This window comes from Phenylobacterium deserti (assembly GCF_003254705.1).
Taxonomy (GTDB): domain Bacteria; phylum Pseudomonadota; class Alphaproteobacteria; order Caulobacterales; family Caulobacteraceae; genus Phenylobacterium; species Phenylobacterium deserti.
In genome coordinates this window covers 1,262,216-1,317,839 of sequence record NZ_QFYR01000001.1, presented here as the reverse complement: position 1 = coordinate 1,317,839, position 55,624 = coordinate 1,262,216, and the positions used below count along the sequence as shown (strand labels likewise).

The following is a 55,624-nucleotide window of genomic DNA, read 5'->3' as shown; positions in this document are numbered from 1 at the left end:
GCGGCAGCCTGCGCTGATTGCGCAAGGCTTGCGACGGTCGCAGGTTTCGTTTCTGCCGGCGGCGCGGTCGGCGCGGGGGCCGCACTCGAGGCGGCCGCCTGTGAACGCATCTGGTTCAGCTGAGATTGCAGCAATTGCACCTGCGCCTGCAGGGCGTCGATCTGCGCTTGCACCGCGTCAACGTTCGCCTGGGGCGCTGCGGCCTGTGCCGATGCGGCCCCTGCTATGGAGGACGCGGCCAGCGCCAGAGCCATCGGCGCAAGCAGTCGTGAGACAGGTGGAGTTGCACTTCCCATCGTGACCTCTCTTCTCCTCGGAGCCGGCGGCTCCGGGGCGTCTACGCGAAGTGCTCGGCGGGGGATAGGCCGCTGTTTCACAGATCGCGGAAATGCGAACTCTTAGGCCGCATTCGGACGAATGGCCCAGCTTGAGAAGCACCCATCCAGCGCAGGGCGGCTGATCGGCCTCGTCGGAACAAGCGTCAGTTTTGGGGATTGTAGATGATGCCGGACGCGCCGGGGCGGCGCGCCCGTCACGCTGCATTGCGGAAAAACTCACCGGCCAAGGGTTGACTCACAGCCCCCCGGACGAAAGATCGCCGCGCCAAAATAACGCAGCCATTTCGCCGCGCCCTTAGGAGGTTTCCCATGCCCGTTCGCGTCGCCATCAACGGTTTCGGTCGCATCGGCCGTCTGGTCCTGCGCTCGATCGTCGAACATGCGCGCACGGACATCGAAGTGGTCGCCATCAACGACCTGGGCCCGGTGGAGACCAACGCGCACCTGCTACGCTACGACAGCGTGCATGGCCGCTTCCCGGCCACGGTCACGGTCGACGGCGACACGATCGACGTGGGCCGCGGGAAGATCAAGGTGACGGCCGTCCGCAACCCGGCCGAGCTGCCGCACAAGGACCTCGGCGTCGACATCGCGCTCGAGTGCACCGGCATCTTCACCTCCAAGGAGAAGGCGAGCGCCCACCTCGAGGCCGGCGCCAAGCGCGTCATCATCTCGGCCCCCGGCGACGGCGTCGACAAGACCATCGTCTACGGCGTCAACCACGACAGCCTGACCGCCGACGACCTGATCATCTCCAACGCCTCGTGCACCACCAACTGCCTGGCCCCGGTGGCCAAGGTGCTGCAGGACCTGTGCGGGATCGAGCGTGGCTACATGACCACGATCCACTCCTACACCGGTGACCAGCCGACCCTGGACACCATGCACAAGGACCTCTACCGCGCCCGCGCCGCGGCGATGTCGATGATCCCGACCTCCACCGGCGCCGCCAAGGCCCTGGGCCTGGTGATCCCGGAGCTGACCGGCAAGCTGGACGGCTCCTCGATCCGGGTGCCCACCCCGAACGTCTCGGTGGTCGACCTGAAGTTCGTGCCGGGCCGCACCATCACCAAGGAAGAGATCAACGCGGCCATCGAAGCGGCCGCCGCCTCCGGTCCGCTGAAGGGCATCCTGGGCGTGACCAAGGAGCCGCTGGTCTCCTCCGACTTCAACCACATCGCCTACTCGTCCACCGTGGCCCTGCCGCAGACCCAGGTGATCGAAGGCCAGCTCGGCCGCGTGCTCTCCTGGTACGACAACGAGTGGGGCTTCTCGACCCGCATGAGCGACACCGCCGTCGCTCTGGCGAAGTTCCTCTAAGACAAACAAGGGGCCCGAAAGGGCCCCTTCCGCTTTCAAGACGCAGGATCAGGTTCAAGACCGCCCATGGCTTTCAAGACGCTCGACGACGCAGATCTCTCCGGCAAGCGCGCCCTGGTGCGTGTGGACTTCAACGTGCCCATGGCCGATGGCAAGGTCACGGACAACACCCGGCTGCGGGCGGCCCTGCCGACCATCGAGAAGCTGCGCAGCGGCGGCGCCAAGGTGATCCTGCTGGCCCACTTCGATCGTCCCAAGGGCCGGCGCGTCCCGGAGATGAGCCTGAAGCCGGTCGTGGCGCCGCTCGCGGATCTGCTCGGCGCGCCGGTCGCCTTCGCCGACAACTGCGTGGGCGCGGAGGCCAAGACGGTCATCGACGCGATGCAGCCGGGCGACGTTCTTCTGCTGGAGAATGTCCGCTACCACGCCGGCGAAGAGAAGAACGATCCCGAGTTCGCCCGCCAGCTGGCGGAAAACGGGGACCTCTACGTCAACGACGCCTTCTCGGCGGCGCACCGGGCGCACGGCTCGACTGAAGGCATCGCCAAGATCCTTCCCGCCTACGCGGGCGAGCAGATGCGGCGCGAACTCGAGGCGCTGGATGCGGCGCTTGGAACGCCCAAGCGGCCCGTTCTGGGCATCGTCGGCGGGTCCAAGGTTTCCACCAAGCTCGACCTGCTGAACAACCTCGTGGGCAAGCTCGATCGCCTCGCCATCGGCGGCGGCATGGCCAACACCTTCCTGGCCGCGCAAGGCATCGATGTGGGCGCTTCGCTGTGCGAGCATGACCTGGCCGACACCGCTCGCCAGATCCTGGAGACCGCCAAGGCCTCCAATTGTGAAATTCTCCTGCCGATTGACGTAGTTACCGCCGAAAAGGTGGAACCAGGCGCAAGCTCGGCCGTTAGGGAACTGGACGCGATCGGCCCCGCCGACCGCATCCTCGATGCTGGACCGAAAACTCTGGCCAGGCTTATCGAGGCCATGGACGCCTCGGCCACTCTGGTCTGGAACGGCCCGCTCGGGGTCTTCGAGGTGCCGCCTTTCGACAAGGCGACCGTCGAAGCCGCTCGTCACGCGGCTGACAACGTTATCAGCGGCAAACTCGTGGCTGTGGCTGGTGGGGGTGATACGGTAGCGGCCCTGAACGCGGCCGGCGTGACGAAGGATTTCTCCTTTGTGTCCACCGCCGGAGGCGCGTTCCTCGAGTGGATGGAGGGCAAGGAGCTGCCCGGAGTGGCGGCCCTCTCCTCCTGATAAAACAAATCTAGGGGACTGCAGGCCGATGGCCCGGATCACACTTCGACAGCTGCTCGATCACGCGGCGGAGCAGGGCTATGCCCTGCCGGCGTTCAACATCAACAACATGGAACAGGGTCTGGCGATCCTCGAGGCGGCGAACGAAGTCGACGCTCCGGTGATCATCCAGGCCAGCCGCGGGGCCCGGTCGTATGCCAACGACCTGATCCTCAAGCACCTGATCGATGGGCTGGTGGAGCTTTATCCGCACATCCCGATCTGCATGCACCAGGACCACGGCAACTCCGAAGCCACCTGCGCCACCGCGCTGCAGTACGGCTTCACCTCCGTGATGATGGACGGCTCGCTGGAAGCCGACGCCAAGACCCCAGCCACCTACGAGTACAACGTCGAGGTCACCCGCAAGGTGACCGAGATGGCCCACTGGGTGGGCGCCTCAGTGGAAGGCGAGCTCGGCGTGCTCGGCTCGCTTGAGACCGGCATGGGCGAGGCCGAGGACGGCCACGGCTTCGAAGGCGTGCTCTCCCACGACGAGTTGCTGACGGACCCGGACCAGGCTGTGGAGTTCGTGAAGGCCACCCAGGTCGACGCCCTCGCCGTCGCGATGGGCACCAGCCACGGCGCCTACAAGTTCAGCCGCAAGCCGGACGGCGACGTCCTGGCCATGCACGTGATCGAGGCGATCCACCAACGCCTGCCGAACACCCACTTGGTGATGCACGGCTCCTCCTCGGTGCCCGAGGACCTGCAGGAGATCATCAACAAGTACGGCGGCGAAATGCCCCCGACGTGGGGCGTGCCGGTCGAGGAGATCCAACGCGGCATCAAGCACGGCGTGCGCAAGATCAACATCGACACTGACAACCGGATGGCCATCACCGGCGCGATCCGGAAGGTGCTCGCCGAAAAGCCGGGCGAGTTCGATCCGCGCAGCTATCTGAAGCCCGCTAAGGAAGCCATGCGCGCCCTGTGCCGCCAGCGCTTCGAAGAGTTCGGTGCAGCCGGTTGGGCCAGCAAGATCAAGCCGCTGCCGATGTCGGCGATGGCCAAGCGCTACGCCTCCGGCGAGCTGGCGCCGCAGATCGGCATCACCCGCCAGGCGGCGGAATAGCCGAGACGATCAAAGGGCCGCTCCGGAGGGGCGGCCCTTTCCCTTTCGGGAACCTGCCCTGGCCTGCGCCACTTCTGCGAGCATGGGCCGACACCTTCTCATCCTGGGCCTGACGTTCAGCGGACTGGCGGGCTGCGCCTTGTTCTCCGGCTGGGCGTTCTTCGCCACCACCGAGCGTAGCGAAGTTGGGGCCCGCAGCCTGGGCCCGATCTGGCCCTACCTGCTTGGCGGCCTGGCGCTCGCCGCCGTGCTCGCCGGTGTCCTGATGTGGTTGGCCTTCTACTCCGCGCGCCACGGCTACGATGAGCGGGTGGAGCCGGACGGCCCCACGGATCACTTCGAAGGCGACGGCTTCAGTGGATGGTCGGACGCTCGTGGTTCTTCCGCCAGAGCTCCTCGGTGAGCACGTTGGCGAAGCCGATCCAACCGGCATAGGGCGCAACCAGGCCGGCCGCCGGTCCATCCACCTTCTTGGCGCGCCAAATGTAAGCTCCGGCGGCGCCCAAGGTCGTCACCGCGGTGGCGAGCTGCGCCGACAGGCGCTTGGGCCCGAGCGCCATCCACAGCGCGTTCAGCCCCTGCACGGCCGCCCACAGGGACAGGGCCTGTGTGCGCGCCGCGCTCTTCGGCGCATTCCAGATCCGCAAGCCTGACACGATCAGCGTCAGGAACAGCGGCGGCCAGACCCAGGCGAACACAGGCGCCGGCGGCTTGAACCCCGGTTGATCGAGGTCTTCGTAATCCGAATAGGTCTCTGGATTGTCCTTGGTCGGTGCGTTGGCCCGAGCAATCAGCGCCGAGGCCAGCACCGCCCCCGCCGTGAGCCCGACGCCGACCGCCAGATGGCGCGTCGAGCGACCACGACTGTTGGCGAGGCTGTCCACCGCCCCGCGAACCTTGAATTGCATTCGGGCCTCCCGCGTCACCTGCGGGAGAATTCAAAGCGCCCCGGCTTGGTTCCGGCCCAGCTTAGTAGCCGCCGGTCCCGTGCGGGATCTCGCCCATGGCGCTTTGCAGGTAGTTCTGCTCGCCCAGGCTCCGCAGCAGCGACAACTGGGTTTCCAGGAAGTCGATGTGCTCTTCGGTGTCCGTGAGGATCTCACGCAGGATCTCGCGCGAGGCGTAGTCGTGCGCCTGCTCGCACAGCTGGATGCCCTCGATCTGGGTCACCCGGCCGCCCACTTCCACCGCGAGGTCGGCCTGCAGGCACTCGCCGACCGTTTCGCCGATCTTCAGCTTGTGCAGGTCCTGCAGGTTCGGCAGGCCGTCCAGGAACAGGATCCGGCGGATCAGCTTGTCGGCGTGCTTCATCTCGCCGATGGACTCGTCGTAGGTGATCTTGCCGAGCTTGGCGAAGCCCCAGTTCTCGTACATCCGCGCATGCAGATAGTACTGGTTGATCGCGGTCAGCTCGTTGGTCAGCACCGCGTTCAGGATGCGGATGATAGCCTTGTCGCCTTGCACTGTACGAGTCTCCCGAAGCTCTCGCGCGGAAACTCAGGCGCGGAGCGCCCAGTGTCAAAGCCTATGTTTGCAAGTGATTTGCGGTCGCTGAAATAACCGCGTTCGGCGTGCTATTCGGCGGCGAAACGCAGGGTTTCGCGCTCTTCCTGCAGGATCTCACGCATCTCGCCGACGCAGCGGGCGCACTGGGCGGTGCAGTCGCAGGACTTGAAGATTTCCGCCGGACGGCTCGCGCCGGCCGCGATAGCGGCGCGCACCTGACGCTCACGGATGCCGTTGCAATTGCACACGTACATGGGGCCTTGGGGCTCCTGCTCTTCAAGAGAAGGGCTACCAAGATGCGAACGCGTTTGCAACTCATTCTCAACTCCGTATCGCTACGGAGGCGCGCGACGCCTCGTCGCGGTCCATGATGGCTCGTCAGGAGTTCTGGTTTAGAAGACGCGGAAGGCGCGCCCATGGGCGGCCGGCGGACGGGGCGGTTCGATGGACTTTGATGCACTTCTGCTGTCGCGCATCCAGTTCGCCTTCGTGGTGTCGTTCCACATCCTCTTCCCGGCCTTCACCATCGGCCTGGCGAGCTACCTCTGGATGCTGGAGCTGCAATGGTTGCGCACCAAGCAGCCCGTCTACATCCAGCTCTTCCGCTTTTGGGTGAAGCTGTTCGCCGTCTCGTTCGGCCTTGGCGTCGTGTCCGGCATCATCATGAGCTACCAGTTCGGCACGAACTGGAGCCGCCTGTCCTATCTCGCGGGCCCGGTGATCGGCCCATTGATGCAGTATGAGGTGCTGACCGCCTTCTTCATGGAAGCGGCCTTCCTCGGCATCATGCTGTTCGGCTGGAACAAGGTGGGGCCGAAGCTGCACTTCCTGGCCACCAGCATGGTGGCCCTGGGCACGGTGCTCTCCACGTTCTGGATCATATCCACCAACAGCTGGATGCAGACGCCTCAGGGCTTCACCATGGAGGGCGACCGGTTCGTGCCCGTGGACTGGTGGGCCATCGTCTTCAACCCGTCCTTCCCCAACCGCCTGCTGCACATGGTGCTGGCGGCCTATTTGACCACCTGCTTCGTGGTCGCGGGGGTCTCGGCCTGGCACCTCTGGAAGGGCAAGGCGCCGGAAGCGGCGCGAAAAGCCTTCTCCATGGCCATGTGGTTCGCCGCCATCGTCACGCCGCTGCAGATCGCAGCCGGCGACCTCCAGGGCCTGGCGGTTCTGGACCAGCAGCCGACCAAACTCGCCGCCATCGAAGGACACTGGGAGACGCGCCGCGGGGCGCCGCTGATCCTGTTCGCCGTGCCCAATGAGTCCGAGGAGCGGAACGACTTTGAGATCGCTGTGCCGAAGCTCGGCAGCATCATCCTGACCCACGATCCCAACGGCGAGATCCGGGGCTTGAAGGAGTGGCCGCGCGATCGCCGACCGCCGGTGAAGATCCCGTTCTATTCGTTCCGCATTATGGTGGGCATCGGCTTCGCTATGCTGTTCATCGCTTTGGCCGGGCTGTTCCTGCGCTGGCGAAAGCGGCTCTACGACAGCCGCTGGTTCCTGCTCCTCTGCATGGCCATGACGCCGAGCGGCTTCATCGCCGTGCTCACCGGCTGGTTCACGGCGGAGGTGGGACGACAGCCGTGGGTGGTCTACGGGTACCTGCGCACCGCCGACGCGGTCTCGCCCGTGCCGGCCGCCAGCGTCGCCGCCTCTCTCGCGACTTTTATGGTGGTCTACTTGGCCATCTTCAGCGCGGGCACCTTCTACATGCTCCGACTGATCGCGGCTGGCCCGGACACCAAGTTGCGCATGGACGACGCGATCTCGCCGGCCGCCGACCGCCACGACAAGCGCGCCAAGCGGCCGCTCTCCGTCCCCGACGAAAGCCCCGATCCCTCGGAGCCGACATCATGAGCTTCGACGTCACCACCATCTGGGCGGGTGTGATCGCCTTCGTGATCTTCATGTACGTCCTGCTGGACGGCTTCGACCTTGGGCTCGGCATGCTCTTCCCCTTCATGAAGGACGAGCGCGAGCGCGACATCGCGATGAACTCGGTGGCGCCGATCTGGGACTTCAATGAGACTTGGCTGGTGCTCGGGGCCGCTGGCCTGTTCGGCGCATTTCCCATGGCCTACGCCGCCCTGTTGCCGGCCTTCTACCTGCCCATTCTCGTGATGCTGATCGCCCTCGTCTTCCGGGGCGTGGCCTTCGAGTTTCGGTTCAAGGTGCACGCGCACAAGGGGCTGTGGAGCAAGGCCTTCTTCTTCGGCTCCCTGTTCGCCACCTTCACCCAGGGCGTCGTGCTCGGCGCCTTTGTGCAGGGCGTGCCGGTGCGCGACGGCCAATACACCGGCGGGGCCTTCGACTGGCTCTCCCCCTTCAGCTTGCTGACGGGAGTGGCCCTGGTGGCAGGGTATGGCCTGCTGGGTGCCACCTGGCTCGTGGCCAAATCCACAGGCGATCTTCACGACTGGGCTCAACGCACGGCCATACGCCTGCTCTTCGCCGTCATCCTGTTCATGGGGCTGGTAAGCGCCGCTGTCCCGCTGCTCGACACTGACATCGCCCAGCGCTGGTTCGCCTGGCCTAACATCCTCTACTTGTCGCCGATACCGTTGCTGGTGGCTGCGGTCGGCTTCGAGCTCTGGCGCTCGCTGCAGCACGCCTCCGGCCGGGTCATCCGCCCCTTCCTTCTGGCCATGACCCTGTTCCTGCTAGGCTTTCTGGGTCTTGCGATCAGCCTGTGGCCCAACCTGATCCCGCCGGACATCAGCATCTACGAGGCCGCCGCGCCGCGCTCCAGCCAGGTGTTCCTGTTGGTGGGCATGCTCGCGCTGCTGCCCGTGCTGCTGGGCTATGTCGCCTACACCTACTGGGTCTTCCGCGGAAAGATCGGCGACGACGTGGGCTACGACCATTGAACCAGCGCCTGCGCCGCCTGCTGTGGTTCGTCGGCCTGTACCTGGCGAGCCTCCTGACCTTCGGCGCGGCCGTCTACCTGTTCCGCGCCTTGATCCACCGCGGCTGATCCCGCTTCTCTCCTGAGCCGCCCGTGTCGTAAGAGCGAGCATGGCCGACCTGCTTTGCCGTCTCTACCTCATCACCCCGCCGCGCCTGGATGACCTCGCGGGCTTCGGCCACGCGCTGGCGCAAGCGCTGGACGCCGGCGACGTCGCCGCCCTGCAGATCCGACTGAAGGACCAGCCGGACAACGTGATCGCCGCCGCTGTGGACGCGCTGACGCCCATCGCCGCTGCACGCGGCGTGGCGGTCATCCTGAACGATCGGCCGGACCTGGCCGCGCGCTTGGGATGCGACGGCGTTCACATCGGCCAGTCCGACGCCAGCTACGCCGAGGCGCGGCGCATCGCGGGGCGCGACGCCATGATCGGAGTGACCTGCCACGACAGCCGTCACCTGGCGATGGAAGCGGCCGAAGCCGGCGCGGACTACGTGGCCTTCGGCGCCTTCTTCCCCACCACCACCAAGGAAGCGCCGACCCGTGCGGAGCCGGAGATCCTGACCATCTGGCAGGAGACCATGGAGGTCCCCTGCGTCGCCATCGGCGGGATCACAGTCGAAACGGCGCGCGGTCTGGCAAAGGCGGGCGCCGACTTCCTGGCCGTCAGCGCAGGCGTCTGGTCCTTCGGCCAAGGGCCCGCGGCCGCCGTAAAGGCGCTGAACGCCGAGATCGCCGCCGGCCTCGCCGAACGCGGCTGATCCGCCCGTTCTTGCTTTGGAAAGGCGCCGCCACTAGGTTCCGCGCCCTCTACCCTCCCAGAAAGCCCGTCTGCCCGTGATCTCTCAATCGGCCCTGCTCAAGGTCATGTCCGACGCCGCCCGCAAGGCGGCCCGCGGCCTCAACCGCGATTTCGGCGAACTCACCGAACTGCAGGTCTCGCGCAAAGGCGCGGCCGACTACGTCTCGGCCGCGGACATCAAGGCCGAGCAGGTGATCTTCGAAGCCCTCACTAAAGCCCGTCCAGGGTACGGCTTCCTGGGCGAAGAGCGCGGCATGGTGGAGGGCAGCGACAAGACCCACACCTGGATCGTCGACCCGATCGACGGGACCACGAACTTCCTGCACGCCATCCCGCACTTCGCGATCAACATCGCCCTTGAGCGCGAAGGCGCCATCGTCGCCGCGGTGACCTACAACCCGATCACCAACGACCTGTTCTGGGCCGAGAAGGGCAAGGGGACCTACGTCAACGACAAGCGGCTGCGCGTCGCCGCCCGCAAGCACCTGGACGAAAGCCTGCTCGCCACCGGCATCCCCTACCTGGGTCATGGCCAGCACGGGCGGTTCCTGAAGGAGCTGCACCAGATCAGCCAGCGCGTCTCGGGCGTGCGGCGGATGGGGTCGGCGGCCCTGGACCTCGCCTGGGTCGCGGCCGGCCGTTACGACGGCTATTGGGAGCGGGACCTGAAGCCCTGGGACATCGCGGCAGGCTTGCTGCTGGTCACCGAGGCTGGTGGCAAGGTCACCGACGCCGACGGCGGCCAGGACATGCTCAAGACCGGGACGATCGTGGCGGCCAACCTCGACCTGCATCCGCAGCTGATCGAGAAGCTCCAGGCCGCTCAGTAGGCTTCGGCGGCGGCCTTAGGCCGCCTGCCCGAACTGCAGGGCCGCCAGACGCGAATAGAGGCCGCCGCGCGCCACGAGCTCGGCGTGAGAGCCCTGCTCCACCACCCGCCCCTCATCCAGCACCACGATGCGGTCTGCCTTGAGCACCGTCGCCAGCCGGTGGGCGATCACCAGGGTGGTACGGCCTTCCATGGCCTCGTCCAGAGCGCGCTGCACAAGCCGCTCGTTCTCCGCGTCCAGGGCGCTGGTCGCCTCGTCCAGCAGCAGGATGGGTGATCGCCGGATAAGGGCGCGCGCGATAGCCAGCCGCTGACGCTGACCGCCCGACAGGCTGCGCGCCCGCTCTCCGACAGCGGTCTCCAGGCCTTGCGGCAGGGCGTCCAGGAACGGCTCGGCCTGGGCGGCGCGCAGCGCGGCGCGCACCTCGTCGTCCGTGGCCTCCTCGCGTCCAAACCGGATGTTGTCGCTGGCCGAACCGGAGAACAGGGCCGAGTCCTGGGCGACCAGGGCCATCCGCGACCGCACCTGCGCCGGATCCGCATCGCGCACATCAACGCCGTCCAGAAGCACGCGCCCGCCCTGCGGGTCGTAGAAGCGCAGCAGAAGGCGCAGCACGGTGCTCTTGCCCGCGCCTGAGGGTCCCACGAGCGCCACGCGCTCCCCAGGCCTCACCTGCAGCGAGAAGCCGTTCAGCGCCGGCAGCTCTGGCCGGCCAGGATAGGCGAAGGTGACGTTCTCAATGGCGATCTCACCCCGTGCAGGCTCTGGCAACGCGACGGGGCTCGCCGGCGCAGCCACGCCGGGACGCGCGTCCAGCAGCTCGCCGATCCGCTCCATGGCGCCCGAGGCCTTCTGCACGTCTCCCCACGTCTCGCCCAACGCCCCGACCGAGCCCGCCGCCATCACAGACAGGAAGGCGAACTGGAACAGCGCACCCCAGCTCATCGCGCCGCTGATGGCCGAATGGACGCCAAGCCAGAAGATGCCCACCACCCCGCCGAACACCAGCACGATCACCAGCGCCGTCATCACCGCCCGCGCGCTCATCCGGCGCAGGGAGATGCGGAACGCCGCCTCCACTGCCTCGCCGAAACGGCCAGCGGCGGAGCGCTCACGGCCGAACGCCTGAACCGTTTCCAGCGCGTCCAGGCTTTCGCCGGCGTAGCCCACGGCGGCTGCGAACTGGTCCTGGGTCGAGGCCGTCAGCTGGCGCACCTTGCGGCCAAACAGGAATAGCGGAACCAGCACCGCTGGGATCAGCAGCAGCACCAAGCCCGTTAGGTGCGGGCTGACGATCATCATCAGGATCACTGCGCCGATCAGGGTCAGCAGATTGCGGACCGCCACCGAGATGGAGCTCGCGACCAGGTTCTCGACGATCTGGATGTCGGTCGTCAGGCGCGACAGCACCTCCCCCGTGCGGGTCTTCAGGAAGTAGATTGGGTCCAGCGTCAGGATGTGGGCGTAGGTGGCCTTGCGCAGGTCGGCCACGACCCGCTCGCCCAGCTTGGTGATGAAGAAGTAGCGGCCGGCGGTGGCGAGCCCCAGGCCCAGCGCGACGGCGCCGATCAGCAGGAACCAGCGGTCCACCGCACCCGCGGCCACCGCCCCTTGCTGGGCGCGCGTCAGATTGTCCACAAGCAGGCGAACCGCGCCCGACAGGCCCAGGGTCGCGCTGGTCGAGCCCACCAGAAACACGGCCGACAGCAGGGCGTCGCCCCAGTGGGCGAGTATAAACGGCTTCAGGCGGCGAAGAGCGCCGACATTGCGGCTCTTCTCTCGCCGATCCGCGGCTTCCGAGAGGTTGTTCGCCAAGGATTGGCCGGCGCTTGGCCGTCCATGGACCGAGGCTTCGGAACCGGAAGACTCGGCCGCCGACTCACTCATTACGCGTCACACCTTGCATCTCGGGCGGGCTTTCCTGTATACGCCCGGCTTCCTTGAAGGCCGCCCTCACCGGCGGCCGTTCAATTTCGACCGCTCTTTACGCCAGGCGCACGCGCGATGAAACAAGAAGGCCACCCCGACTACCACTTCATCACTGTGGTGATGACGGACGGGACCACCTACCAAACGCGTTCCACCTACGGGAAGGAAGGCGCCACGCTGAACCTGGACATCGACCCGAAGACCCACCCCGCGTGGACCGGCGGCGCCCAGCAGCTGCTCGACCGCGGCGGCCGCGTGTCGCGCTTCAACGCTAAGTTCGGCGCGTTCACCCGCAAGTAGGCGGCTTGCCCTGGCTCTCGCCGGGGCATCCCTTACGGGCATCAAAAAACGCCGCGGAGGCTGGTCCTCCGCGGCGTTTTTGCTGCTCGACTTCGGCGGGATGACGCTGCGCGCCATCCGAACCGGACCTCGCCATTAGGTCCCGAAGGCGCTCTTCAGACGGTCGAGCTGCGACAGGACCGGATGCGGCGCGACATCCTCGGCGGCTTCCACGTACATGCGGCGATCCAGGTGTCGGACGCGCTCGTAGAGCCGGCGCGAGCGGTCCAGCAGGATCAGCAGGCCGGCCGGAAGGTCGTCGGACGGTTCTTCCTCGCCGCCGCGGCAGACCTCTTCAGCGGCCAGCCGGTAGCGGTCCTCGCAGGCCGAGTCCGGCGCCATGTCGCCTTCCCGTACGGCGCGCTGCACCAGAAGCCAGGAGGCGACCTGCATCAGCCGCGTCGTCAGGCGCATGCTTTCGGACGCGTAGGCCAGCGCCGCGTTGCGCGACAGCAGCTTGGATTCCTGCCGTCCCGCGCCGTCCAAGTAGGCGGCGGTCTCCTCGACCAGCTCCATGCCTTCCTGGAAGGTGCGCTCAAACAGCTCCGAGCGGGCGAAGTCCTGGATCACGTCCGCACGCCAGGGCAGCACGGTGTTTGCGTCGTTCATGTCTGTCCCAGAGGTCCTGTCACAGAGTCCTGCAGCAGAACCCTCATCTGAATTCGAGCGGCTTTGTGCAACCGCCGTGCCACGCCTGATACCAGAAGCCGCTCCTACGCGGACCGCGACGAAAAGAGCGCCTCGGCCGCCGCCCGGCCCGCCTGCTTGCGCTCAATCTGCGCCTGCACCCGGGCGATCTCGCCTTGCAGCAGCTCGATCCGCTCCTGGAGTTCGGCCACCCCATAGAGGTCCAGATCTTCCCGGAGCGCCTCGGCCAGGCGCTGACCCCGACCCACGCGAACTTCAGCCACTTCGTCCATGACGTTTTGCGAGCTCCCTGTTGCGGCCCCCGCTCGGGCGCTAATCAACCGCTCCAGGGCCGGTTGCGCAAGCACGCGGGAGTCACAGCATGACCGAAAACGACAGTTCCATGATGACGGGGATCGCCGTGGAAGGCGGCAAGGGACCCGCGTCAGCCCTCACACCCGTCCGGCTGCCGCGGCCGGCGCCCGCGCCTGGACAGGTGCTGATCCGGGTGGAAGCGGCCGGTGTGAACCGTCCTGACATCGTGCAGCGGTTGGGCGCTTATCCTCCGCCGCCCGGCGCGCCGGAGACGCTGGGATTGGAAGTGGCGGGCGAGATCGTCGAGGCGGCTGGCCGCTGGCAAGTGGGCCAGCGGGTCTGCGCTCTGCTTGGCGGCGGCGGCTATGCCCAGTACGCTGTCGCCGACGCCCGGCATTGCCTGCCCATCCCGGCCGGCCTGGACATGGTGCAGGCTGCCGCCTTGCCCGAGACGGTGTTCACTGTGTTGGCGAACGTGTTCGAGCACGGCGCGCTGAAGGCCGGCGAGACCCTGCTGGTGCACGGCGCAACCTCCGGCATCGGTGTCACCGCTATACAGATGGCCAAGGCCGCCGGCGCCAAGGTGATCGCCACCGCCCGAGGCGCCGACAAGGCCGCCGCGGCCCTGCGCCTGGGCGCCGATGTCGCGGTGGACGCGACCGCCGAAGACTTCGCCCAGGGGACGCGCCGGGAGGGCGGCGCCGACGTGGTGCTCGACATGGTCGGCGGCGACTACTTCGCCAAGGATCTGGAGGCGGTGCGCACGGGCGGCCGCATCGTCTTCATCGCCGCGCAGGCCGGCGGCGAAGTCGCCCTGCCGATCTTCAAGCTCATGCAGAAGCGCGTCGTAGTGACCGGCTCCACCCTCCGCCCGCGCTCGGCCGACGAGAAAGCGCGGTTGGCGGGCGAGGTGGAGCGCGTGGTCTGGCCGTGGATCGCTGAGGGCAAGGTGCGCCCATTGGTGGACCGCACCTTTGCTCTGACGGAGGCCGCGGCGGCCCATGCCTACCTCGAAGGCGGCTCCCACATCGGCAAGGTCGTGCTGACCTGCTCGTAGAGTCTCAGCCGCCCGCGAACGGGTAGGGCGTGATCGCTTTGGTGAAGTCGTCCACCATCAGCGTCCGACTGATGGGCTCGGCGGCGCGCTGGGGACAGGCGGGGCGCTCGCAGATCCGGCAGGCTGGCCCGATGCCGGTGGCGGTTGGATCGCGCAGCTCGAGCCCCCGGGCGTAGATCAGCCGCTCGGCGTACTTCAGCTCGCACCCCATGCCGATGGCCAGGTCGCTGTCCTCGCTCACATAGGGCGCGGCGATGCGTGCGACGGTGCGGGAGAAGGTGAAATACCGCGCCCCGTCCGGCGTCTCGATGATCTGGGTGATGATCCGGCCAGGCGTGCGGAAGCTCGAGTGGATGTTCCAACGGGGACAGGCGCCGCCAAAGCGCGAGAACGGGAAGCTGGAACCGGCGAACCGCTTCGAGATGTTCCCCGCCGAGTCCGTACGCACCATGAAGAAGGGCACGCCACGCGCACCTGGCCGATTGAGCGTCGTGAGCCTGTGGCAGGCCTGTTCGAACGAGACGCCGAAGCGCGTGCGGATCAGCTCCACGTCATAGGCCGTCCGCTCCGCCGCCTCCTGGAACGCGCCGTAGGGCATCAGCAGGGCGGCGGCCAGGTAGTTGGCCAGGCTGACCTTCAAAAGGTTTCGCGTCGGGCGGTCGGGCGTGCCTGCGCGATCGGTGAGCAATTCCAGCAGGTCGCGGTGCTCGGTCAGCGCCAGCTGATAGGCGACTGAAAACGCGCGCCCCTCGGCGGTGAGCAGCTCGGACAGGAACAGCCGCTTGCGGTGATGATCGAACCGCCGGACGCTTTCCGGCAGCACTTCCACCGGCACAACCTTGACCTGGACGCCCCAGCGCTGAGCCAGCCGCGCACGGCCGGCCACGGCGAACTCGTGCGGTTCGGCCTCCAGCTCGGCGGACAGGCGCTCGGCCGCCTCTTCGAGCTCGCTGAAGTGGTTCTTGTGTCCCTGAATGAAGTCGCGGACCCAGTCTGACGGCGTGACCACCGGCTGGACGAGGGCGCCCTCCTCCGGCCGGCCGATCGCGCCCAGGTCGGTCAGGCGCCGCTGGTCGAGATAGGCGCGGTAGAGGCGCACCACCGCCTCCGAGACGCCGGGCGCGAGATCGGCCAGTTCCGAGATTTCGTGTCGTGCGATGCCAAGGTCTCGGAACAGCTGGTCGGAGAAGACTTCGCCCAGGTCCGTGGCGCCTGCCGATTCCGCATCCGTCGACAGCGTCTTCAGATCGACGTCGTAGGCCTCGGCCAGCCTGAGCAGCACCTGGGCGGTGACCGGCCGCTGGTTGCGCTCCAGCAGGTTCAGGTAGCTTGGCGAAACGCCCAGGTCCTCGGCCATTCGGGTTTGAGTCAGGCCCAGGTCGCGGCGCAGGCGCTTCAGGCGAGCGCCAAGGAACAGCTTGCGATCGGCGGTCAACGAAGCCATGCCGTCAAGTTGTCATAGCTTTACACCTTTTACAATGTGCGCCTGTGACAGCATGGCCTTTTGCCAACACGGCACGGCTATCTCACCAGCAAAATCAAGCGTTAGAGGATCCGACAGGCTGTCAAACGGATGGCCGACAGAACTTCTGCGAGAGGCCCATGTCTTATCAGGACCACATCATCGAGATGAGCCAGCTCGTCCGGAGCAAGGACGGCAAGTGGGATGGCGTGAGCGCCGAAGCCGTGGCTCGCATGCGCCTGCAGAACCGCTTCAAGACCGGCCTCGAGATCGCCCGCTACACTGCCGACATCATGCGAAAGGACATGGCGGCCTATGACGCAGATCCCGCCGCCTACACCCAGTCCCTGGGCTGCTGGCACGGCTTCATCGGCCAGCAGAAGCTGATCTCCATCAAGAAACACTTCGGCACGACCAAAGGGAAATACCTCTACCTGTCCGGCTGGATGGTCGCGGCGCTGCGCTCGGAGTTCGGCCCGCTGCCGGACCAGTCGATGCACGAGAAGACCTCCGTCCCCGCGCTGATCGAGGAGCTCTACACCTTCCTGCGGCAGGCGGACGCCCGCGAGCTCGGCCTGATGTTCCGCGACCTCGAGGCGGCCCGGAAGGCCGGCGACGCGGCGCGCGAAGACGCCCTGGTCGAAGCGATCGACAACTACGAGACCCATGTGGTCCCCATCATCGCCGACATCGACGCGGGCTTCGGCAACGCCGAGGCGACCTACCTGCTGGCCAAGAAGATGATCGAGGCGGGCGCCTGCGCCATCCAGATCGAGAACCAGGTCTCGGACGAGAAGCAGTGCGGCCACCAGGACGGCAAGGTCACGGTCCCGCACGAGGATTTCCTCCAGAAGATCCGCGCCATCCGCTACGCCTTTCTGGAGCTCGGCGTGGACAACGGGATCATCGTCGCGCGCACCGACAGCCTGGGCGCCGGGCTCACCAAGCAGATCGCCGTCAGTCTTGAAGCCGGTGACCTTGGCGACCAGTACAATAGCTTCCTCGACTGCGAGGAGGTCGCCGCCTCCGACCTGAAGAACGGCGACGTTCTGATCAACCGCAACGGCAAGCTGCTGCGACCCAAGAGGCTGGCGTCGAACCTCTTCCAGTTCCGCACCGGCACGGGCGAGGACCGCTGCGTCCTCGACTGCATCACCGCCCTGGAGAACGGCGCCGACCTGCTGTGGATCGAGACCGAGAAGCCGCACATCGCGCAGATCGCCGGCATGATGGACCGGATCCGCGCGGTCTTCCCGAAGGCCAAGCTGGTCTACAACAACTCGCCCTCGTTCAACTGGACACTGAACTTCCGCCAGCAGGTCTATGACGCCTGGCAGGCCGCAGGACGGGACGTGTCCGCTTACGATCGAGCCAGGCTGATGAGCGTCGACTACGACACGACGGAGCTGGCCCGCGAGGCGGACGAGAAGATCCGCACCTTCCAGGCCGACGCCTCACGGCGCGCGGGGATCTTCCACCACCTCATCACCCTGCCGACCTACCACACGGCCGCCCTTTCCACGGACAACCTGGCCCGCGAGTACTTCGGCGCGCAGGGGATGCTCGGCTACGTCCTGGGCGTCCAGCGGCAGGAGATCCGCCAGGGCATCGCCTGCGTGAAGCACCAGAACATGTCGGGCTCCGACATCGGCGACGACCACAAGGAGTACTTCGCCGGGGAAGCGGCCCTGAAGGCCGGCGGCGTCCACAACACCATGAACCAGTTCGCCTGATCGGCGGGCCTGAAAGGAGCAGAGCGATGACCAAGGAACGCTACTGGATCGTTGGCGGCGAGTACGAGTGCACCGGCTTCAAGGCGCTCAAGGCCGGCCAGCCGGAGGTGATCGGCCCGTTTGAAGACCGCGAGGAAGCCCGCCTGGCCTGGCGGCGCAAGTCGGACGAGACGCGCAGCTGCGCCACCGCCCGCTATGCGATCGCCTCCGAACAGATCACCCTGCCGAACTGATCGGCTAGAACCTCGTCTAAGCTCCCGGCTCCCAGCCGGGAGCGCCCGTCCGCGCCTCAACGGAGCGCCGCCGCATGCCTCTCGACATCGCCCACGAGCCCCCTGTTCAGCTGACCGTCCCGATCGAAGGCCGCGCGGCCGAAGTGCTGACGCCCGAGGCGCTCGGTTTCCTGGCGCAGCTGCACCACCGCTTCAACGGCCGGCGCCTTGAACTACTCGGCCGCCGCGAAGCGCGGCAAGCCCGCTTCGACGCGGGCGAAAGCCCCGACTTCCTACCCGAGACGGCCCACATCCGCGCGGGCGACTGGACGGTCGCGCCCATTCCCGCCGACCTGCTCGACCGTCGCGTGGAGATCACCGGACCGGTCGACCGCAAGATGATCATCAACGCCCTGAACTGCGGGGCGAGGGTGTTCATGGCGGACTTCGAGGACGCCTCCTCGCCGACTTTCGCCAACATGATCGAAGGCCAGATCAACCTGAAGGACCGCTGGGCCGGGGCCCTGGACTTCATCGATCCCGCCAGCGGCAAGCGCTATGCGCTGAAAGACCAGGTCGCGACCCTGGTCGTTCGCCCTCGCGGCTGGCACCTGCCTGAGGCGCACGCCCTCGTGGACGGACGGGAGATGAGCGGCGCCCTCTTCGACTTCGGGCTCTACGTCTTTCACAACGCCAGGGCGGCGCTCGCCGCCGGCTCTGGCCCCTACTTCTACCTGCCCAAGATGGAAAGCCATCTGGAGGCGCGGCTCTGGAACGAGGTCTTCCTGTTCGCCCAGGAGGCCCTCGGCATCCCGGCGGGGACCATCAAGGCCACCGTGCTGATCGAGACCCTGCCCGCCGCTTTCGAGATGGACGAAATCCTTTTCGAGCTGCGCGAGCACATGGCGGGCCTGAACTGTGGCCGCTGGGACTACATCTTCTCCTTCATCAAGCGCCTGCGCCTTCATCCGGACGCCTTGACCCCTGACCGCAGCGTCATGACCATGGGCCAGGCCTTTCTGCGCGCCTACTCCCTGAAGCTGATCCAGACCTGCCACCGCCGCGGCGCCTTCGCCATGGGCGGCATGGCGGCCCAGATCCCGGTAAAGGGCGATCCCGCCGCCAACGAGGCGGCCTTCGCCAAGGTCCGCGCCGACAAGCAGCGGGAGGCTTCCGACGGCCACGACGGCACCTGGGTTGCGCACCCGGACCTCGTGCCGATCGCCATGGAGGTGTTCGACCGCCTGATGCCCACCCCCAACCAGCTTCACGTCCAGCGCGAAGACGTCGAAGTCAGCCGCGAGGACATGCTCGAGGTTCACAAGGGTCCGCGCACCGAAGCGGGCCTGCGCGAAAACATTCGGGTCGGCGTGCAGTACATCGAAGCGTGGCTTCGCGGGCGAGGCGCCGTGCCGCTCTACAACCTAATGGAAGACGCCGCGACGGCCGAGATCAGCCGGGCCCAGGTCTGGCAGTGGATCCGCCACGCCGCCACCCTGGATGACGGTCGCCCTGTCACCGAGGCGCTGCTGCGGGCGGTGCTAAGCGACGAGATGGACAACCTGCGCCAGACGCTTGGGCCTGACGCCTACGAGACGGGCCGCTTCGCCGACGCGGTCCGCATCTTCACCGATCTGTCCCTCTCCGACCGGTTCGAGGAATTCCTCACCCTGCCGGCCTATCGGGTGCTCTAGGGGAGCGGCCCCTCTCCACCAGAATGGAGAGGGGCCGCCCTTGTCACTTGCGGGTCCAGCCGCCGCCGGCCGGCTTGTAGTACTCGCCGGGACGCAAGCGGCTTTCCACCACCTGCTTGAAGGCCGAAGCGCCCGCCGCTTCCGCCGTCACGCCGTTCTTGGCGGCGGCTTCGCGGTAGAGCTGCGCGCGCCCGGCGTTGATCTCGGCCACGGCCGAGCGGACCGCCGGGTCGGCGGCGCCGGTGACGAAGCCCAGGAAGCCGTCCGCCTGCTCGCCGACGACGCCGGCGGCCTTGGCCGAGTCCACCGCCGCCTTGGCGGAGGCCGACTGCGCAACGGCGGCGACCGGCAGGACGAGGGCGGCCATGACGGCTGCGCTCACGCCCAGGATGTTTCGCGTGTGCATGTTCATGCCTCTTAGAAGAGGTTCGGGTTCTGCTGGATCAAGGCCTTGACGTCCTCGTCCAGTTGCAGCCGGACGTTGGCGTCCAGCTTGGCGTAGATGGTGATCGGCCGCACGTCCACGCGGACAGTCGGCGTGCAGGCGGCGGCGCCGAACAGGGCGAGCGCGCCCATGGCCAGCGATCGAGGGGGTGCGATCATGCGGTCATCTCCTTGGCGGCTCCTTCTATCGCGCTCTATCGCTGAACCGGGGCTGAATTGCGCAGCCGCTGATACTCGGCGAAGTCGGCCAGCAACTGGTCGAGGTTGAGGGTGGTGTCCAGGGTCAGGTTCACCCCTGTGCCCGAGGGCAGCGGCAGCTCCTTGTTCATGAACCGCCGGGTGATCAGGTCCAGGATCGTCAGGCGGATCTGCTGGCGCTGCGGCGGGTCGTGCCGGCCGATCACATGGAACAGCACCCCCACCCGCCCTTCAGGCAGGCTGTTGATGGTGGCGTCCAGGGTGTCGAACGCCAGGTTCTCCATGGCCTGGTAGGCGAAGTCGGTGAAGGTGTCGGCGCCCGGCGCGACTTCCTCCGCCGCGCCCGTGACGGGGCTCTCAATCACCGCGCCTGCGCCCGGCGTGCTGACCCCCGTCAGCGCCTCGCGCTGGATCGACAGGCGGCCGGGCTGGATCGCCCTCAGCTGGCCATCCCGAACCCGCACGTCCCCGTTCAGCACCTCGAAGGGGATGCGGCCGCTCACCTTGGCGTCGAGCTCCACGCGGTCTCCGAACGGCGAGGCCTCCACCAGATCGTGCAACTGCACGCCCTCGACGCTCAGCACGCCGCTCATCGGCGCGCCCGGCGTGAAGGGCACCCGCAGCGCTTCCAGCTTGATCGTGCCGCCGCCGACTTCGGCTTCGCCGCCCGACACCGTCAGCGCCTCGCCCTCGATGCCGAACGTCGCCGTCACCCCGGTGAGCGGCACGATGGCGGTGAGACGCTCGGCCTTCAGAACCTGCCCCGGCGCCGCCACCAGCGGCGTCAGGCTGGTGAACACCACCTCGCCCGACAAGCCCTCCAGCCGCCCGGCTGGGCTGGTGAAGCTCAGGCCGGGAATGCTCAGCGTGCCCGAGCTGGTTTCCGCCGCCGGTGACCAGGCGAGCGCTCCGGTGAACCGCGCCTGCCCTTCCACGGGCGAGCCCACCGCCGCCGCCATGGGCGAGAGCTGCTCAGGCTGCAGCCCGCCCTGCGCGAAGGTCAGCAGGCCCGTGTCGATCTGCACGCCGCCGCTTTCGGTGCGGCCTTCGTTGCGCAGCACGGCGGTCGCCACCCGGGTCTGGCCCGAGTGCAAGGCGAGGTCGGCGTTCCAGACGTCGTCCGTGGCGCGCGCCACCCCGGTCAGGCGCAGCGGGTGGAAACGGGTTTGCGGGGCCGCGTCGATCACCCGCGCCCCGGCGATGTCGATCTGCGCCCGGAAGCGCTCGCCCTTGCCGGACATATCCATGCGGCCTGCGCCGTCCTCCGCCCGCGCCAGCAGGAAGGGCGCAGATCCGGACGCGCCCTCGACCCGCCCCGCGATGCGCCAGCCGCCGTCCCTGAGGCTGAGCAGCGGCGCACCGGACGGGCAGAGCCGCGCGGCCAGGTTCTCCACGTCGTTCTCGCCGAGCTCCAGCCGCGGCGCCCGCACGGCGGCGCAGCGTTCGCCCCTGAACTCGATTCCGCTTTCGGCGATCCGCAAGGCGCCGGCGGCGTCGAAGTCGCCGTCCACCACCGGGCCGATCGACAGCTTGGCCTGAATGCGGCCGCTTGCCCGCGCCTCCCCGTCCACGAACGCGAACCGCGCCACGTCCGCCTGAACCTCGGGCAGGCCGCCGCCTGCCGCAGTCAGCCGCCAGCCGCGACCCTGGCTCGCCAGCAGCACCGTCCCGCCACGCTGTGGGTTGAGCCGAAGGGGCTGCACGAAGCTCGCCGAAGCGGCCTTGCCGCTCAGGCCCAGCCGCACGCCGGGCGCCGAGAAGGCGAAGTTCGCCGCGGCTCGCTTCACCGCCGCCATGTCGTCGCTGTCGGTGGCCACAGGCGCGCCCAGCCCCGCATAAGCGCCGCGGCCCTGCGCGCTGGCCAGGATGTCGGCCCGGGCGCCTTGCGGCCCAAAGCCCGCCTCCCCCTGCACCGCCACGCCGACGGCGCGCAGGTTGAGGTCGGCGATGCCTAGGTTCGCCAACTGGCCCGTGCCGCGCACCTGCGCCGACACCGCATCCCCGCCCTTGCGGGTCCAGCGCAGGTTCTCGGCGGTGAGCGCCGCGCGCAGGGCGCCCGCCTTGGCCTGGGCGAACGCGCCAGAGCCGGCCTGCAGGTCGGCCGCCGCGCGTCCGGTGACCTGCAGATCGCTGATCCACCCCGCGGACTGTCCGTTGAAGCCGGCGTTCAGGCGCGCCTCGCCCAAGCGCTGGTCGCCGATCACCAGCTCGCGGCCGTTGAGCTGCGCCTGCACCTTCAGCACGCCATCCCCGCGATGTCTTTTCAGGTCGGGATAGGGCGCATCGGCGGTGATCCGCAGCCGCGCGCCGCGCGTCCGGGTCGCTCCAGCCTCGGCCTCGGGCATGGCCGCATCCACGGTCGCCAGCACCCGATCCCCGCGCGTCCGAGCCGTGACGACGCTCGGCCCCAGCGTCGCCTTGAAGCCCTGCCCGCTAAGCTGCGTGGGCGCCAGGCTGGCGTCGAGGCTGACCAGCTTCTCCTGCTCCACCCGGGCGTCCGCCGTCAGCCGCACGGCGCCGTAGTCGGTGGCGAGCAAAAGCTGCCCGTCGTCGATGATGATGCGCGGCTTGGCGCCGCCCGGCTTGGGCGGCCGGCGACGGAACTCCTCGATCAGCGGATCGAGCGAGCCCACGGACAGCTTGCCATCGTGCACCCGCGCGCGCACCACCGGCCGGCGCAGGGTCACCGAAGTCACCTCCAAGCCGAAGCCGCGCAGGCCATAGGTTACTTCCGCCTGCTCGGCCGTGAAGTCGGGATTGCGCGGGTCTCCGACGCGCAGACGGCCGATGAAGCTCTTGAAGCCGAAATCCTTCACCTCGGCTTCGGACGCAATGCCCTTGGACCGGAGCCAGCCGGTCAGCGCCTCGCGGGCGATGATGCGCCGCGCGGCGTAGAGGGCCAGGACCGCTACAGCCAGCACCACGCCCGTGATCACCAGGATCAGGCGCAATGTCAGGCGGCGGGCGTGCGGCTTTGCTTCGGCTTCGCTCAAGGCTCGGAACGGCGTCGTTTCGCTTCAGGTCAAGCTGAATAGCGCAAACCGGGCCGGATGGTGGCGCCTTAGCCTGCGATCGCGCCGAACGGCAGGCTCGCCAAGGCGACGCCGCCGTCCACTGGCAGGGTCGCGCCCACCACGTAATCGCCCGCGCGAGAGGCGAGGTAGACCGCCGCCGCTGCCATGTCTTCGTCCCGACCGATGCGGCCGATCGGGATGTGCTTTGCGATGAAATCGGCGTTGTCGCGGGCGGCGCGGTTCATCTCGGACGCAAAGGCGCCTGGCGCAATCGCCGTGACCAGGATCCGGTCGCGCACCAGGCGCGCAGCCATCCGGCGGGTCAGGTAGATTAGAGCCGACTTGGAGGCGTGGTAGGAATAGGTCTCCAGCGGATTGAGAGCGATGCCGTCGATCGAGGCGATGTTGATCACCTTGGCTGGCCTGGCGTCACTGGCCGCCGCCTTCAGGGCGCCGTGCAGTTGCTGGGTCAGGAAGAACGGCGATTTCAGGTTCAGGTCCATGACCTTGTCCCAGCCGCTTTCCGGGAAGTCCTCGAAGCTGGCGCCCCACGCCGCGCCGGCGTTGTTCACCAGGATGTCCAGGCTCGCTTCACGCTGCGCGTAGGCCGCGACCAGCGCCTTTACGCCCTCGACCGTGGAGATGTCCTGCGGAAGCGCGATGCAGTTCGGGCCCAGCTCGGCCGCCGTCGCGTGGCACGCATCGGCCTTGCGGGAGGAGATGTAGACCTTGGCGCCCTGCTCGATGAACCCGGCCGCGATCATCTTGCCGATGCCTCGCGAGCCGCCGGTGACGAGGGCGGTCCGGCCCTTCAGCGAAAAAAGATCGAGCGCCATGGACGCATCCTCCGCCTTGTTCGTTGTCGCCTCTCGAGGCTCCGCCGCGCGCTTGCGCCGCTGTCGGCGAGGGCCTACACCTCAGCCCTATAACAGCTGTTTGAATTTCCAAGACCGCCATTCTCAACGAGCGCTTTTCCGCTCGCACATTTCCGAGGGAGCCCGATGACCGACATCAACTCGGTGACCACCCTGACGCGCGAAGGCGACATCGCCGTCGTCACCCTGAATTCCCCGCCGGTGAACGCCCTTTCAGCCAACGTCCGCGAGGGCCTGACCGAAGCGTTCAACCAGGCGATCGCTTCTGACGCCGCCGCCATCGTGCTGATCTGCGACGGCCGCACCTTTATCGCCGGCGCCGACATCAGCGAGTTCGGCAAGGCCATGACCGGCCCCATGCTGCCGGAGGTCATCGAGACCATCGAGAACTCGACCAAGCCCGTGGTCGCCGCGATCCACGGCACCGCGCTGGGCGGCGGGCTGGAGGTCGCGCTGGGCTGCAACTACCGCGTGGCCGTCCCGTCGGCGAAGCTCGGCCTGCCCGAAGTGAACCTCGGCCTGCTGCCGGGCGCCGGCGGCACCCAACGCCTGCCGCGCGTCGTGGGCGTCGAAAAGGCGCTGGAGATGATCACCTCCGGCAAGCCGGTCGGCGCCAAGCAGGCCGCCGAGATGGGCCTCGTCGACGAAGTGGTGGCGGAAGGTCAGCTCCGTGAGCAGGCGGTCGCCTTCGCCCGCAAGGTCGTCGCCGAAGGCCGGCCTTTGAAGAAGGTCCGCGAGAACGACGAGAAGCTCGCTCCGGCGCGTGGCCATCCCGAAGCGTTCGAAGCCTTCCGCAAGGCCAACGCCCGCAAGTTCCGCGGCTTCCTGGCTCCCGAGTACTGCATCCGCGCCGTCGAGGCGGCGGTGAACCAGCCGTTCGAGCAAGGCATCCAGACCGAACGTCAGCTCTTCATGGAGCTGATGATGAGCCCGCAGTCGGCGGCGCAGCGCTATTACTTCTTCGCCGAGCGCGCCGCCGCGAAGATCCCGGACGTGCCGGAAGACACCGCCACCCGCCCGATCAAGAAGGTCGGCGTCCTGGGCGCTGGCACCATGGGCGGCGGCATCGCCATGAACTTCGCCAACGCCGGAATTCCGGTGACCATCGTGGAGGTGAAGCAGGAAGCCCTGGACCGCGGCCTCGGCGTTATCCGCAAGAACTACGAGCGGACCGCCTCGCGCGGCGGGCTCACCGCCGAACAGGTCGAGCAGCGCATGAGCCTGCTGACCGGCTCTCTGGACATGAACGACTTCGCCGACGTCGACCTCGTTATCGAGGCGGTGTTCGAGCGGATGGACATCAAGAAGGATGTGTTCGGCAAGCTGGACGCGATCTGCAAGCCGGGCGCGATCCTGGCCACCAACACCTCCTACCTGAACGTCGACGACATCGCGGCCATGACCAGCCGGCCGCAGGACGTTCTGGGCCTGCACTTCTTCTCGCCGGCCAACGTCATGCGCCTGCTGGAGATCGTCCGCGGCGAGAAGACGTCCAAGGACGTGATCGCCACGGCCATGAAGCTCGGCAAACAGATCAACAAGGTCGCGGTCCTGGTGGGCGTCGCCCACGGCTTTGTCGGCAACCGCATGCTGGCCCGGCGGCAGGAACAGGCGCAGGGATTGATCCTGGAAGGCGCCATGCCCTGGGACGTGGACAAGGTCCTTTACGACTTCGGGATGCCCATGGGTCCCTTCGCCATGGGGGACCTGGCAGGCCTCGACCTCGGGTGGGTGAAGGAAGAAAGCCGCGGCGAGACCATCCGCGACGTGCTCTGCGAGATGGACCGTCGAGGCCAGAAGACCGGCGCCGGCTTCTATGACTACGACGAGAACCGCAATCCCCGGCCATCACCCGTCACCGAGCAGATCATTCGCGACTTCATGGCCAAGAAGGGCGTCGAACCGCGCCAGATCACGGACGACGAGATCCTCGATCGGAACATCCTGCCGATGATCAACGAGGGCGCGAAGATCCTCGAAGAAGGCAAGGCGATCCGGGCCAGCGACATCGACGTGGTCTGGGTCAACGGCTACGGCTGGCCCGTCTACCGCGGGGGGCCGATGTTCTATGCCGACCAGCTCGGGCTTGCGAACGTGGTCGCCAAGCTGAAGGAATATGAAGCGCGCTACGGCGCCGCCTTCAAACCTGCGGCCCTTCTGGAGAAGCTCGCGGCCGAAGGCCGCCGCTTCGCCGACCTCGACAAGGCCTCCTGAACTCAACCCAATTCGAAAACAGGAAGAGAAACGCCATGCGTGAAGCGGTCATCGTCGCCGCCGCCCGAAGCCCGATCGGCAAGGCCTATCGCGGCGCCTTCAACAACACCTATGGGGCGACGCTTGCCGCCCACCCGATCCGCGAGATCGTCGACCGTGCCGGGGTTGATCCGGGCGAGATCGACGACGTGGTCATGGGCTGCGCCCTGCAACAAGGCACCACCGGCCAGAACATCGCTCGCCAGGCCGCTCTACGCGCCGGCCTGCCGACCACGGTGTCGGGCATGACCATCGATCGTCAGTGCTCGTCCGGGCTGATGGCCATCGCCACCGCCGCCAAGCAGATCATCCATGACGGCGCTCCCATCGCCATCGGCGGCGGCGTGGAGTCGATCTCGCTCGTCCAGACCGAGCGGCTGAACCTCTACATGAGCGGCGATCCGTGGTTGCGCGAGCACCAGCCGGGCCTGCAGTGCTCGATGATCGAGACCGCCGAGATCGTCGCCGAGCGATACGGCGTCAGCCGTGAAGCCCAGGACGAGTACGCCCTGCAGTCCCAGCAGCGCACCGCCCAGGCGCAGATGGAAGGCCGCTTCGACCAGGAGATCGTGCCCTTCACCACCGTGATGAAGGCCTTCGACAAGATGACCGGCGAGACCTCCGAAAAGGAGATCACCCTCGACCGTGACGAAGGCAATCGACCCCAGACCACCCTGGAAGACCTCGCTCGCCTGAAGCCCGTCTTCAGCGGCGGCAACTTTGTGCAGGAAGGCAAGTTCATCACCGCCGGCAACGCTTCGCAGCTGTCCGACGGGGCGGCCGCCGTGCTGCTGATGGAGCGCGCCGAAGCCGAACGTCGAGGCCTCACGCCGCTCGGCGCCTATCGCGCCATGGCCGTGGCTGGCTGCGGGCCGGAGGAGATGGGCATCGGTCCGGTGTTCGCCATCCCCAAGCTGCTCGAGCGCACGAGCCTGAAGATCGAGGACATCGACATCTGGGAGCTGAACGAGGCCTTCGCGAGCCAGGTTCTGTACTGCCGCGACAAGCTCGGCATCCCGAACGACAAGCTGAACGTCTCGGGCGGCTCGATCTCCATCGGGCACCCCTATGGGATGACCGGCGCCCGCTGCACCACGCACCTGCTCTATGAGGGCAAGCGCCGCGGGGCCAAGTACGGCGTCGTCACCATGTGCGTCGGCGGCGGCATGGGCGCAGCCGGCCTGTTCGAGATCTTCTGATCACGACGGCAGGTGCCTCAAAGCTTCGAGATTTTCGGAGCTTAGCTGCAATCACGATTGCGAAGGGCCGCTCACCTGAGCGGCCCTTCTGCGTTGTGGATTCAGGAACCGGGTGACCCGGCCGCCGTTGACCAGTTCAGAAACATTCTCTATCGATCTTCCAATTCCGATTGTGAAGGTCTATGTTGAGAACCGTTCGCAAGAAGGTTTCGGTCATGTCGACCCGTCTGCAGATCCTCGCTCTGGCCTTGATCGGCTTCATCGCCGTGGTGCTCGCCACCTTTACCGCTACAGGCGATATTCGTCCGGCCCTGGCCGTCGGCTTGTTCGCCGCCATCCTGACGCGCATCGTTGTCGCGCTTCGCGGGCTGGTTCCGGCTCGACAGCCCGTGCGGGCGCACCGCCACTACCGCGGTTACGGCGGGCGGCCGGTGGCCTAGAGACCCGAAGGCCAGGTCTCATCCGCGCTGGCGTCGTGCTCTTCGCTCCTCGTCGCCAGCGGCGTCACAGCGCGCGTTTCGTCGAACCAGACCCAGGCGTCGAACTGCTCCGACAGCCGGCACTCCACATAGTGGCTCCACCGCTCTGTTTCGGGTCGGTAGATCACGCCGATCATCCGCTCCAGCTGCGGCTCGACTAGCGCCTGTCGTGCGGCCTCGTGCACGCCGGGTCGCAGGTCGAGCAGAAACCGCTCCGCGCCGCTGTCGTGGCTCAGCCGCTCGAAACTGCCGGCCATCGAAGGCCGTACCTTCTTGATCTGGGTGGGCTCGTCCCAGTCGTCCGCGCAGGCGACCGTCCCGGTGTGGGTGCCGAAGCCGATCAGCCGCGCCTGTTCGCCCCACTTTTCGCGACAAAGCTGGCCGATGTTCAGCTCCTCTCGCACCGTCCCCATCTCCGTCGCCCGGGCATCGCCGATGTGGGAGTTGTGCGCCCAGACCACCGCCCGAGCCTTCGGGCCCTTCGTCTCGAGCAGCGACTCCAGGGTCTCGAACATGTGACGGTCGCGCAGATTCCAGCTCTCCGCTCCACCCAGGTACATGGCTCGGTAGTAGGCCTCCGCATCCCGAACCAGCCGCGCGCTCTGGGCGGCGTCGAGCAGCGCTTCGCCGTCGCGGCCCGACATCTGCTTCTCCAGCATCTCGCGCAGCATGGCGTTCACCGCCCGCTCGCAGCGCGAATAGCCGCCGGACAGGGCCCGCCGGCCGTACCGCGCGGGGTTCTCAGCCCAGGGCTCCAGGCATCCGTAGCGTTCGCGCGCCACCTGCGCCGCTTCCGGATCCTCCTGCTCCAGATACCGGATCACCGTGCGCATTGAGGCGGCCAGGTTGTAGAGGTCGAGGCCGTAGACGCCGGCCTGCTCGCTGTCCTCCAGATCCCGGTTGTGCTCTCGCAGCCAGCTCAGGAAGGCGTCGAACTCCTCGTTGCGCCACATCCAGGTGGGGAACCTGGTGAACGCCTCGTCGGCGCCTACGGGGCTGGGGCGGCGCCTCACATGAGCGTCGAAGACCCGCGCGTCCGGCCAGTCGGCCTCCAGCGCGACAACCGAAAAGCCGTGCTGCTCGATCAGTCGACGCGTGATCGCCGCCCGGGCCCGGTAGAACTCGCTCGTGCCGTGGCTCGCCTCTCCGAGCAGAACCACGCGCGCATCTGCGAAGCGGTCGAACATTCGCCCGAACGCCGCATCGTCGATCTCCGGCAAGGGCTCGGCGGCCGCGCCGATCAGGGCGGAGAGGTCGGCGGAGGCGGCGCGTCCGCCATCGGGTTGCAGCATCTCGGACATGATCGCTTGGCAACCTCGCCCATCGCAGGGCAGTTCCGGTTTGCACCAAACGCGAGGGCCCATGCCGCTGAAGATCGAGAAGCTGGACACCGTCTACGAAGGCTACTCCACGCTCTACAAGGCCACCGTCCGCGGGCCCGACGGCGAGACCTTCCAACGTGAGATCGAGGACCATGGGCAGGCCGTGGCCGTTCTGCCCTACGATCCCGACCGGCGGACCGCCCTGCTGGTGCGCCTGCCCCGCCTGCCCGTGATCTGGGCCGGGGGTCCGAACCAGTTGCTCGAAGCGCCCGCCGGCATGCTGGACGGCGACGAGCCCCACGAAGAGGCCGCCCGCCGCGAGGCTTTGGAGGAGGTCGGCGCTCAGCTTGGCGAGATGGAGCAGATCGGTGCGGCCTTTCCCTCGGCCGGCGTCTCCAGCGAGAAGGTCACCCTGTTCCTCGCGCCCTACGCCCAGAGCGACCGGGTCGAGCAGGGCGGCGGCGTGGAGGGCGAGCAGGAGAACATCACCGTGATCGAGATGCCCCTGGCCGAACTCTGGCGGCAGGTTCAGGTCCAGGAGATCCAGGACATGAAGACTCTGCTGCTGGCCCATGCCCTGCGGGCCCGCCGGCCCGAGCTGTTCGAGGCTTGAGCGGCATGGACTACTCCGGGCGCGGCGAGCCGCTGGTCCACGGCCTGCTGGACACCGACTTCTACAAGCTCGCCATGCTGCAGCTGATATGGCTGAAGCACTGTGACGTGCCGGTGACCTTCTCCCTGGTGAACCGCACCCGCCGCGTCCGCATCGCCGATGAAGTGGATCTGAGCGCCCTGCGCCAGGGTCTGGACGCCGTGCAGGCGCTACGCCTCACGGCCGAGGAGCGCCGCTACCTGGAGACCGCCGAGTTCTACGGCCGCGCCGGTCGCTTCGCGCCGGAGTTCCTCGACTGGCTGGAGGCGCTGCGCCTGCCGCCCTACAATCTCTCCGTCGCCGACGGGCAGCTGGAGCTGCAGTTCCGCGGCTCCTGGGCCGAGGTCACTCTGTGGGAGATCCCGGCGCTCACCTGCGTCACCGCCCGTCGCGCCCACGCGGCTGTGGGCGCCATGAGCGAGCGCGAGCGCGACACCCTCTATGCCTGCGCAATCGGCCGGGTGGAGGAGAAGGCGGCGCGGCTGTCGGCGCTCGACGGCCTGGCGCTCACCGACTTCGGCACCCGCCGCCGCCACAGCTTCGCCTGGCAAAAACTGGTGGTGCAGACCTTCAAGGACCGGCTCGGCTCCGCCTTCCGCGGCACCAGCAATGTGCGATTGGCCATGGAGCTCGGCCTGCCCGCCGTCGGCACCAACGGCCACGAGATGCCCATGGTCCTTGCCGCCCTGGCGGACAGGGATGAAGCCTTGCTGCGCTCGCCCTATCAAGTGCTGGAGGAGTGGCGCGAGCTCTACGACGGCGGCCTGCTGGTGGTCCTGCCGGACACCTTCGGCTCCGCCGCCTTCTTCCGCGACGCGCCGGACTGGGTGGCCGACTGGAAGGGCGTTCGGCCCGACAGCGCTCCGCCCCTAGAAGCCGGCGAGGCCCTGATCGACTGGTGGCGCGCCAAAGGCCGCGATCCGCTGGACCGCACCCTGATCTTCTCCGACGCGCTGGACATCGGCGACATCGAACAGCTGCACGCCCATTTCCGCGGCCGCGCCGGCGTGAGCTTCGGCTGGGGCACCAAGCTCACCAATGACCTGGAAGGCTGCGCCGAAGCGCCTGGCCTTCATCCCATTTCGCTGGTGTGCAAGGTCACCGAGGCCGGCGGCCGCCCAGCGGTCAAGCTGTCGGACAATCCTGCCAAGGCCACGGGCGATCCCGACGAGATCGCCCGCTACATCCGGGTCTTCGGCCGGCCCGAGCACATGGCTCGCCAGCCGGAGGTCTAGGCCGGCGCCGGCTGGGCTCGCTGGGGCCGGCGCAGGAACGGCACGTCGCGCGACAGGTAGGTCAGACTGCGCCAGGCCCACTCCAGCGGGCCAAAGTGGAACCGGCGGAACCACAGGTGTGCGATGGCGATCTGCACTGCGAAGGCCGCAACGCCCAGCCCCAGCGACGCGATCTGCGGCAGCGTCCGGTACATGCCGAGCCCGAAGCCGTAGTAGACCGGCACGAACAACAGCGACTGACCGACATAGAGGCTCAGCGTCATCCGCCCGACCGGCGCCAGCAGGCGCGTGACCAGCGGGACCCAAACGCACAGCTCCAGGAACGCCAGCATCTCGGCGAACATCAGCGACAGGTTGATCCAGCTGTCCACGGCAAAGCCCATGTAGGTCGCCCCCTGGCCGGCCGTGAACAGCGCCAGCAGCGCGCCGCGCTCCTCCCGCAGGACCAGGTAGACCGCCAGCGCCGCCAGAAAGCCGAGACGCCGCGACAGGGCGAACCGCTCCTGATCGGCGAAGAAGCCGCTGCGCCCAAGCACCAGGCCCGTAAGGAACAGGCCGATGATCTGCGCCACTCGGCCGGTTTCCAGCGTGTAGAGGTACTTCACCGCCGCCCCGTCCGTCAGGTTCAGGCGCGCCACCTCGAGCAGGTTGCGGCTGGTCGCCAGGATCGGCAGCGAGGGATCGTTGGTGAAAGCCGGCGGCTTGTCGTAGCCAGCCAGCGCCATGGCCACCAGCTGCGGCTGCAGGAAGCAGACGGCGGCGATCGCGATCAGGACCGCGTTGTTCCGGATCCGGTCGAAGGGGATCAGCAGAAGCCCCAGCGGAGCCAGCACCGTCAGCACATCGCCGCGATAGACCGCGGTGTGCAGCAGCCCCAGCCCGAACAGCAGCGTCAGCCGCCACACGAACCGGCGCCGGAAATCGACGCCCCGCTGCGACGCCCGATCCATGATGATGAAGAAGCTGAGGCCGAAGCAGAGGGCGAAGAGGGCGAAAGCCTTGCCCCCGAACACCGCCAGCACCAGGTGCAGAACGTCGCCGCCCTGCGCATCGAGCCAGTAGAGCTCGAACTGCTCCACCATGTGGACGATGAAGAGCCCAAAGAGCGCGAACGCGCGCAAGGCGTCCACCAGCTCAAGTCGCTGTTGCCGTTCCAAAGCGTTTTCCCTCAACCCTGTTCGGAAACTAGTGCGAAACAGGCGGCGCTGTCTAATTCCGGAGCAAATCCAATGAGCGACCCGCGGTCTTTCTACGTCGGCTGGCTGGTGGATCCGGACCAGCGCGACGCGCTCCTCCAGCGCTTCGCGCCCCGCTACCCCGAGGTGGTCGCCCACCACGTCACCCTTAAGTTCGGGGACCGCAAGGCGCGCGAGCCCACCGAGACAACCGGCGAGATCATGGGCGAGGCGGACGATGGCCGAGGCGTGCAGGCGCTTGTGGTGCGGATCGGCGGGACGACGGAGCGGCCGGACGGCTCGACCTATCACATCACCTGGTCCCTGGCGGCCGGGCGGCGGGCCAAGGAAAGCAACGACGTGATCCGCGAAGGCGGCTGGCGTCCCTTCGCCGAGCCTGTCCCCGTGTCGCTGATCCCCAAGCGGTTCGGGACTTAGCAGCAGAGCTTGCCGTTGAGTGCTAAGCCCTTGCTTATTAAGGAACTATTCTGCGAATCGCGCATAGTTTGAGGTGCGCGGCGCCGCTTGCGCCCGCGCCTGGATGAACGGTCGCGAGGTTGCACATGTTGGCGTCGCCTGAGTTCCGGAAGCAGATGGAAGGCTACAGCCTCACCACGGCGGAAATCCTCTACCGCATGCCCGATCACCCGGCCCTGCTGCAGAGCTACATCTGGCAGGACTACGACGTGGCGCCGGAATTCCCCGTCCTGAAGAAGTTCCTCGATTTCTGGGAGCGCACGCTGGACGGCCCCTTGTTCAAGGTGACCGTGGCCTGCCGCAAGCTGATCCGTCCTGCCGAACTCAAGGCTGTCAGCGGCGAGTTCCGGCTCCACTAGGCGCCGCCGCCCGTCCGTAGTCTGATCCGGCCGACTCGCGAGGGGACGCCGAAACAGCGATGCACGCCACACGCCGACGGGGCGGCCGCGCCTTGGGCCTGCTCGCCGCGCTTGCACTCCTCTCCGCCTGCCAGGGCAAGGACCAGCGCCCGGCGTGCCCCGCCGGCCAGGCCTGCCTCGAGTACGGAAACGACGCCGAACCCTCGACCCTCGACCCGCACCTGGCCACCAGCACGCAGGAGCTGCGGCTGATCGGCGACCTCTTCATGGGCCTGACTACGGAAGATGCCCAGGGCCGGCCCATGCCCGGCATGGCCGAGCGCTGGGAGACCAGTCCCGATGGCCTGACCTGGACCTTCCACCTGCGCCCGGCGCGGTGGTCGGACGGACAGCCGGTGACCGCCGAGGACTTCGTCTTCGCCCTTCGGCGCGTGCTCGACCCCAAGACCGGCTCGCCCAGCGCCTTCCTGGCCCAGGTGATCCGCAACGGCCGCGCCATCAGCGAGGGCGAGCTTGCACCCGCGGCGCTTGGCGCCCGGGCGCTGGGTCCGCAGACCCTGGAGCTGACGCTGGAGCACCCCGCGCCCTACCTGCCCCAGCTCGCCAGTCACGCCAGCTTCTATCCCGTGCCCCGGCACGTGGTCGCCCGCTTCGGGGACGGCTGGATCCAGCCCGGCCGGCTCGTGGGCAACGGTCCCTTCCGGCTGCAGGCCTGGCGGCTGGGCGACAAGGTCACCGCGGTGAAGAACCCGCTGTTCTTCGACGCCGCAAACGTGTGCCTGGACCGGATCAACTACTACCCCACCGTCGACCTGGTGAGCGCAGAGCGGCGGGTGATGTCTGGAGAGTTGGACCTCAACACCAACTTCCAGTCCAACCGCATCGAGCGGCTGAAGCGGGAGATGCCGGGGTTTGTCCGCACCCACGTCTCCCTGGCCACCACCTACATCGCCTTTAACCAGGACGGCCTGCCCGCCCTGAAGGACATTCGCGTGCGGCGCGCCCTGTCGATGGTCGTGGATCGCGAGTTCATCACGGCCAAGCTGCTGCGGGCCGGTCAGGCGCCGGCCTACAGCTTCGTCCCCACCGTCACCGCGAACTATGTGCCGGGCGTGCATTCCGGCTGGGCGGGACAGTCGTATGCCGCCCGCCAGGCCCAAGCCCGCCAACTGCTGACCCAGGCCGGCTACGGCCCTGATCGGCCGCTGCGTATCGAGATCAAGGGGTCGAACAATCCCGAGATGGGCCTGATGCTGGAGGCGGTGCAGGCCGACTGGCAGGCCATCGGCGTCCAGGCCCGCATCGCCCAGGCCGAGCATGCGGTCACCCTCGCCGCCTATCGCAATCGCGATTTCCAGGTCGGCGTCGCCAACTGGTACGCCGACTTCAACGATCCCGTCAGCTTCCTGGGCATCCTTAGGTCCGACACGGGCACGCAGAACTACACCGGCTACCGCAACCCCGCCTTCGACCGCCTCCTTGAGGCCGCCGACGCCGAGGCCGATCTTGGCCGGCGCGCACGCCTGCTCGGACAGGCCGAACAGCTGATGCTGGATGAGGAAGCGATGATCCCGGTCTTCTTCATCGTGAACCGCGGCCTGGTCAGCCCCAAGGTGACCGGCTGGGTCGACAACGCCGAGAACTTCCACCGCGCACGGTGGGTCTGCCTGAAACGCTAAGCGCGCCGGGCGCTGAACGCCCGGCGCACGTCTCTTAGCGGTAGACGTAGCGGCAGTTCTTCTTGGCTTTCTTCTTCGCGATCTGGTGGCCGGCCACAGCGCCGACGCCGGCGCCCAGCACCGTGCCTTCGGTCTTCACGCCCTTGGACGCCACCGCGTTGCCGAGCAGGCCGCCGGCCACGGCGCCGATTACGGTGCCGGTGTTGCCGGATTTGCGGGTGTTCTCGCAAACCAGCACCCGGCGGGATTGGGCTTCGGCGGCGATAGGCGCCGCAGCCACCGCAAACGCCGAGCAAGCCAGGGCCGCCGAGGCGATCATCTTGTTGCGCAAGTCACAAACTCCTTCTGCAGCCGACACGCAGGCTCCTAAACCCTTGACCATGCTAGAGGTTGCGGCAGGGCTTCGGATGCGCCCTCGCCGACCAGCGTTCGCCCCCGGTGGGAACTCAACTTGCCTCTGCTGGCTTTTTTGAGGCGCCGGCGACAAATCGACACGCCCCCTCGAACATCCCCCAGCCGGCGCTTGGAGAGAGAAACATGTCCATTCTTGCCTGGATCGTACTGGGCCTGATCGCTGGCTTCATCGCCAGCAAGCTCGTGAACCGCAGCGGCGGCAACCTCGTGCTCGACCTCGTCCTCGGCGTCGTCGGCGCCTTTGTCGGCGGCTTCCTGTTCACCGAGTTCGGCGCGCGCGGCGTCGACGGCCTGAACCTCTACAGCATCCTGGTCGCCACCATCGGCGCCGTCGTGGTGCTGTTCATCTACCACGCCCTGGCCCGTCGCCGGACGCTCTAACGTCTTGCCACCGCCCGGACGGCGAAAACCCCGCTCGGCTCGAGCGGGGTTTTTGTTTTGAGAGGCTCCGGAACGGCGCGCCGCCCTCGCCTGTTGGCCCCGCGAACAGGGAGAGTTCCCATGACAGATGACATCCGCCGCACCGAAAATCGCGCCGGACCGACCAGCGCCAGCGGCGACGGCGCCGCCTTGAAGACCGGCTATGGCCCAGGCGGCCTGGGGGCCGGCGGCGACCGCGCCCACCACGGGCAAGGCGACACGCCACCCAACAACTGGGACGCGCCGGGCGTCACGCCGGACGGCCACCGCACCGGCTCGTCCTTCGACGGTCCTCGCGTCGCCCATGACGGCGAAGGCGAGGACAACCCGGAACGCTGGGCCTCCAGCGAGAAAGAGGAGCCGAACGATGGCTGACGACGACTTCCCCCAACCGCCGTTCGAGGGTCAGGACCAGACCCAGCCGCCGGGCCTGACGCGCGAGATGGACCCGCGGCCGGACCACGGCGAAGAAAGCTACAAGGGCTCGGGACGCCTCGAGGGCAAGAAGACGATCATCACAGGCGCGGACTCTGGCATCGGCCGAGCAGTGGCGATCGCCTACGCCCGTGAAGGCGCCGACGTCCTGATCAGCTACCTCAACGAACACGAAGACGCCGAGGAAACCCGTCGTCTGGTGGAGGAGGCTGGCCGCAAGGCGGTCGTGGTGGCCGGCGACATCTCCGACGCAGCCCACTGCCGCGCGATCATCGACAAGGCCGTCCAGGAATTCGGCCGCATCGACGTGCTGGTGAACAACGCCGCCCACCAGATGACCTTCGAGTCCATCGACGAGATCCCGGATGAGGAGTGGGACTACACCTTCCGCACCAACATCCACGCCATGTTCTACCTGACCAAGGCCGCGGTCCCGCACATGCAGCCCGGCTCGGCCATCGTGAACACCACCTCCGTCAACGCCGACACGCCCTCGCCCCAACTCCTCGCCTACGCGACGACCAAGGGCGCGATCCAGAACTTCACCGCCGGCCTCGCCCAGCTGCTGGCCGAAAAGGGCATCCGCGCAAACTGTGTGGCGCCGGGCCCGATCTGGACCCCGCTGATCCCCTCGACGATGCCGGAGGAGAAGGTGAAGGACTTCGGCAAGCAGGTCCCGATGCAGCGTCCTGGCCAGCCCAAGGAGCTGGCCCCCGTCTACGTCATGCTGGCGTCGGACGAGGCGAGTTATGTGTCCGGCGCGACGGTCGCGGTCACCGGCGGCAAGCCGATCCTCTAGTCCAGGGGATGACGCGCCACTCCGTCATCAAGCACGCGCGGGGTGACGGAGGCTGCGCGAGCGCGAGCGAGGAACACCCCATGAAGCTCTGCCGTTTCCATGTCGAGCTTTGTCAGAGGGACCATGACCGCACGCCTGCTTTTTCGGCGCCGTCGCACAAGGATTGCGCAGGGCTGCGGCTCAGCAGCGGCCAGCGACCATCCAGGGCGGCGCGCGCCTGTCCGGCCAGCGGCATTTCACGTTGGCTAGGCTCATGTACTCCCACGCGTCGTCCGACCTGTTCCGCACGCCGGGCGCCTTCGATGAGATGAGCGGCTTCGGGAACGAGGCGCGCACGCCCTATCGCGAAGTCCGCCGCTGGTTGGAGGAGACGCCTCAGGACCTCCTGCAGACCCGTGGCGCCCAAGCCGAGCACCTGTTCCGCCGCACCGGCATCACCTTCAGCGTCTATGGCCAGGCCGAGGGCGCGGAGCGGCTGATCCCCTTCGACATCGTGCCGCGCGTCCTCACCCGCTCAGAGTGGACGCGTCTGGAGCGCGGGCTCGTTCAGCGGGTGCAGGCGCTGAACGCCTTCCTGGCCGACGTCTATGGACCGCGCGAGATCCTGCGCGCCGGGGTGGTGCCGGAAGACCTCGTCCTGCTGAACCCGCAGTACCAGTTGGCAGTGGTCGGCCATGCCCCCACCAAGGGCGTCTTCACCCACATCGCTGGCATCGACCTGGTGCGCACCGGCGGCGACGACTTCTACGTTCTGGAAGACAACGCCCGCACGCCCTCCGGCGTCTCCTACATGCTGGAGAACCGGGAGATGATGATGCGGCTCTTCCCCGAGCTGCTCGGCAGGGCCCGGGTCGCCCCGGTGGAGACCTATCCGGACCTGCTGCTTCAGACCCTGCGCTCGGTGGCGCCGGAGGGTCGGGAAGAGGATCCGGGGATCGTGGTCCTCACGCCCGGCCACTACAACTCGGCCTTCTTCGAGCACAGCTTCCTCGCCGATAAGATGGGCGTCGAGCTCGTCGAGGGCGTCGACCTCTTCGTGCGCGACGACATCGTCTACATGCGCACCACCGAAGGCCCGCGTCGGGTGGATGTGATCTACCGCCGGGTGGACGACGCCTTCATCGATCCGCTGGCGTTCCGGCCGGATTCGACCCTGGGCGTGCCAGGCCTGATGAGCGCCTACCTCGCCGGCAACGTGGCGCTCTGCAATGCGGTGGGCACGGGCGTCGCCGACGACAAGGCCATCTACAGCTACATGCCCGAGATCGTCCGGTTCTACACGGGCGAGGAGCCGATCCTGAAGAACGTGCCGACCTGGCGCTGCCGCGAGCCCGATGCCCTGCGCGAGGTGCTGGGCAGGCTGGACCAGCTGGTCGTCAAGGAAGTCGACGGTTCGGGCGGCTACGGCATGCTGGTCGGGCCGCACGCCAGCCGCGGGCAGATCGAGGCTTTCCGCCACAAGCTGCTGGCCACCCCCGAGAAGTTCATCGCCCAGCCGACGCTCGCCCTTTCCACTTGCCCGACCCTTTGCGACGGCCGCATCGAGCCCCGCCACGTGGACCTGCGCCCCTTTGTGCTCACGGGCGCCGACGGCGTTCGGGTTGTGCCGGGCGGCCTGACGCGCGTGGCGCTCACGCCCGGCTCGCTGGTGGTCAATTCCAGCCAGGGGGGCGGCACCAAGGACACCTGGGTGTCGGACGACTGACCTTGCTTTCCCGTACTGCTGCAAACCTCTACTGGACCGGTCGCTACATCGAGCGCGCGGACTTCACCGCCCGCCTGCTGGACGCGACCCTGCGCCTGTCCAGCCTGCCCGCCGATTACGGCGGCGACCCTCAGGCCTGGTCGGCGGCCCTGGCGGCCGCCGGCGTCGCCCAGGCCTTCGCCGACGCCTATGGCGAGGTGAGCGACGACGCCGCCGTCCATTTCATGAGCCTGGACCCAGCTAACCCGTCTTCCATGCGCAACTGCCTTGAGCGGGCCCGCAGCAATGCGCGCGCCGTGCGGACCGGCCTGACCGTTGAAGCCTGGGAAACGCTGAACGACAGCTGGTTGCAGGTCGAGCGCTTTGGGGTCGGCACGCCGTCACCTAGCCGCGCTTCCGAACTGATCGAGACCGTCCGCCGGGCCGTGCTGGCCTTCGACGGCGCAGCCCAGCGCACCATGCTGCGCGGCGACGCCTTCTGGTTCCTGCGCCTGGGCGCGGCGATCGAGCGGGCCGACAACACCGCCCGTCTGCTGGATGTGAAGTACCACGTGCTGCTGCCTCGGACCGAGCCGGTGGGAGGCAGCCTCGACTACTTCCAGTGGGCGACCATTCTGCGCACCGTCTCGGCCCTGACGGCCTATCGTTGGGTCTACAAGGACGCGGTGAAGCCCTGGCTCGTAGCCGACCTGCTGATCTTCAACACCGAGATGCCCCGCTCCCTGGCGGCCTGCTACGAGGAGATCTCCGGCCTGTTGGACAGCCTGGCGCAGGACAGCGGCCGCCGCGGGCGGGCCCACCGTCTAGCCTCAGCCACCCTTCTCGCGCTGGGCGACACCGATATCGACACCGTGTTCGCCTCCGGCCTTCACGAGTTCATCACCGGCTTCCTGGGCGACAACAACGAGTTGGGAGCCGCCGTGGCCGAGCAGTTCCTGTTCTGATGCGCATCAAGGTCAGCCACGCCACGACCTACAGCTACACCGCCCCGGCCGACGGGGTGGTCCAGGCGCTGCGCCTCACGCCAGGCGACCACGAAGGCCAGCACGTGGTGCGCTGGCGCCTGGACGCCGACGTCGACGGCCGGATGCGCGACAGCCGCGACGCCTTCGGCAACCTCCTGACCATGTTCTACGTCGACCAGCCCGTGCGCGAACTCACCCTTCGCGTGACCGGAGAGGTGAAGACGGAAGACACCGCAGGCGTGGTGCGCGGGGCGGTCGAGCCCTTGCCGCCCAACGTGTTCCTTCGAACCACGCCGCTGACGACCCCCAACAGGGCTTTGCTGGAGTTCGCCCGCACCATTCCGGACGGAGCGCCCCTGGCCCGCTTGCACGAGCTCATGGGACGGCTTCACGCACGCCTGGTGTTCGACACCACCGCCACCGTGGTCGCCACGGGCGCCGCGGACGCCTTCGACCAGGGCCGCGGCGTCTGCCAGGACTACGCGCACATCTTCATCGCCGCCGCCCGCTGCATTGGCCTGCCGGCCCGCTACGTCTCCGGCCACCTGGTGCGCGCCGACAGCTCGGATCAGGAAGCGGCCCACGCCTGGGCCGAAGCTTTCGTGCCGGACCTTGGATGGGTCGCATTTGACGCGGCCAACGGCGTGTGCGCGGACGCGTTCTACCTTCGCGTCGCCGTGGGACTCGATTACCTAGATGCTGCGCCGCTTCGTGGGGCGCGCCGCGGCGGGGGCGAGGAGCGGCTAAGCGTGACGGTCCGCGCTCACCAGGCGGGCGTCCAGCGGCAGGAATAAGGGGGATCGGTCGTGACCTACTGCGTTGGACTGCTCGTGAAGGACGGCCTTGTGATGTTGGCCGACACGCGCACCAACGCGGGCGTCGACAACATCTCCACCTATCGCAAGCTCCAGATCTTCGGGAACGACGGCGAGCGGCTGGTGGCGGTCGCCACCGCGGGCAGCCTGTCGACCACCCAGGCGGCCCTGGAGCAGGCGGCCCACGGCTTCCTTGCGCCGGACACCGGCGAGATGGAGTCGATCCACACCGCGCCCACCATCCACCGCGCCGCCTGGCTGATCGGCCAGGCCGTGCGCCAGGCCCGCACCGCCATGGAAGGCCTGACCCAGGGCTCGGACATCAACTTCGACGCCACCCTTCTGGTGGGCGGCAGCATCGGCGGCGAGCCGACCCGCCTGTTCCTGGTCTATGGCGCCGGGAATTTCATCGAGTGCGGCCCTGACACCCCCTATCTGCAGATCGGCGAGACCAAGTACGGCAAGCCGATCCTCGACCGCGCGCTGACCTTCGACACCGATGTCTACGAGGCGGTGAAGATCGGCCTGATCTCCTTCTCCTCGACCATGCGCTCGAACCTCGCCGTCGGCCTGCCCATCGACCTGCTGATCGCCCGCAGCGGACAGGCGACAGCCGAGCTCGTCCACCGCATCGACGAGACCGACCCGTACTACCACGATCTCAACGAGCGCTGGTCCACGGCCCTGCGCGCCGCCCAAGCCTCCATTCCGCAGCCGCCGTACCGCGCCGGCGCCATCTAGGCGCCTCAAAGCCAAGGTGTTAGCTGCGCCCATGCTTCGCCAAAGCGCTCTTCTCGTCTTAGCTGTCCTGAGCTCTTCGCTGAGCGCCTGCGCTCATCGCGTGGAGCCGCAGATCAGCCAGGCCGTGCTCGACGCCCGCGCCGGACGCGACGTCGCTGGCGACGCCTGCGGGAGCCAACCGGCTAAGCCGGCTCCGATCTCCGTTCAGTTTCCTTTCGGCGAGACCGAGCTCAGCCCCGCGGGCCAGCGCGCCGCCGACGGCGCCCTGGCTTGGCTGATTTGCCATCCGAACGGCCGGGCGGTGATCCGCGGCGCGGCGGACGGCCACGGCTCGGCCGCCGCCCAGACCGCCCTGGCCAACAGCCGCGCCCAAGCGGTGCAGACCTACCTCATCGGCAAGGGCGTGGAGGCGCGCCTCACCCTGGCGGCGCCCGACGCGCCGGACCCCCAGCGCGAGGTCTTGCTGATCGCGGCGGAAGGCCGCCGCTGGTAGCGGCTCAGGCCACCGCGCCGTCGCGGATGATCCGCAGCCGGTCGTAGAGCACCACCAAGCCGGCCACGCCGAACGCCGCCAGCACCGTGCTGCTCACGAACGCGCCCAACGGTCCCAGCACGGCCGTGATCAGCTGGATCAGCCAGCTCGCCACCGCCCACAGGATGAACAGGGCGAAGATCCGCCAGCGGTTGCCGCGGGTCAGGAAGGCGCTGCGCTTGATGGCCTCGATCACGCCCGTCCCTTCGGCGGCGACCACCACCGTGGACACGCACCAGGCGGTGATGATGATCAGGCCCGGCACGATCAGCAGCACCATGCCCACCGCCGCCGCCAGGGCCACCAGGATGCTGACCCCCAGCACCGGCAGGAAGATCCGCAGGCCCTCCTGGAACGCCTCGCCCAGCGAAAGCTTGCCCCCGGCCAGGTCCGCCAACAGCAGCCGGTAGAGCACCGCGTTGCCCAGCGCCCCGATCGCCAGCATCACCAGGATCGCCAGGCCGAAGCCGCCGGACATGAACCGCGCCGGATCGGCCGCCGGCCCGAAGCCCAGCCCCGCCAGCACGCCGCTCGGCAGGCCCGACAGCACCGCCGAGGTGATCAGCACCGGCGCCGGGTTGCGCCGCACGATGGCGATCATCTCGCGGACCACGCCGCCGATATCCAGTTTGTCGTCAGGCAGCGTCGTCGTGGTCATCTTCGGGGCCCCCGCCTCAACTCCAGATAGCCAAGGCTAAGCACGACCGCTGCTGGGTGTCGACGGCCATGCTTGGCTCGCGCGCGCGACAACCGCTTGCTCCCGGCCCGTCCACGGCCCTACATCGCGGCGAAGCCGCTCGCAGCGGCCCGAAAGGACATCCCGCCCATGGCATTGGTGAAGCGTTCGACCCTGGCCAGCCGGGGACGCCCGGCGACCACGCCCGCGCCCGAAGCGGCCGCCGAGGCCGAGGTCCGCACCCCCGCCAAGCCGCGCAAGTCCCGACCCGTCCGTGGCCGCACCGCCGCCGAGCGGATCGGCGCGGCCACCCACGAGCTGGCCAGCGGCGTCAGCGAAGCGGCCTCCGCGGCCGAGGAGCTGCGCCGCGCCCTGGAGCAGATCGCGGCCGCCGCCGAGCAGGCCGCCGGCGCCAGCCACGAGTCTCTCGCCTCCGTCACCGCCCTGAGCGCCGACTTCGCCCAGGCCCGCGAGCGCGCCGAAACCTCCCGCCGCCGCACCGAAGCGCTTCAGGCCTTCGTGGTGGAGACCGCCGCCCTGGTGGAGGCCTCCGTCAACGCCGTTCAGGCCAACGCGACCCGCCAGCTCGGGTCGGTGGAGGTCATCGGCTCCCTGGAGACCCGCGCCGGCGTGATCGGCGAGATCACCCAAACCGTGGCCGACATGTCGGACCAGACCAACCTCCTGGCGCTGAACGCCGCCATCGAGGCCGCCCGCGCCGGCGACAACGGCCGCGGCTTCGCCGTCGTGGCCGACGAGGTCCGCGCCCTCGCTGAGACCGCCGAGCGCCGCTCGCGCGAAGTGGGCGTGCTGGCGGGCGAGATCGCCGGGGCCGTCCGCGAACTGACCACCCGGGTGCGCGGCGCGGCCAGCCGCGCGACGGACGAGGCCGAAGCCGCCCGCTCCGTGTCCCAAACCCTGGGCGCCATCCGTCAGGAGATGGCCGAACTCGGCGCGGGGGCCCAGGCCATTCTGCTGGCCGCCGTGGAAGCGGAAAGCGCCGCCCGCGAGGCCCAGCGCGGCGCCGAAAGCGTGTCCAGCGCGGCGGAGGAGCAGTCCGCCGCCGCCGCCGAGGCCCAGCGCGCCGTCCAGCAGCAGGCAAGCTCCCTGGAGGAAAGCGACCGCACCGCCCACGCCCTGGCCGAGATGGCCGAGGTGCTGCAGGAGGACGACGGCGCGGCTCAGGCGCCGCAAATCGCCGCCGCCGCCGAACAGCTGTCGGCCGCCGTTCAGGAGCTGTCGGGCGCCGCCGCCGAGATCCTGGTCGCCATCGAACAGATCAGCCGCGGCGCGCAGATCCAGGCCGCCGCGACCCAGCAGTCCACCGCGGCCATGACCCAGATTGAGCAGGCCGCCACCCGCGCCCGCGAGTCCGCCGCCGCCGCCCTTTCCCGCGCCGAAGCGGTTCAGGCCCGGCTCGGCGCGAGCCGCACGGCTGTAAACCAGCTCACCACCGGCGTCGGCGCCGCCCTCACGGACACTCACGCCAGCGCCGAGCGCGCCGCCGAGCTGGCGCTCGCCAGCCGGCAAATCGAAAAGCAGGTGGACGCCATCGCCCTGATCGCGGTGCAGACCACCATGCTCGCCGTTTCGGGCGCCGTGGAAGCGGCCCGCGCCGGCGACGCCGGACAAGGCTTTGCGACCGTGGCCGGCGACATCCGCACCCTGGCCCATGACTCGGCCGAGAACGCCGACAAGGTGAAGGACGTGCTGCGCGCCCTGCAGGACGAGATCGCCACCGTTCGCCGCGATCTCGACCAGATCGCCCTCACCGCCGAAAGCGAGGTGACCCGCAGCTCGGCGTTGGACGAGCGGCTCGGCCGCATCGCCGAGGACGTGGAGGACGTGCGCCACGCGGCGGAGGAAATCCTTCAAGGCGCTACGGCCATCCTGCGCGCCGTGCGCGAAGTCGCCGGAGGCGCTCAGCAAATCGCCGCCGCGGCCGAAGAAGCCGGCGGCGCCGCCACGCAGGCAGCGACCGCCGCCCGCCAGCAGGCGCGAGGCTCCGAGGACCTGGCCGCCGCCATCGAGGAAATCGCCGAACTCGCCGACGCCCTGCAGACCGCCGGGGCCTGAGGTCATGGCCGCGGGCCAGGGGAACGTCCTCACCTTCCGGGTCGGCGAGCGGCGGCTGGGCTTGCCTGCCGCCGATGTGTTCGAAGTCGTGCGCCAGCCGCGCATCACCCGCGTGCCCCATTCGCCGCCCGCCCTGGCAGGCGTGGCCAGCCTGCGGGGCGAAGTGGTTCCGGTGGTGGCGCTCGGCCGTCTGCTCGGTGACGATGCTGTGACCGCTTCAGGTGGTCGCCTGGTGGTGATCGGGGGCGAGCGGCCGTTGGCCTTGGCCGTGGACGAGGTCCTGGGCCTGACTCAGGCTGAAGCCCAGTCCGGCGAGATCTATCTGTCCGAAGCCGGCGGCGCGCGCGTGCTCCCGCTGCATGAACTTATCGCCGCCCAGTTCGCCGGCTTCGCCCGCGCCCGGACCGGCGCACAGGCCGCCCCCGCCCGCAAGACCGAGCTTCCACGCGCCGCGGACATCGCCCTGCTGGGGTTCGTGCTCGCCGGCCAGCCCTACGCCCTGCCTCTGGAGCAGGTGCGGGAGGTCCTCGCCATTCCGGCGGACATCGCCGCCCTGCCGAAAACCGACGCCGCCATGCTGGGCGTCATGTCCCTGCGCGGCGCCCTGCTGCCGGTCGTCTCCAGCCGCGCTCTCTTGGGCCTCCCGGCCGAGCCGACGAACCCAGGCGCCCGCGTCGTGGTCGCCTCCATCGGCGACGCGCGGGTCGGGCTCGTGGTGGATCGGTTGACTTCGATCCTGCGCGCGCCCGTCACCGCCATTGGCCCGGTGCCGGCGGTGCTGAACCGGGGCGCCGGCGAAGCGCACATCGACGCGATGCTGCGCCTGGCAGACGGTGGTCTGGTTTCGGTTCTGTCGCCTGAGCGGCTGTTCCGCGAGGACAGCGTCGCCCAGATCCTCCAGGACGGGCGACAAAGGGGAGCCCAGATGACCGCGCAACAGGCCGACCTTGGCGAACGCTTCCTGATCTTCACCCTGGGCCAGGAGCACTACGGCCTGCCGATCGGCGCGGTGGAGGAAGTCGCTCGCCTGCCCGAGCCCTTGACCCGCGTGCCCAACGCGCCGGCCTTCGTGGCCGGGGTGATGAACCTGCGCGGTGAAGCCGCTCCCGTGATTGACCAGCGCCGCCGCTTCGGTGTGGAGGGCGACGCGCCGGCGGGGCGCCGACGCGCGGTCGTCACGCGCATCGGCGGAGCGGTCACCGCCTTCGCCGTCGATGGGGTGACGGAAATCCTGGCCATCCCGGCGGAGCGCATCGCGGCCACGCCGGACCTCACCGCCGACGCGGGCCAGGTCTTCGATCGAGTGGCGCAGCTGGAGGATGGGCGCGTGATCTTGCTGGTCGATCCGCGGGGTCTTCTCGACCGGGCGGAATCCGACCTGGTGGCGGAACTGGCGCAAAGGACGGCGGCCCACCTGTGACGCGTGTTCTGGTTGTCGATGACTCTGCTCTGATGCGACGCCTACTGGGCGAAGTCCTGCAGGACGACGGCGGGTTCGAGGTCGCCTTCGCCCGCAATGGCGTGGAAGCGTTGTCCGAGCTGATCAGCTTCGCACCAGACGTGATCACCCTCGACGTGAACATGCCGCAGATGGACGGTCTGACCTGCCTCGACCGGATCATGATCGAACGGCCCACGCCGGTTGTGATGGTCTCGTCCCTGACGGCCGACGGCGCGGACGAGACGGTTGAGGCGCTGGCGCTCGGCGCGGTGGACTTCGTCGAAAAGCCCTCGGGCGCGGTGTCCCTGCAGATCGAGGACCTGGCGCCGTTGCTGCTGGAGAAGATCCGGGCCGCCGCCGGCGCACGCATCCGCCGCACGCACCGGCTGGCGGAGCGGGTCCGCACGCTCCACGGCGAGCGCGCGCTTGTCGCGCCCAAACGCCGACCAAAGGCGGGGGCGCCCGTCGCCACGCCGCCTGTCGACCTGCCTGAGGAAGCGCCGCCGGGTCTCGTCCTCGTGGGATGCTCCACCGGCGGCCCGCCCGCGCTGGATGCCTTGCTGGAGCCTCTGCCGGCCGATTTCCCCTGGCCGATCCTGGTCGCCCAACACATGCCGCGCGCCTTCACCGGGCCGCTTGCCCGCCGCCTCGATGGGCTTTGCGCGCTCGAAGTGGTTGAGGTGGTGCAGCCGACGCCGATCACCCCAGGCCGAGTCTACATCGGACGGGGCGACGCGGACCTGATCGTAACCCTTCGCCCTCAGGGCTTGACCGCCGTGGCCGCGCCCTCCAGCGCCGAGCACCGTTGGCACCCCAGCGTCGACAGGCTGGTGGACAGCGCCATGGCCTGCATTCCCGCCGCGCGGCTCGCCGGCGTGCTGATGACCGGCATGGGGGACGACGGCGCTGCGGCCATGACTCGCCTGCGCCAGGCCGGCGGCCACACTCTGGCCGAAGCGGAAGAGACTGCGGTGGTCTGGGGCATGCCAGGCGAACTGGTTCGGGCAGGCGGAGCCGCCGTCGTGGCGCCCTTGCCAGATCTCGCCAGCCGACTGATCTCCGGTCTTCCGCGATGAACCAGGATCCGGCTCTCAAGCCCGCCGATCTCGAGCGCTTCTGCGAGTTCCTCTACCAGCGGACCGGAATGGTCTTCGGGGAGAGCAAACGCTACTATATTGAACGCCGCATCGCCGACCGGGTGAAAGCCACCGGCTCGGGACATTTCTCAGACTGGTTCGCCACTCTGCGAAACCGGCCGGGCGAGTTGGAGGCGATGATCAACGCCTTCACCGTCAACGAGACCTACTTCTACCGGGAAGACCACCAGCTGCGCGCCCTGTCGCGCTCCATCCTGCCGGCGATCGCCAGGACCAAGGGGCCCGGCGACAAGATCCGCATCTGGTCGGTTCCGTGCTCCACTGGGGAAGAGCCTTACTCCATCGCCATCTGGCTGCTGGAGAACTGGCCGATGGTGGACGCCTACAATGTGGAAATCGTCGGCTCCGACATCGACACCGAGGCGCTGCAGGCGGCGCGCCTCGGCCGGTTCGGCGACCGCGCTCTTCAACGGCTGCCGGCCGATGTGATCCAGCGCTACTTCGAGCAGCGGCGGCCCGGCGAGCACGAGATCATTCAGGACCTGAAGGAGTCCGTCGCCTTCACGCCCGCCAATCTGATCGAGGGCGACAGCGTCGCCGATCAGGGCGGTTTCGAGGTGATCTTCTGCCGCAATGTGCTGATCTACTTCGATGACGCCGCGCGCGCCCGCGCCGTGGACAACCTCTACACCGCGCTTCGCCCGGGCGGCTTCATCTGCCTCGGTCACACCGAGTCCATGTCCCGGATCAGCGACCGGTTCGACACCTGCCGTTTCGAAGACGCCGTGGTCTATCGCCGGCCGGAGCGTCGCACGTGAGCGACGAGCTCCTGGAGGTCTTTGTCACCGAGGGCCGCGAGCTTCTCGAACAAGCGGACCGGGAGCTGTCGACGCTCGTCCGTGCGCCGCAGGACGGCTCTGCGTTGGAAGGCCTCTTTCGGGCCGTGCACACGCTCAAGGGCTCGGCCGGCCTGATCGGCTTCGCCCCGATGGGCGAGCTGTTCCATGCCGCGGAGGACCGGCTGGCCGAACTGCGCCGGAGCGGCGCGCTTCTGGAACCCGGCGAGGCGGAAGTCCTTCGCGCCGTGCTCTGGCAGGCCGAGGAGTGGATCGAGCGCATAGAACGTGAGGGCGTCGCGCCCGACGACGCCGCCCAGCGGACATCCTCACTGCTTTCGCGGCTCGAACGCTGCGAGGCTGGTGCTTCCGACCTCGACGCGCCGGCGGGCGCGACGCCGGGTTGGGCGCTGGCCTTGGCGGACGCAGGTCCCCTGCCGCCTGGCCGCTATGTGGCGTTCCGCTACACGCCGGGACGCGACAGCTATTTCGCCGGCCACGACCCCGTCGGCTTAGTGCAGGCCGCGCCCGAACTCGCTCGCCTCAGCATCGCCCCACGCGAGCCGTTCGGCGATCTCGCGGCCTATGACCCTTTCGCCTGCAACCTGCAGCTCAGCGGTCTCTCAGGTTCGACCCTGCCGCAGATGCAGGCCGCCTTCCGCTTCGTCGCCGACGAGGTGGAGTTCGCGGCTGTTACGGTGACAGCCGAAGCGGCGCCGCCGGAAGCCGCCGCCATGGATGCGGCGCCCCTCGCCGGTCCAGCCACCCGCACGCTTCGCGTCGACAGCGCCCGCATCGACGCGCTGGCCAGCGCGGTCGACGAATTGGTGGTGGCTAAAAACGCCCTGACGCACATCGGACGCACCCTGGCCGAACTCGCCGACCCGGCGACCGCCCGCGCCCTGGCGACGGCGCAGGCGGATTTGGACCGCTTGACCGCCCGGGTGCATGGCGCCGTCACCAATCTGCGGCTGACGCCCCTATCCGGCTTGTTCCGCCGCTTTCCTCGCCTGGTGGCTGAAACGGCCGAGACTCTGGGTAAGGCCGTCGATCTCGTTCTCGCGGGCGAGGATGTGGAAGTCGACAAGAGTGTCGCCGACGGTCTGTTCGAACCCCTGCTTCACCTCCTGCGCAACGCACTCGATCACGGCGTCGAACCGCCGTCCGAACGGCGACGCCTCGGCAAGCCCGCACAAGCGATCCTTCGGCTTTCCGCCCGCACGGTGGGCGACGAGGTGGTCATCGAAGCCGCCGATGACGGACGTGGCCTGGACCTGGCTCGCATCCGCGCAACCGCCCAGACCAGAGGCCTCGCTGACGCCGCGAGGCTCGCCGCCATGTCCGACGACGAGGTGGCCGAGTTGATCTTCGCTCCTGGATTCTCGACCGCCAGCGCGGTTACGGATCTGTCCGGCCGCGGCGTCGGCCTCGATGCTGTTCGGGCCGCGGTTACGGCTTTGGGCGGTCGCGTGCAGGTGCAAAGTCGTCCAGGGGCAGGCGCCCGCGTCAGCCTGACCTTGCCTGTGCGGGTTCGGCTCGCGCGCCTGATGCAGGTCTCGGCGGGCGGCGAGACGTTCGGCGTGCCGCTGGAGGCTGTTGTCGAGACAGCTCGTGTCCGCGTCGCAAGCCTGACGCCTGTTCGCGCCGGGCAGGCGCTGGTCTGGCGCGACCGTCCCCTGCCCCTGCTCCGACTATCGGACCTCCTGGGACTGCCGTCTCAAACAGGCAGCCCCGACGAGTTGAAGCTGATGGTCGTCGAAGCGGGCGCAGACCTGGCCGCAGTGGCGGTCGATGATTTCGGAGAGCGGTTGGAGGCGCCGCTTCGGCCCATGGACGGCCTTCTCTCGCGCCTCCCAGGGATGGCGGGCGCCACGCTGCTTGGCGACGGCCGCGTGCTGATGGTGCTCGATGTCGCGGAGTTGATCGGATGACGGTACGCCTCGACGGCGAGATCGTCCGACTGGAAGGGCCGTGCCGGGTGGAAGAGGCCGAAACGCTTGTGGCCCTGCTGCAGGCCGGTGAACGTGGCGTGGACCTGAGCCGGTGCCAGTCCGTGCACGGCGCGGTGGTACAGGTGTTGGTCGCCTTCGCCCCGCGCCTGGTCGGTGAGCCGGATGATCAGTTCCTGCGCGATCTGTTGCTCCCGGCCCTTCGTGGACAAACTGCGGCGAACACGTAGGCGACATCCAAGGCTGCGCCGTCTATTGAAGAGGAGCTTTGAGCGCTCGCAGGCCGGTAAGGAGTAGATATTTGGCCACGGTACTGATCGTCGACGACAGCAAGCTCGCACGGATTGTCGTGGGCAAGGCCATCGCGGCTCTGCAACCCGAGTGGGTCCGGCTGGAAGCGGGCAACGCCGACGAGGCCACGGCCGTTCTAGAAAGCCAATCGGTCGACCTGATGATCCTGGATTTCAATATGCCGGGTCGGAACGGTCTGGAACTTGCTGAGGAGCTGCGCGCTCGCTTCCCCTCGATGCCGATCGCGCTCGCTACCGCCAATGTCCAGGACGAAGTCATCAGCAGAGCCCGTGCGGCCGGCGCCACCTTCGTGCCCAAGCCGATCACCGAAGACGCCATCCGCGGCTTCATCTCGGGCGCAGCCCTGAAGCTTCGCGCCGGAAATTCATGAGCGGCTCTTCGGGCTTTCTGGACGAGCTGGAAGTCGACGCTCTTACCGAGTTGGTGAACATCGGCGTCAGCCGCGCCGCTTCGAGCCTGCGCCAGATGGTGCAGCGGCAGGTGTTCCTCTCCGTCCCTTCCATCGAGGTGATCAGCCGCCGCGACGCCGCCACTCTGATGGCTGAGCGCGAGATCGGCCCCTTGGTCGCCGTTCGTCAGGAGTTCACCGGCGCCTTCGCCGGGCGGGCGCTGTTGATCTTTCCGGAGGCCAACAGCCTGGCCCTGGTTCGCGCCGTCACAGGCGATGAGTTGTCGGAAGCCGAAGCCGCCGACCTTGAGGACGAGGCGCTGGCTGAAACCGGCAACGTCGTTCTGAACAACTGCCTGGCCACCATGGCCAACATGCTGCAGCGCCCGCTGGAGATGTCGCTGCCCGGCGTCATGCGTGATCCGGGCCCGGCTCTCTTTGAGATCGACGCTGGCGAGGACGATGGCGTGGTCCTCTTCCTCTACATCAACTTCGCCGTCACCGAGCGGGACATCCGCGGCTACATCGCCATCCTGATGGATCTGCCGTCGCTGGACGCGCTCAAGACGCTGGTGGGCGAGTTCATCCAGCGCGTCCTCGGCCAGGGCGCCGCCGCGGAGGCGTGAGGTGAGCACGTCCGCTCAAACCTCCAGCACGCTGGCTGGAGCGACCGGCGCCTGGGCCTGGGACTTCGCCACTGGCCAGGTGCAGGGCGACGCCCGTTTCGCCGCCTTGATGGGGCTGGACGTCGCGGAAGCGGCGGCAGGGCTGGCTGCAGAGCGCTTCTTCCAGCGTGTGCTGCATGAAGACCGCATGCGGCTGCGGATCGCTATCGCGGCTGTGGGACACGGCGCTGAGGTGTTCGCTCGCGACTTCCGCGTGGCCGCTCCCGACGGGGTGCGTTGGCTCAGCGCGCGGGGCAGGGCCGAACACACGCCGGACACTCCGATCCGCTTCACCGGCGTGCTGATCGACATCAGCGAGCAGAAGCGCACCGAAGAGCGACTCCGGGTGGCGCAGAGCGCCGGCGGCGTGGGCACCTTCGAGTATGTCGAAGGCTTCGGAACGGCCTCGGTCTCGGACCAGTTCTGCCGGCTTTTGGGCCTGCATCCGGCGGACGCCCTGCCTGTCCGCACCATCAACGGCCTCGTCCATCCGCACGATCCGCCGCTGATCTCCGCCTACACCAGCGAAGTCGACGCGCCGATCGAGGCGGAGCTGCGCATCCGCCGCGCCGACACGGGAGCGGAGCGCTGGCTGGCGCTGCGCGGCGAGCGTCGCCCCAGCGGCGACGGTGTCGGCGTAAGTTTTGTCGGCGCCATCTACGACATCACCGCCGCCAAGGCCGCCGAGGCCAAGCTGCGCGAGATGGCCGCCACCCTGGAGCAGCGGGTCGAAGCCCGCACGCAGGAGCGGGATCGCCTCTGGAACAACTCGCGCGACCTGTTCGCCGTCCTCAATCCCGCCGGCGTCTACCAGGCGGTCAATCCGGCCTGGAGCGCCTTGCTGGGCCTGAGCGAGGACGAGGTGGTGGGGCGCCACTTCAGCGAGTTCGTCCATCCCGATGACCTAATGGGCGCTGAAGATCACTGGACCGAGCGCGCGGTCCTGGCCGACCGCGATGCGCGGATGCGCAGCAAGGAGCACGGCTGGCGGTGGTTCAACTGGACCGTCATTCCGGCCGGCAACGACTTCTACGCCACCGGCCGCGACGTCAACGAGCGCAAGCAGCTCGAGGACCAGCTGCGGCAAAGCCAGAAGATGGAAGCCGTCGGCCAGCTGACGGGCGGATTGGCTCACGATTTCAACAACATGCTGACCGGCGTATTGGGCGGCCTCGACATGGTCCGCCGCCGCATCGGCCAGGGCCGGGTGGCCGAAGCTGAGCGCTTCATCGACGCCGCCGTCTCCTCCGCCGAACGCGCCGCCGCCCTCACCCACCGCCTGCTGGCCTTCTCGCGCCGCCAGACGCTGGACCCCCAGGCGGTCAACGTAAACCAGCTCATCTCCTCGATGGCCGACATGCTGCGCCGCACCTTGGGCGAGCGGGTGGATCTGGCCGTCGTGCTGCAGCCGGACCTCTGGACCGCCCTGATCGACGCCAACCAGCTGGAAAGCGCCCTGCTGAACCTGGCCATCAACGCCCGGGACGCCATGCCCGACGGCGGCAAGCTGACGCTTGAAACCAGCAACATCCACCTGGACCGCCCTCTGGCCGCCGGCTCCGATCAGCTGCCGCCCGGCGACTACCTCATGGTCGGCGTCAGCGACACCGGCACCGGCATGCCGGAGCATGTCATCGCCCGCGCCTTCGACCCCTTCTTCACCACCAAGCCGCTGGGCCAGGGCACAGGCCTAGGACTGTCTATGGTGTACGGCTTCGCGCACCAGTCCGGCGGCCACGTCAGCATCTACAGCGCGCCCGGACTGGGCACGACCGTGAAGCTGTACCTGCCGCGCCACCTCGCCGACACGCCTGCAGCCCAGGTGTCCAACCGCGGCGAGGCTCCGGGCGGCGCCGGCGAGACCGTGCTCGTGGTCGAGGACGAGCCAGCGGTGCGCGCCGTGATCGTCGAACTGCTGAACGAGCTCGGCTACCAGACCCTCGAAGTCGCCGACACCGACAGCGCCCTGAAGATCCTGCACTCGAGCCGGCAGATCGACCTGCTGATCAGCGATGTGGGCCTGCCGGGGCTGAACGGCCGCCAGCTGGCCGACGTCGCCCGACAGTCGCGTCCGGACCTGCCGGTCCTGTTCATTACCGGCTATGCCGCTGGAGCCGCCCGCCGGTCCGAGTTCCTGGCGCCGGGCATGGAGATGATCAGCAAGCCGTTCGCTGTGGACGCGCTGGCCCTCAAGATCCGCGCGATGATCGGCAGCTGAGCGTCGCTCAGCCCGCTTCGCGGTCCACGAACTCGCTGACCAGGCGCTTCAGCGCCTTGAGCGCCGCCAAGTCCATCAGCAGGGCGATGTAGCCGCGGATCCGACGGCCGCGAAGGCTGAAGTTGATGTAGACGAACAGCACGGCGTCCTGGGAGACGCGCGGAAACAGCTCGCGCGCACGCCCCTCAACCAGCTTCGGCGTCGCAATCTGCAGATTGCGCTGCAGGAGATTGGCGATGGCGCTGAGGCAGGTCTGCAGCACAACGTTTCCCGTCTCGAGCACCGCCTCAGAGGCCATGTCGGCCGCCTCAGGCTCCGCATCGCCAGCCACCGCCCGTGCGAGTTCAAGGCTGTTGTCTTCCGGGAAGATCAGCAGGGCGCGGCCGGAGACATCGCCCACATAGGCCTGCTCAACCGCCACGACCTTGCCGACCCGGGCGCCGCCGATCATCTCCGACGCCTGTTCGGGAGTGACCGTGGAGATCGCCGGCACCGTCAGGGTGACCGGCTCATGGCACATGGTGGCAAGGCTCGCCGCCGCCCGGCTGACCCCGATGTTGATCAACTCGGTGAGCGCATCCAGCTCAAGTTCGGAGAGGCTCAGGAGTTTGCTGGGCAAGGCTTCAATAGTTGGAAGTGCGGGCGCTCGGTTAAGGACAAGCCATAGCGGCAGTCCGATGAAGCTGCAAATCGCGCCGCGCGATCAGCAACATCCCCGGACCCGCCCAGGGTTGCGCCAGGGGCAGAAGCACAGTTGCGGAATAACGGCGCTCGCGATGCGGATTAAACGATCGGTAGTTCTGCCGCATCGGCGCTGAGCTGAGCCACCACTTCGGCGACAACGGGGCGCCAGTCCAGATCTTCTCCCTGCCGGACGAGCTGTACGCTGCGATACCATGGCATCCGCGCCCCTGAATGACCGTAGCGCCATTCCGGAGCTGCCGGGACCATGACTCTGCAAGGCGTTCCCACTGCTCCTGCCAGGTGAATGAGCGCGGTCTGGACAGAGACCACCCCGTCCAGCTCCTGAACAACGGCAGCCATGCCCTCGAAGTCGTTCAGCAGATCTGGAGGTAGAACGCGCACAGGACGGCGAAGCGTGGCGTTCACGCTTTCGAGCTCGGCGCGGCAGTCGCCGTACTGCAGGCTCACGAACTCGTAGTCGTCCAACTCCAGAAGAGGGCGCATCAGCTCCAGCGGGATTGATCTCCGGCTGACCCCAGTGTGCCGGGCGCCGCCACGCCAGGATAGGGCGATGCGCGATCGTCCATCCTTGCGGCCCAGGACTTCCGACGCCCGTCGACGAGCCGCCGCCCCGGCCGCAAGGTACGCGACGCGAGGGAACTCTGCGCTGTGGTTACGGAAAGCGCAGCCAAGGCTCCCGATGGCGACGACCAGATCGTCAGGCGCGGCGGAAACCTCCGGTCCAACCGCTGCCAGCTGCGGGAACGACGCCCTCAACAAGCCACGCAGCCGGCCTTCGCAACGTATGGAGACGCTGCGGGCCAGCCCCAGCACATCCGGCACGATGCTGGCGAACATGATGATGTCCCCGACACCTTGTTCGGAGACCAGAACGACATGGCGGCCGCGGAACACTTCTGCCGTTGGCCAGCGCACCAGCCGTCGCCGAAGGTCGTGGGTCATCTTCCCCGGAACCGTTGGCGTGAAGGCCGGCGGGTCCCATCGATGTTCGTAGTCTCTCCAGCCTTCCTCAAAGCGCCTCAGGGAGAGGAGCGCGATGCCGCGACTGACCCGCGCTGGACCACTGAGGGCGCCGCGCTCGGACGCTCTGTCGAAGCTTTCCAAGGCCGCCGGCGGCTGGCCAACTACCTGAAGCCAAAGCCCCTGCGCCACCAGAAGCGCGGGATCTTCCGGTGCGGTCGCCAAGCGCGCCTGAACCTCGGCAAGCGCGGCCTCGGGTCCTTGCACGTCAGACAGGACGTTGAGCCAGCTCAGGAGAAAGTCAGGATCGGGACACAAGGCCAGCGCCTTGGCGAGGCTCGCGAGCGCATCCTCGTGCCGCTCCAGCTCACGAAAGGTGACGCCAAGGTTTGCATGAGCCTCCGCCCAGTCAGGCGCTGAAGCGCAGGCAGCGCCGAAGCTCTCGGCGGCCTGTTGGAGTCGACCGAGCCTGCGACGAGCCACTCCGCGCCCGAAGTGCGCGGCCGCGCTGTCAGGCGTAGCTGCAAGTGCGGAGGCGAAGGCTTCGTCGGCCTCAGTCCAACGCTCGAGCTGGAGAAGCACGTTGGCCTTGTTGAGCCGCGTCTGCGGCGGGCCAGGCTCCAGCGCCAGAGCCTTGTCATAGCAGTCGAGCGCCGCTTCCGGCC

Annotated in this window: 57 protein-coding genes (2 of these 57 cut by a window edge); 39 read left to right on the top strand and 18 right to left on the bottom strand. The window is 68.2% G+C overall.

Features of this window, described 5'->3' with window-relative positions; genetic code table 11:
• Positions 1-110 carry the 5' end (the start) of a porin gene (locus tag DJ018_RS06590; protein WP_276309818.1) on the bottom strand. It extends 1,186 nt beyond the left edge of the window, so 110 of the gene's 1,296 nt are visible here — the first part of the coding sequence; its start codon is at positions 108-110; its stop codon lies off the left edge, out of view.
• A gap of 537 nt (positions 111-647) precedes the next feature.
• Between DJ018_RS06590 and gap the strand changes: the two genes are divergently transcribed.
• The 4 genes from gap (at position 648) to DJ018_RS06570 (ending at position 4,432) form a co-directional block, all read left to right on the top strand.
• Positions 648-1,658, top strand: coding sequence for a type I glyceraldehyde-3-phosphate dehydrogenase (gap, locus tag DJ018_RS06585; protein WP_111514042.1), 1,011 nt, complete (start codon positions 648-650; stop codon positions 1,656-1,658).
• Positions 1,659-1,724: 66 nt separating this feature from the next.
• Entirely contained in the window at positions 1,725-2,915 is a 1,191-nt protein-coding gene (locus DJ018_RS06580; RefSeq protein WP_111514041.1) for a phosphoglycerate kinase, read from the top strand.
• Positions 2,916-2,943: 28 nt separating this feature from the next.
• Positions 2,944-4,029, top strand: coding sequence for a class II fructose-bisphosphate aldolase (fba, locus tag DJ018_RS06575; RefSeq protein ID WP_111514040.1), 1,086 nt, complete (start codon positions 2,944-2,946; stop codon positions 4,027-4,029).
• An 82-nt stretch (positions 4,030-4,111) separates the two neighbouring features.
• The gene (locus DJ018_RS06570; protein WP_111514039.1) at positions 4,112-4,432 is read left to right on the top strand and encodes a hypothetical protein; all 321 of its coding nucleotides are present in this window, start codon (positions 4,112-4,114) and stop codon (positions 4,430-4,432) included.
• Here DJ018_RS06570 and DJ018_RS06565 read toward each other — a convergent pair.
• From DJ018_RS06565 to DJ018_RS06555, 3 genes are all read right to left on the bottom strand, one after another.
• Positions 4,383-4,937 carry a TspO/MBR family protein gene (locus tag DJ018_RS06565; protein ID WP_111514038.1) on the bottom strand — a complete coding sequence of 185 codons (555 nt, stop codon included), beginning with the start codon at positions 4,935-4,937 and terminating at the stop codon, positions 4,383-4,385. The genes DJ018_RS06570 and DJ018_RS06565 overlap by 50 nt on opposite strands.
• A 61-nt stretch (positions 4,938-4,998) precedes the next feature.
• Complete coding sequence (gene bfr / locus DJ018_RS06560; protein WP_111514037.1) at positions 4,999-5,493, bottom strand: bacterioferritin; 495 nt, start codon at positions 5,491-5,493, stop codon at positions 4,999-5,001.
• 110 nt (positions 5,494-5,603) lie between these two features.
• Positions 5,604-5,789 (bottom strand): (2Fe-2S)-binding protein, encoded by a 186-nt coding sequence (locus tag DJ018_RS06555; protein WP_111514036.1) that lies wholly within the window; start codon positions 5,787-5,789, stop codon positions 5,604-5,606.
• Positions 5,790-5,979: 190 nt separating this feature from the next.
• Between DJ018_RS06555 and DJ018_RS06550 the strand changes: the two genes are divergently transcribed.
• From DJ018_RS06550 to DJ018_RS06530, 5 genes are all read left to right on the top strand, one after another.
• Positions 5,980-7,401, top strand: a complete 1,422-nt coding sequence (locus DJ018_RS06550) for a cytochrome ubiquinol oxidase subunit I (protein WP_111514035.1) — start codon at positions 5,980-5,982, stop codon at positions 7,399-7,401.
• Complete coding sequence (gene cydB / locus DJ018_RS06545; protein ID WP_111514034.1) at positions 7,398-8,411, top strand: cytochrome d ubiquinol oxidase subunit II; 1,014 nt, start codon at positions 7,398-7,400, stop codon at positions 8,409-8,411. The genes DJ018_RS06550 and cydB overlap by 4 nt, the downstream gene beginning before the upstream one ends.
• Positions 8,408-8,518 (top strand): DUF2474 family protein, encoded by a 111-nt coding sequence (locus tag DJ018_RS19110; protein WP_165842807.1) that lies wholly within the window; start codon positions 8,408-8,410, stop codon positions 8,516-8,518. The genes cydB and DJ018_RS19110 overlap by 4 nt, the downstream gene beginning before the upstream one ends.
• Before the next feature lie 41 nt (positions 8,519-8,559).
• The gene (gene thiE, locus DJ018_RS06535; protein ID WP_111514032.1) at positions 8,560-9,210 is read left to right on the top strand and encodes a thiamine phosphate synthase; all 651 of its coding nucleotides are present in this window, start codon (positions 8,560-8,562) and stop codon (positions 9,208-9,210) included.
• A 76-nt stretch (positions 9,211-9,286) separates the two neighbouring features.
• Positions 9,287-10,081 carry an inositol monophosphatase family protein gene (locus tag DJ018_RS06530; protein WP_111514031.1) on the top strand — a complete coding sequence of 265 codons (795 nt, stop codon included), beginning with the start codon at positions 9,287-9,289 and terminating at the stop codon, positions 10,079-10,081.
• A gap of 15 nt (positions 10,082-10,096) precedes the next feature.
• Here DJ018_RS06530 and DJ018_RS06525 read toward each other — a convergent pair whose 3' ends face one another.
• Positions 10,097-11,968: an ABC transporter transmembrane domain-containing protein gene (locus DJ018_RS06525; protein WP_111514030.1), complete on the bottom strand. Its 1,872-nt coding sequence runs from the start codon at positions 11,966-11,968 to the stop codon at positions 10,097-10,099.
• A gap of 117 nt (positions 11,969-12,085) precedes the next feature.
• Here DJ018_RS06525 and rpmE point away from each other — a divergent pair, with 117 nt between their 5' ends.
• Positions 12,086-12,310, top strand: coding sequence for a 50S ribosomal protein L31 (gene rpmE / locus DJ018_RS06520; protein ID WP_111514029.1), 225 nt, complete (start codon positions 12,086-12,088; stop codon positions 12,308-12,310).
• Between the two features lie 135 nt (positions 12,311-12,445).
• On the opposite strand, the gene rcdA is transcribed toward rpmE, so the two are convergent.
• Together rcdA and DJ018_RS06510 are read right to left on the bottom strand one after the other, a co-directional pair.
• Positions 12,446-12,958: a protease adaptor protein RcdA gene (rcdA, locus tag DJ018_RS06515; protein ID WP_111514028.1), complete on the bottom strand. Its 513-nt coding sequence runs from the start codon at positions 12,956-12,958 to the stop codon at positions 12,446-12,448.
• 104 nt (positions 12,959-13,062) lie between these two features.
• Positions 13,063-13,269, bottom strand: coding sequence for a DUF1192 domain-containing protein (locus DJ018_RS06510; RefSeq protein WP_111514027.1), 207 nt, complete (start codon positions 13,267-13,269; stop codon positions 13,063-13,065).
• Between the two features lie 89 nt (positions 13,270-13,358).
• Here DJ018_RS06510 and DJ018_RS06505 point away from each other — a divergent pair, with 89 nt between their 5' ends.
• A complete protein-coding gene (locus DJ018_RS06505) occupies positions 13,359-14,348 on the top strand; it encodes an NAD(P)H-quinone oxidoreductase (protein WP_165842806.1) in 990 nt (329 codons plus the stop codon).
• A gap of 4 nt (positions 14,349-14,352) precedes the next feature.
• Here the strand turns inward: DJ018_RS06505 and DJ018_RS06500 are convergent, their stop codons facing one another.
• Positions 14,353-15,792, bottom strand: coding sequence for a helix-turn-helix domain-containing protein (locus tag DJ018_RS06500; RefSeq protein WP_111514026.1), 1,440 nt, complete (start codon positions 15,790-15,792; stop codon positions 14,353-14,355).
• Positions 15,793-15,950: 158 nt separating this feature from the next.
• Here DJ018_RS06500 and DJ018_RS06495 point away from each other — a divergent pair, with 158 nt between their 5' ends.
• From DJ018_RS06495 to aceB, 3 genes are all read left to right on the top strand, one after another.
• Entirely contained in the window at positions 15,951-17,543 is a 1,593-nt protein-coding gene (locus DJ018_RS06495; protein WP_111514025.1) for an isocitrate lyase, read from the top strand.
• A gap of 26 nt (positions 17,544-17,569) precedes the next feature.
• Positions 17,570-17,776, top strand: a complete 207-nt coding sequence (locus DJ018_RS06490; RefSeq protein WP_111514024.1) for a DUF4170 domain-containing protein — start codon at positions 17,570-17,572, stop codon at positions 17,774-17,776.
• 74 nt (positions 17,777-17,850) lie between these two features.
• Positions 17,851-19,449, top strand: a complete 1,599-nt coding sequence (gene aceB, locus DJ018_RS06485) for a malate synthase A (protein ID WP_111514023.1) — start codon at positions 17,851-17,853, stop codon at positions 19,447-19,449.
• Between the two features lie 43 nt (positions 19,450-19,492).
• Here aceB and DJ018_RS06480 read toward each other — a convergent pair whose 3' ends face one another.
• The 4 genes from DJ018_RS06480 to DJ018_RS06465 form a co-directional block, all read right to left on the bottom strand.
• A complete protein-coding gene (locus DJ018_RS06480; RefSeq protein ID WP_420849491.1) occupies positions 19,493-19,861 on the bottom strand; it encodes a YdbL family probable chaperone protein in 369 nt (122 codons plus the stop codon).
• A 5-nt stretch (positions 19,862-19,866) separates the two neighbouring features.
• Positions 19,867-20,052, bottom strand: coding sequence for a YnbE family lipoprotein (locus DJ018_RS06475; protein ID WP_111514022.1), 186 nt, complete (start codon positions 20,050-20,052; stop codon positions 19,867-19,869).
• A gap of 35 nt (positions 20,053-20,087) precedes the next feature.
• Positions 20,088-23,084, bottom strand: coding sequence for an intermembrane phospholipid transport protein YdbH family protein (locus DJ018_RS06470; RefSeq protein WP_111514021.1), 2,997 nt, complete (start codon positions 23,082-23,084; stop codon positions 20,088-20,090).
• Between the two features lie 68 nt (positions 23,085-23,152).
• A complete protein-coding gene (locus DJ018_RS06465; RefSeq protein ID WP_111514020.1) occupies positions 23,153-23,941 on the bottom strand; it encodes an SDR family oxidoreductase in 789 nt (262 codons plus the stop codon).
• 165 nt (positions 23,942-24,106) lie between these two features.
• Here DJ018_RS06465 and DJ018_RS06460 point away from each other — a divergent pair, with 165 nt between their 5' ends.
• The 3 genes from DJ018_RS06460 (at position 24,107) to DJ018_RS06450 (ending at position 27,872) form a co-directional block, all read left to right on the top strand.
• Positions 24,107-26,194, top strand: a complete 2,088-nt coding sequence (locus tag DJ018_RS06460) for a 3-hydroxyacyl-CoA dehydrogenase NAD-binding domain-containing protein (RefSeq protein WP_111514019.1) — start codon at positions 24,107-24,109, stop codon at positions 26,192-26,194.
• A 35-nt stretch (positions 26,195-26,229) separates the two neighbouring features.
• Positions 26,230-27,432 (top strand): acetyl-CoA C-acyltransferase, encoded by a 1,203-nt coding sequence (locus DJ018_RS06455; protein ID WP_111514018.1) that lies wholly within the window; start codon positions 26,230-26,232, stop codon positions 27,430-27,432.
• A 215-nt stretch (positions 27,433-27,647) separates the two neighbouring features.
• Positions 27,648-27,872 carry a hypothetical protein gene (locus tag DJ018_RS06450; protein WP_133254228.1) on the top strand — a complete coding sequence of 75 codons (225 nt, stop codon included), beginning with the start codon at positions 27,648-27,650 and terminating at the stop codon, positions 27,870-27,872.
• Here DJ018_RS06450 and DJ018_RS06445 read toward each other — a convergent pair.
• Positions 27,869-29,212: an erythromycin esterase family protein gene (locus tag DJ018_RS06445; RefSeq protein WP_205853718.1), complete on the bottom strand. Its 1,344-nt coding sequence runs from the start codon at positions 29,210-29,212 to the stop codon at positions 27,869-27,871. The two genes, DJ018_RS06450 and DJ018_RS06445, sit on opposite strands and share 4 nt — an antisense overlap.
• Positions 29,213-29,273: 61 nt before the next feature.
• Between DJ018_RS06445 and DJ018_RS06440 the strand changes: the two genes are divergently transcribed.
• Positions 29,274-29,846, top strand: coding sequence for an NUDIX domain-containing protein (locus DJ018_RS06440; protein WP_111514016.1), 573 nt, complete (start codon positions 29,274-29,276; stop codon positions 29,844-29,846).
• Between the two features lie 5 nt (positions 29,847-29,851).
• The gene (locus DJ018_RS06435) at positions 29,852-31,120 is read left to right on the top strand and encodes a nicotinate phosphoribosyltransferase (RefSeq protein ID WP_111514015.1); all 1,269 of its coding nucleotides are present in this window, start codon (positions 29,852-29,854) and stop codon (positions 31,118-31,120) included.
• Here DJ018_RS06435 and DJ018_RS06430 read toward each other — a convergent pair.
• Positions 31,117-32,277, bottom strand: a complete 1,161-nt coding sequence (locus tag DJ018_RS06430; RefSeq protein WP_205853717.1) for a DUF418 domain-containing protein — start codon at positions 32,275-32,277, stop codon at positions 31,117-31,119. The genes DJ018_RS06435 and DJ018_RS06430 overlap by 4 nt on opposite strands.
• Before the next feature lie 72 nt (positions 32,278-32,349).
• On the opposite strand from DJ018_RS06430, the gene DJ018_RS06425 reads away from it, so the two are divergent.
• The 3 genes from DJ018_RS06425 to DJ018_RS06415 all read left to right on the top strand — a co-directional run bounded on the left by DJ018_RS06425 (position 32,350) and on the right by DJ018_RS06415 (position 34,810).
• The gene (locus tag DJ018_RS06425; RefSeq protein WP_111514014.1) at positions 32,350-32,733 is read left to right on the top strand and encodes a hypothetical protein; all 384 of its coding nucleotides are present in this window, start codon (positions 32,350-32,352) and stop codon (positions 32,731-32,733) included.
• Positions 32,734-32,858: 125 nt separating this feature from the next.
• Positions 32,859-33,131, top strand: a complete 273-nt coding sequence (locus DJ018_RS06420) for an usg protein (RefSeq protein ID WP_111514013.1) — start codon at positions 32,859-32,861, stop codon at positions 33,129-33,131.
• A gap of 59 nt (positions 33,132-33,190) precedes the next feature.
• Positions 33,191-34,810, top strand: a complete 1,620-nt coding sequence (locus DJ018_RS06415) for a peptide ABC transporter substrate-binding protein (protein ID WP_111514012.1) — start codon at positions 33,191-33,193, stop codon at positions 34,808-34,810.
• 34 nt (positions 34,811-34,844) lie between these two features.
• On the opposite strand, the gene DJ018_RS06410 is transcribed toward DJ018_RS06415, so the two are convergent.
• A complete protein-coding gene (locus DJ018_RS06410) occupies positions 34,845-35,141 on the bottom strand; it encodes a glycine zipper 2TM domain-containing protein (RefSeq protein ID WP_240609465.1) in 297 nt (98 codons plus the stop codon).
• Positions 35,142-35,347: 206 nt separating this feature from the next.
• Here DJ018_RS06410 and DJ018_RS06405 point away from each other — a divergent pair, with 206 nt between their 5' ends.
• From DJ018_RS06405 to DJ018_RS06370, 8 genes are all read left to right on the top strand, one after another.
• The gene (locus DJ018_RS06405) at positions 35,348-35,605 is read left to right on the top strand and encodes a GlsB/YeaQ/YmgE family stress response membrane protein (protein WP_111514011.1); all 258 of its coding nucleotides are present in this window, start codon (positions 35,348-35,350) and stop codon (positions 35,603-35,605) included.
• A gap of 120 nt (positions 35,606-35,725) precedes the next feature.
• A complete protein-coding gene (locus DJ018_RS06400) occupies positions 35,726-36,019 on the top strand; it encodes a hypothetical protein (RefSeq protein ID WP_111514010.1) in 294 nt (97 codons plus the stop codon).
• Positions 36,012-36,878, top strand: a complete 867-nt coding sequence (locus tag DJ018_RS06395) for an SDR family oxidoreductase (RefSeq protein WP_111514009.1) — start codon at positions 36,012-36,014, stop codon at positions 36,876-36,878. Before DJ018_RS06400 ends, DJ018_RS06395 begins: the two co-directional genes overlap by 8 nt.
• 253 nt (positions 36,879-37,131) lie before the next feature.
• On the top strand, positions 37,132-38,583 hold the full coding sequence (locus tag DJ018_RS06390; protein WP_111514008.1) for a circularly permuted type 2 ATP-grasp protein: 1,452 nt from the start codon (positions 37,132-37,134) through the stop codon (positions 38,581-38,583).
• A gap of 2 nt (positions 38,584-38,585) precedes the next feature.
• Positions 38,586-39,527: an alpha-E domain-containing protein gene (locus DJ018_RS06385; protein WP_111514007.1), complete on the top strand. Its 942-nt coding sequence runs from the start codon at positions 38,586-38,588 to the stop codon at positions 39,525-39,527.
• Complete coding sequence (locus DJ018_RS06380) at positions 39,527-40,342, top strand: transglutaminase family protein (RefSeq protein WP_111514006.1); 816 nt, start codon at positions 39,527-39,529, stop codon at positions 40,340-40,342. The genes DJ018_RS06385 and DJ018_RS06380 overlap by 1 nt, the downstream gene beginning before the upstream one ends.
• A 12-nt stretch (positions 40,343-40,354) precedes the next feature.
• On the top strand, positions 40,355-41,104 hold the full coding sequence (locus tag DJ018_RS06375) for a proteasome-type protease (protein WP_111514005.1): 750 nt from the start codon (positions 40,355-40,357) through the stop codon (positions 41,102-41,104).
• Positions 41,105-41,135: 31 nt separating this feature from the next.
• Positions 41,136-41,597, top strand: a complete 462-nt coding sequence (locus tag DJ018_RS06370) for an OmpA family protein (RefSeq protein WP_111514004.1) — start codon at positions 41,136-41,138, stop codon at positions 41,595-41,597.
• 4 nt (positions 41,598-41,601) lie between these two features.
• On the opposite strand, the gene DJ018_RS06365 is transcribed toward DJ018_RS06370, so the two are convergent.
• Positions 41,602-42,294, bottom strand: a complete 693-nt coding sequence (locus tag DJ018_RS06365; protein ID WP_111514003.1) for a YciC family protein — start codon at positions 42,292-42,294, stop codon at positions 41,602-41,604.
• Positions 42,295-42,462: 168 nt separating this feature from the next.
• Between DJ018_RS06365 and DJ018_RS06360 the strand changes: the two genes are divergently transcribed.
• From DJ018_RS06360 to DJ018_RS06320, 9 genes are all read left to right on the top strand, one after another.
• Positions 42,463-44,388, top strand: a complete 1,926-nt coding sequence (locus DJ018_RS06360; RefSeq protein ID WP_111514704.1) for a methyl-accepting chemotaxis protein — start codon at positions 42,463-42,465, stop codon at positions 44,386-44,388.
• A 4-nt stretch (positions 44,389-44,392) separates the two neighbouring features.
• A complete protein-coding gene (locus tag DJ018_RS06355; RefSeq protein WP_111514002.1) occupies positions 44,393-45,808 on the top strand; it encodes a chemotaxis protein CheW in 1,416 nt (471 codons plus the stop codon).
• 32 nt (positions 45,809-45,840) lie between these two features.
• Entirely contained in the window at positions 45,841-46,905 is a 1,065-nt protein-coding gene (cheB, locus tag DJ018_RS06350) for a chemotaxis-specific protein-glutamate methyltransferase CheB (RefSeq protein WP_240609464.1), read from the top strand.
• Complete coding sequence (locus tag DJ018_RS06345) at positions 46,902-47,744, top strand: CheR family methyltransferase (RefSeq protein ID WP_111514000.1); 843 nt, start codon at positions 46,902-46,904, stop codon at positions 47,742-47,744. Before cheB ends, DJ018_RS06345 begins: the two co-directional genes overlap by 4 nt.
• On the top strand, positions 47,741-49,693 hold the full coding sequence (locus DJ018_RS06340; RefSeq protein ID WP_111513999.1) for a chemotaxis protein CheA: 1,953 nt from the start codon (positions 47,741-47,743) through the stop codon (positions 49,691-49,693). Before DJ018_RS06345 ends, DJ018_RS06340 begins: the two co-directional genes overlap by 4 nt.
• The gene (locus DJ018_RS06335; protein ID WP_111513998.1) at positions 49,690-49,941 is read left to right on the top strand and encodes a hypothetical protein; all 252 of its coding nucleotides are present in this window, start codon (positions 49,690-49,692) and stop codon (positions 49,939-49,941) included. The genes DJ018_RS06340 and DJ018_RS06335 overlap by 4 nt, the downstream gene beginning before the upstream one ends.
• A gap of 71 nt (positions 49,942-50,012) precedes the next feature.
• Positions 50,013-50,393: a response regulator transcription factor gene (locus DJ018_RS06330; protein WP_111513997.1), complete on the top strand. Its 381-nt coding sequence runs from the start codon at positions 50,013-50,015 to the stop codon at positions 50,391-50,393.
• Positions 50,390-51,037 (top strand): chemotaxis protein CheC, encoded by a 648-nt coding sequence (locus DJ018_RS06325; protein ID WP_111513996.1) that lies wholly within the window; start codon positions 50,390-50,392, stop codon positions 51,035-51,037. The genes DJ018_RS06330 and DJ018_RS06325 overlap by 4 nt, the downstream gene beginning before the upstream one ends.
• 1 nt (position 51,038) lies before the next feature.
• A complete protein-coding gene (locus DJ018_RS06320; protein ID WP_205853716.1) occupies positions 51,039-53,294 on the top strand; it encodes a hybrid sensor histidine kinase/response regulator in 2,256 nt (751 codons plus the stop codon).
• Positions 53,295-53,301: 7 nt separating this feature from the next.
• Here DJ018_RS06320 and DJ018_RS06315 read toward each other — a convergent pair whose 3' ends face one another.
• Together DJ018_RS06315 and DJ018_RS06310 are read right to left on the bottom strand one after the other, a co-directional pair.
• Positions 53,302-53,913 (bottom strand): chemotaxis protein CheX, encoded by a 612-nt coding sequence (locus DJ018_RS06315; RefSeq protein WP_205853715.1) that lies wholly within the window; start codon positions 53,911-53,913, stop codon positions 53,302-53,304.
• 164 nt (positions 53,914-54,077) lie between these two features.
• Positions 54,078-55,624: the 3' portion of a tetratricopeptide repeat protein gene (locus DJ018_RS06310; protein ID WP_111513995.1), read on the bottom strand. The gene runs 463 nt beyond the window's last position; 1,547 of the gene's 2,010 nt are visible here — the last part of the coding sequence; its start codon lies beyond the right edge, outside the window — the gene reads right to left on this strand; the stop codon is at positions 54,078-54,080.

Bases quoted from the DNA above. Each gene is read 5' to 3' on its own strand.
- gap (WP_111514042.1), top strand. From the start codon at position 648: ATGCCCGTTCGCGTCGCCATCAACGGTTTCGGTCGCATCGGCCGTCTG.
- DJ018_RS06580 (WP_111514041.1), top strand. From the start codon at position 1,725: ATGGCTTTCAAGACGCTCGACGACGCAGATCTCTCCGGCAAGCGCGCC.
- fba (WP_111514040.1), top strand. From the start codon at position 2,944: ATGGCCCGGATCACACTTCGACAGCTGCTCGATCACGCGGCGGAGCAG.
- DJ018_RS06570 (WP_111514039.1), top strand. From the start codon at position 4,112: ATGGGCCGACACCTTCTCATCCTGGGCCTGACGTTCAGCGGACTGGCG.
- DJ018_RS06565 (WP_111514038.1), bottom strand. From the start codon at position 4,937: ATGCAATTCAAGGTTCGCGGGGCGGTGGACAGCCTCGCCAACAGTCGT.
- DJ018_RS06555 (WP_111514036.1), bottom strand. From the start codon at position 5,789: ATGTACGTGTGCAATTGCAACGGCATCCGTGAGCGTCAGGTGCGCGCC.
- DJ018_RS06550 (WP_111514035.1), top strand. From the start codon at position 5,980: ATGGACTTTGATGCACTTCTGCTGTCGCGCATCCAGTTCGCCTTCGTG.
- cydB (WP_111514034.1), top strand. From the start codon at position 7,398: ATGAGCTTCGACGTCACCACCATCTGGGCGGGTGTGATCGCCTTCGTG.
- thiE (WP_111514032.1), top strand. From the start codon at position 8,560: ATGGCCGACCTGCTTTGCCGTCTCTACCTCATCACCCCGCCGCGCCTG.
- DJ018_RS06525 (WP_111514030.1), bottom strand. From the start codon at position 11,968: ATGAGTGAGTCGGCGGCCGAGTCTTCCGGTTCCGAAGCCTCGGTCCAT.
- rpmE (WP_111514029.1), top strand. From the start codon at position 12,086: ATGAAACAAGAAGGCCACCCCGACTACCACTTCATCACTGTGGTGATG.
- rcdA (WP_111514028.1), bottom strand. From the start codon at position 12,958: ATGAACGACGCAAACACCGTGCTGCCCTGGCGTGCGGACGTGATCCAG.
- DJ018_RS06510 (WP_111514027.1), bottom strand. From the start codon at position 13,269: ATGGACGAAGTGGCTGAAGTTCGCGTGGGTCGGGGTCAGCGCCTGGCC.
- DJ018_RS06505 (WP_165842806.1), top strand. From the start codon at position 13,359: ATGACCGAAAACGACAGTTCCATGATGACGGGGATCGCCGTGGAAGGC.
- DJ018_RS06500 (WP_111514026.1), bottom strand. From the start codon at position 15,792: ATGGCTTCGTTGACCGCCGATCGCAAGCTGTTCCTTGGCGCTCGCCTG.
- DJ018_RS06495 (WP_111514025.1), top strand. From the start codon at position 15,951: ATGTCTTATCAGGACCACATCATCGAGATGAGCCAGCTCGTCCGGAGC.
- DJ018_RS06490 (WP_111514024.1), top strand. From the start codon at position 17,570: ATGACCAAGGAACGCTACTGGATCGTTGGCGGCGAGTACGAGTGCACC.
- aceB (WP_111514023.1), top strand. From the start codon at position 17,851: ATGCCTCTCGACATCGCCCACGAGCCCCCTGTTCAGCTGACCGTCCCG.
- DJ018_RS06480 (WP_420849491.1), bottom strand. From the start codon at position 19,861: ATGAACATGCACACGCGAAACATCCTGGGCGTGAGCGCAGCCGTCATG.
- DJ018_RS06475 (WP_111514022.1), bottom strand. From the start codon at position 20,052: ATGATCGCACCCCCTCGATCGCTGGCCATGGGCGCGCTCGCCCTGTTC.
- DJ018_RS06465 (WP_111514020.1), bottom strand. From the start codon at position 23,941: ATGGCGCTCGATCTTTTTTCGCTGAAGGGCCGGACCGCCCTCGTCACC.
- DJ018_RS06460 (WP_111514019.1), top strand. From the start codon at position 24,107: ATGACCGACATCAACTCGGTGACCACCCTGACGCGCGAAGGCGACATC.
- DJ018_RS06455 (WP_111514018.1), top strand. From the start codon at position 26,230: ATGCGTGAAGCGGTCATCGTCGCCGCCGCCCGAAGCCCGATCGGCAAG.
- DJ018_RS06450 (WP_133254228.1), top strand. From the start codon at position 27,648: ATGTCGACCCGTCTGCAGATCCTCGCTCTGGCCTTGATCGGCTTCATC.
- DJ018_RS06445 (WP_205853718.1), bottom strand. From the start codon at position 29,212: ATGTCCGAGATGCTGCAACCCGATGGCGGACGCGCCGCCTCCGCCGAC.
- DJ018_RS06440 (WP_111514016.1), top strand. From the start codon at position 29,274: ATGCCGCTGAAGATCGAGAAGCTGGACACCGTCTACGAAGGCTACTCC.
- DJ018_RS06435 (WP_111514015.1), top strand. From the start codon at position 29,852: ATGGACTACTCCGGGCGCGGCGAGCCGCTGGTCCACGGCCTGCTGGAC.
- DJ018_RS06425 (WP_111514014.1), top strand. From the start codon at position 32,350: ATGAGCGACCCGCGGTCTTTCTACGTCGGCTGGCTGGTGGATCCGGAC.
- DJ018_RS06420 (WP_111514013.1), top strand. From the start codon at position 32,859: ATGTTGGCGTCGCCTGAGTTCCGGAAGCAGATGGAAGGCTACAGCCTC.
- DJ018_RS06415 (WP_111514012.1), top strand. From the start codon at position 33,191: ATGCACGCCACACGCCGACGGGGCGGCCGCGCCTTGGGCCTGCTCGCC.
- DJ018_RS06405 (WP_111514011.1), top strand. From the start codon at position 35,348: ATGTCCATTCTTGCCTGGATCGTACTGGGCCTGATCGCTGGCTTCATC.
- DJ018_RS06400 (WP_111514010.1), top strand. From the start codon at position 35,726: ATGACAGATGACATCCGCCGCACCGAAAATCGCGCCGGACCGACCAGC.
- DJ018_RS06395 (WP_111514009.1), top strand. From the start codon at position 36,012: ATGGCTGACGACGACTTCCCCCAACCGCCGTTCGAGGGTCAGGACCAG.
- DJ018_RS06390 (WP_111514008.1), top strand. From the start codon at position 37,132: ATGTACTCCCACGCGTCGTCCGACCTGTTCCGCACGCCGGGCGCCTTC.
- DJ018_RS06380 (WP_111514006.1), top strand. From the start codon at position 39,527: ATGCGCATCAAGGTCAGCCACGCCACGACCTACAGCTACACCGCCCCG.
- DJ018_RS06370 (WP_111514004.1), top strand. From the start codon at position 41,136: ATGCTTCGCCAAAGCGCTCTTCTCGTCTTAGCTGTCCTGAGCTCTTCG.
- DJ018_RS06365 (WP_111514003.1), bottom strand. From the start codon at position 42,294: ATGACCACGACGACGCTGCCTGACGACAAACTGGATATCGGCGGCGTG.
- DJ018_RS06360 (WP_111514704.1), top strand. From the start codon at position 42,463: ATGGCATTGGTGAAGCGTTCGACCCTGGCCAGCCGGGGACGCCCGGCG.
- DJ018_RS06355 (WP_111514002.1), top strand. From the start codon at position 44,393: ATGGCCGCGGGCCAGGGGAACGTCCTCACCTTCCGGGTCGGCGAGCGG.
- cheB (WP_240609464.1), top strand. From the start codon at position 45,841: ATGCGACGCCTACTGGGCGAAGTCCTGCAGGACGACGGCGGGTTCGAG.
- DJ018_RS06345 (WP_111514000.1), top strand. From the start codon at position 46,902: ATGAACCAGGATCCGGCTCTCAAGCCCGCCGATCTCGAGCGCTTCTGC.
- DJ018_RS06335 (WP_111513998.1), top strand. From the start codon at position 49,690: ATGACGGTACGCCTCGACGGCGAGATCGTCCGACTGGAAGGGCCGTGC.
- DJ018_RS06325 (WP_111513996.1), top strand. From the start codon at position 50,390: ATGAGCGGCTCTTCGGGCTTTCTGGACGAGCTGGAAGTCGACGCTCTT.